Consider the following 55,486-nt stretch of genomic DNA (forward strand, 5'->3'; position numbering starts at 1 on the left):
GCGCATCGCCGGCTGGCTCGCCGGATCGCCGACAGGCGCCGCGGCCGATGGCGTACTGCTGGTCGGCGACCTGAACAGCTATGCGAAGGAAGATCCGGTTCGCGCGCTCGAATCGCGTGGCTACGCGAACCTGGTGGCGCGCTTCGTCGGCGATACTGCGTACAGCTACGTATTTCGCGGCGAGGCCGGCAGCCTCGATCACGCGCTCGCGACGCCGGCCCTGACCGCACGCGTCAAAGCCGTGCACGTCTGGCACATCAACGCCGATGAACCGTTTGCACTGCAACCCGTGCCCGATTACAAAACGGCCGCACATCGGTCGTCCTATTACGCACCCGACGCGTATCGATCGTCGGACCACGATCCCCTCGTCGTCGACCTCGCACTGGACAACGGCTCGCGAATGCCGGTCGCAGGCACAAACCCTGCTCGCCCGTACAGCGTCGATTAGTGCATTTGCATCAGCCCATCGCCTGCAATGGCACTATTTACCTGGTACCCCGGGCGACGCCATATTTACCGGGCATTCACTTCGTATCGCTTCTTGTTGCACGCGTTTCGCCCATTTGAGAATTTTTTTCAATCTTCGCGCGGCCCCGCGTGGCGGGGCTTCCCGGCAATTCCGCCAACGAATTGAAAATTTGTCTCGAAACTCAACCGGGCCAAGCGAATCACATTAGTTGCTGGGATTCGTCTTATCTTCAAATTGGCCTTGAATCGAAGGAGGATAAACACCATGGCGCTCACTGACTCGATCGAACACAAGCTGGACCGCGGCCTGTCCGACATTCGTCGCACGGGCCGGCGCGTGGGACGCACGACGCGCTCGGCCGCCCGCGACCTGCATGCCGACGTCACCGACGATCTGCGCGGACTGGTCGATGAACTCGAAGATCTGCTGAAAAACGACGGCGACGGCGATATCGCCGCGCTGCGCAAGCGCGTGCAATCCAGGCTCGATGAAGCACGCGGCGCGCTCGACCATGCGTCGGGCAGCGCAGCCGCCCGGCTGCGCGATTCCGCCGAACGCGTGTCGCAGGTCGTGCAAGACAACCCGTGGCAAACCGCCGGCGTCGTTGCCGGCCTCGCGTTCGTTGCGGGCCTGCTCCTTGCCCGCCGTTGAACGGAGCCGGCCGTCCCGCCGCCCGCCCCGTCCGTCATCAATCAGACAAAGAAGGAGAAACGCCATGCAGAAGACCTTTGCCATGAAAGCCGCCGCCGCCGTCCTGCTCGGCAGCCTCGCGCTCGCCGGCTGCACGACCACCCCGGACAAGCCGGAAGGCGCCGCGGCCAGCGCGTCGAAGCGCCAGTCGATCGACGCCAGCGTCAACGCGACGCTCTCGCGTCTCTATTCGACGGTGCCGGGCTCGCGTGAACTCGTCGCGAAATCGCGCGGCGTGCTCGTGTTCCCGAGCGTGCTGCAGGCCGGCTTCATCGTCGGCGGCCAGTCCGGCAACGGCGCGCTGCGCGTCGGCGGCAGCACGGTCGGCTACTACAACACGTCGTCGCTGTCGGTCGGCCTGCAGGCCGGCGCGCAGTCGAAGGCGGTCGTGTTCCTGTTCATGACGCAGGATGCGCTCGACTCGTTCCGCAAGTCCGAAGGCTGGTCGGCCGGCGCCGACGCGTCGGTCGCGGTCGTGAAGGTCGGCGCGAACGGCGCGGTCGACTCCAACACGGCCACCGCACCGGTCGAGGTGCTGATCCTGACCAACGCCGGCCTGATGGGCGACCTGTCGGTGAACGGCACGAAGGTCACGAAGCTCAACATCTGACGATGCGGCACGCGGCGTTGCGCCGCGTTTGCTTCCCGGCAGCGCCGCGGCCCCGGCCGCGGCGTTTTCGCATGTGCCGCGCGCAGCCGCTATGATGGCGGCACCTTTGCGGGCATACTCCGGTTCGGGCCGCCCGGCGGATGGCCGCCCGCAGCGCGTTGCGCCGTGAACCCGTGACGATCGCGAACCGATCTCGCACGGGGCAACGAGATTCAATCAAACCACGCATCAATCTGCGCGAATGTCATCCATGGATAGCGGACACGACCACCAAAAATTCTTCTATTTCCTGCTGGCCGCGGTCACCGTCGGACTCTGCTGGATTCTCACGCCGTTTTCCGGCGCCGTGTTCTGGGGCACCATACTTGCGATCCTCTTCCAGCCCGTGCAGCGGTGGCTCGCCGCACGCTTCGGCAAGCGGCGCAACCTGGCCGCGCTCGTGACGCTGTCGCTGATCGTGCTGATCGTGATCCTGCCGCTCGTGTTCGTCGCCGCGACGCTCGTGCAGGAAATCGCGTACGTGTACCAGGAAATCAAGACCGCGCAGCCGAACTATTCGCAGTACTTCCAGGACATCATCCACGCGCTGCCTACGTCGATCCAGCACCTGCTGCAGAAATACGGCCTGAGCAACCTCCCGGGCATCCAGAAGAAGCTGACCGATGGCGCCGCGCAGATCAGCCAGCTCGCGGCAACCCAGGCGCTCAGCATCGGCCAGAACACCTTCCAGTTCGTCGTGAGCTTCGGCGTGATGCTGTACATGGTGTTCTTCCTGCTGCGCGACGGCGGCGAGATCGGCCGCCGCGTGCGCCGCGCGCTGCCGCTCGACGACGAGCACAAGAACCTGCTGCTGGCCAAGTTCACGACGGTCGTGCGCGCGACGGTGAAGGGCAACATCGCGGTCGCGCTCGTGCAGGGCGCGCTCGGCGGCCTAATCTTCTGGATCCTCGGGATCGAAGGCGTCGTGCTGTGGGGCGCGCTGATGGCGTTCCTGTCGCTGCTGCCCGCGATCGGCGCGAGCCTCGTATGGGTGCCGGCCGCGCTCTACTTCCTGATGATCGGCGCGGTGTGGAAATGCGCGATCCTCGTCGCGTTCTGCGTGGGCGTGATCGGCCTCGTCGACAACCTGCTGCGCCCGATCCTCGTCGGCAAGGACACGAAGATGCCCGACTGGGTCGTGCTGATCTCGACGCTCGGCGGGATGGCGCTGTTCGGCATCACCGGCTTCGTGATCGGGCCGCTCGTCGCCGCGCTGTTCATGGCGAGCTGGGACATCTACGCACGCGCCGAACAGAACGAATGACGCAACGCGTGGCCACGTGCCACGCCCCTGCCGACGCGCGCCGTCACGGATGACGAATGCGGATCACGACGGGCGCCACGGCGCCCGTCGCGTCATCCGCCGCGAGCGTCATCACGCCGCCATGCGGACCCACACGATACGAGTGGCCCGATACCAGCGGCACGCTTCGATCGTCGTGCGCATCGCGCCACGTTGCGCGCACACCCGACGGGGCATCCGGTACGAACGGCGCGCCGTCGGGCCCGACCAGCGCCACATGAGCCCCCGGCAAGCGCCGGCCATGTGCATCGAACCGAAGCGTGGCCACCGCCCCGCCGCCCGCCACCTCGCGTCCCGGGGCCACCACGCCCGACCGCGCGTCGAGCGTCACGTCGTAGAGATCGACGAGCGCACCGGCAAACCGCACGATACCGCCCGGCGCGGCATGCCCGGCCGCCATTGCATTCGACATCGCCAATGCAACACCAAGCCCGATCGCGATCCTCGGCACAGGACTGGCGCGCCGCACCGTTCGATTGCGCGTCGCCGCCGATGCCGCCCGCTTCGCGTCGTTCGCGTCGTTTCGCATGTTCATGCTCCTCTTCCGTGTAACCAGAAAAAAAGGCGGCGTGACGCGTCGGTCACGCCGCCATCTGCTGGCAATCACTTTAGGGAGACACGCCCCGACAATACATGAGACAAGTCCGAAACTTAGGCGCGATTGATCGAACGCCTCGCGGTCGACACCCTCTCGCGGCAGCGTGCGAACGACATCGCACGCCGAGCCGCGGGCCGCTCACGCGTCCGGATCGACGCGCAGCACGAGCTTGCCGCGATGATCGCCGTCGAACAGGCGATTCAGCACGTCGGGCGCGTTTTCGAGACCGTCTGCGACCGTCTCCTCGGCCTTGAGCCGGCCGTCGCGCAGCCAGCCCGAGAGCGTCTGCACGGCCTCGCGGCTCTTGCGATAGTCGAGGATCAGGAAGCCGCGCATCGTCAGCCGCTTCGAGATCAGCACGCCGACGTCGTCCGCCGCACGGCCGCTGTTGTAGTTCGAGATCACGCCGCACAGCGCGACGCGCCCGCCGATCACCATCCGCGACAGTACCGCGCGCATCACCTCGCCGCCGACGTTCTCGAAATTCACGTGCACGCCGTCCGGCGTCGCGGCCTTCAGCTGCTGACGGAAATCGTCGGCCTTGTAGTCGACGGCCGCATCGAAGCCGAGCGTCTCGGTCAGGTAGCGGCACTTGTCCGCGCCGCCCGCGATACCGACCACGCGCGCGCCGTGGATCTTGCCGATCTGGCCGGCGATCGAGCCGACCGAACCGGCTGCCGCCGACACCACGAGCGTCTCGCCCGGCTGCACCGGCGCGATGTCGGTCAGCCCGTAATACGCGGTCAGTCCGCTCATCCCGCACGCGCCGAGCAGCGTCGGCAGCGGCAGGCCCGACTGCGCGGGCAGCTTCACGAGCTGCGAGGCCTGGTCGGCCGGCACGACTGCGTAGTCCTGCCAGCCGACGAGCCCCTGCACGAGATCGCCTTCCGCGAAACCCGCGTTGCGCGACGCCACCACGCGCCCGATGCCGAGCGCGCGCATCACCTCGCCGATCGCCACCGGCGGCAGGTATTGCGGCACGTCGCTCATCCACACGCGGTTGGTCGGGTCCATCGACAGGTACAGCACGCGCACGAGCACCTCGCCGTCCGCGAGCGCCGGCACGGGCGCTTCGACGAGCGAGAAATGTTCGCGGCCGACCCGCCCTTCCGGGCGCGTCTTCAGCAGCAGTTGGCGGTTCACGGGTGTCGACATGCTGTTCTCCTCCAATCGTTGTGGTTCGGGATGCGCGTCAGACCGCGCACATGCCGCCGTCGATCACGAGTTCGGCGGCCGTCACGAAGCGGCTCTCGTCGGACGCGAGATAAACGGCCGCGTGCGCGACGTCGTCCGGCTCGCCGAGCCGGCGCAGTGGAATGCCGCGCGCGAGCTTGCGCGTCGCGTCGCGTTCGCCGAGCGACTGGAACAGCGGCTCGACGATCCCCGTGCGGATGAACGCCGGGTGAATCGAATTGCAGCGCACGTCGATCTCACGGCGCGCGCAGTCGATCGCGACCGACTTCGTGAGCGACGCGACGGCCGCCTTCGACGCGTTGTACGCGGTGAAATCCGGCTCGACCTTGAACGCGGCCACCGACGAGATGTTGATGATCGATGCGGGATGGCTTTCCGCCAGATACGACAGCGCATGCTTGCAGCCGAGCACGATGCTCTCGACGTTGATCGCCATCACGCGCCGCCATTCGTTCAGCTCGATTTGCGCGGGCGAGCCGATCGAGCCGACGCCCGCGTTGTTGACGAGCACCGACAGCCCACCCATCGCGTCGACCGCCTGCGCGAGCAGCGCCTGCCAGCGCGCTTCGTCGCGCACGTCCTGCGTCGCGGCGAACGCGACCGGCGTCGCATGGCCTGCGTTGAGTTCCTGCGCGAACGCGTCGAGCACCGCCGCGTCGGCGATGTCGGTCACGAACACGCGCGCGCCCTGCTCGACCATCCGGCGCGCGATCGCGCGGCCGAGGCCGCCCGCGGCGCCCGTGATGTATGCGCACTTGCCGGCAAGGCGCGAAGAAACGACTGTCATGTGACCTGCTCCTATCGTGAATCGTCGTCGCGGAACGCTGCCGCGACGGATGTTCCGTGCCGGTTCCCGCCAGCGCGGGCCGGTTGACCCTTCGCGGCCATCACGAGGCGCCGCACGGTTTCCGCGAGTATATCGAGATGAGCGTGACGCGCGCCGGACACGCCGGGCAGCCTGCCCCGGTTGAACGACAGCCAGCGTACGCGAATGCCGCCGATCGATGAAATGAATCTTCGTTATGCCCGGTCATAGGCCCGGCTCATGACCTTCGCGTATCGGCACGCACGCGCAAGCCGGCGCGGCCGGTCACGCAGACCGGCCGGTTCGTCGAATCGTGTCATGGCGAGGGTCGCGTTCCGCGCAGGCGAGGAAGCAATCGGGAAGACGGGCGGCGTGGAATCGTGCAACCGCCGGGCGAATGCGGCAGGAAAGCGGCGCCGGGGCGCTGCGGCCGGCGACCGTCAGAAGCCGTCGCCCGACGGCGCGCGCACGAACGCGCAAAGTTGCGGCGAATGCGTGTCGATCATCTGCTGGAACGGCGCGCGGTGCCCGTACGCGATGCCGGACACGAGCAGCAGGCACACAGCCGCGACGCGCGGCGAGAATGCGCGCTGCCGCACACCGTCGTAGCCGCGCAGGAACACCAGCGCGACCAGCGCGCCGAGCATCCAGCCGACGATCACTTCAGGAACGGTATGCGAATGATCGAACACGCGCGCGACGGCCGTGACCGCGCCGATGGCCAGCCCGGCCGCGATGCCGGGCACCTTGCCCGGCCGGAACGCCTGCCACAGCATCGACAGCGCGACGGTCCACACCGACGTCGACAGCATCGTATGGCCGCTGATCACGCGGAAATCGAATTGCGGAAGCTCGATGCCGCACCCGGCATACAGGATCTTCGTGGCGCCGACGACGCCCATGCCGGCGGCGAGCAGCACGCCCCAGCGGGCGGCGAGGCGCCAGTCGGTCAGCGCGAGCCAGGCCGCGCAGGTCAGCGCGATCGGCAAGGTCAGCGCGGCATCGCCGATGTTGCTGATTTCACTCCACATAACGGACTTCGGACGACGATCGAAAGGCCGCAGTTTACCGCATGCGCGCCGCGCGACTGTGTCAGCCTGTGACAGGCTGTATCAGCCCGCGACACCGGTAATCAGCAGCAGGTTCGTGCCGGTGATGACGACGAACAGCGCCCATGCGGCGGCCTGCATCCCGCGCCCGATCGTGTGCTCGCCCATCGTGTTGCGATCGCTGACCGAGCGGATCAGCGGCCACATCGCGAACGGCAGCTGCAGGCTCAGCAGCACCTGGCTCCACACGAGCAGTTTCCCGACCGAGCCGTCGCCGAGCCACAGCACGCCGATCAGCGCGGGCACGAGCGCGAGCCCGCGCGTGATCAGCCGGCGCTGGTAGCACGGAATCTTCGTATGCAGGAAGCCGTCCATGATCACCTGGCCGGCGATCGTGCCGGTGAGCGTCGAACTCTGCCCCGACGCGAGCAGCGCGATGCCGAACAGCAACGCGGCCGCGCCGCCCGCGATCGGCGTAATCAGGTTGTAGGCCTGCTCGATGTCGGTCACGTTGTGCTGGCCCGTCGCATGGAACGCCGCGCCCGCGACGATCAGGATCGCCGCGTTGACGAGCATCGCGACGAACAGCGACACGCAGGTATCGATGCGCACCAGCGCGAGCGTGTCGCGGATCACCCCGCGCGCGCCGCCGACCACGCGCCGCGTCTGCACGACCGACGAATGCAGGTACAGGTTGTGCGGCATGATCGTCGCGCCGACGATGCCGAGCGCGAGCACGATCGCGTCCTTGCGGTCGTGGCCCGGATCGCCCGGCACCAGCCCGCCGGCCACCGCGTGCCAGTCGGGCGGCGTGATCGCGACCTGCGCGACGAAGCAGAACGCCATCGTCGCGATCAGCGCGAGCACGATCGCCTCGATCTGCCGGAACCCCTTGCCCTGCAGGCCGAGCACGATCACCGTGTCGAGCGCGGTCAGCACGATCCCCCACGCGAGCGGCACGCCGAGCAGCAGCTTGAACGCGAGCGCGCAGCCGAGGACTTCCGCGATGTCGCACGCGATGATCGACACCTCGGCGGTCACCCACTGAACGATGCGGCCGAACCGCCCGTAGCGGTCGTAGCTGGCCTGCGCGAGATCCCTGCCCGCCACGAGGCCGAGCCGCGCCGCGAGCATCTGCAGGAAGATCGCCGCGAGGCTCGAGAACGCGACGACCCATAGCAGCGAATAACCGAACTGCGAGCCGGCCTGGATGTCGGTCGCCCAGTTGCCGGGGTCCATGTAGCCGATCGCGACCAGCAGGCCGGGGCCGAAGAAGCGCTTGAGCTTCTGCCAGCGCGGCGCGCCGGCATCGATCGTGATGCTGCCCTTTACTTCCGACGGGCAGAAAGGGGCGGTGGCGGTGGTGGGGAGGAAGGACATGGAAACCGGGGATCGAAATCGCGACAGGACGATTCTACGGGTATCCGTCCGGTTTTTTCCCGCGCGGTGGCACACGTGGTGCATTGCCCCCCGGCGCCGTCGCAGGCCTCCCCGTGCGCATCGGGCGTCGGCGCGCCGCGGGTGAGGATCCGTTCTCGCTCGGAAACGCGAAATTCGGTCGGCGACATCAGCATGCGCTGGCGGAACAGCTTCGCGAGCCGCTCGCCGCTGCCGAACCCGGTGCGGCGCGCGACCTTGTCGGCCGGCAGCGTCGTGTGGACCAGCATGTGGCAGGCGCGCTCGAGCCGCACGTGCTGGACGAATTCGGTCGGCGTCACGCCGATCTCCTTCTTGAAGCGCCGCAGGAAATTGCGCTCGCTCATCGCAGCGGCCTGCGCGGCGTTCGCGATCGAGATGCGGCTCACGCTCTGCGCGCGCAGCCGCTGCGCCGACATCCGGATCGACGGGCTCGCGCTCAGCTCGCGAAAGGCCCACATCGACTGCGCATAGCGTTGCTCGACCGGCCGCAGCATGTTGCTGGCGATCTCCTGCGCGGCGCCGTCGCCGAGATCGACGCGGAACATGTCGAGCACCGCGGCGAACACGTCGGCTTCGCCGGCCTGCAACTCGACCGTCGTGGCGACCCGGCGGCCGGCCCGGCCCGGCCGCCCTTCGATCGCCGCCGACGGTCGCTGCATGGCCGCGAGCGTCGGCAGGTCCATCGCGTCGACGATCCAGCGCGCATGGCGGCGGATGTCGGTGAGGCGACGCTGCAATGCGTCGTCCCAATTGACGGCCGCACGGTCGCCGTGAAGATGAAAGAACGCGAGCGCGCGGCGACCGTGCTCGTCGCCGAGCGGATCGGCCGCGATGCTCACGCCGGACGACGACTGCAACAGCCCCCCGCTTTCGGATACGTACTTCAACTGGTAGTCAGCACTGTATGCGTGCAGGCGATTCGCCAGGTTGAAAGCCTCGCCAATACGCGCGGCCTGGGCCAACGAAAACCCCGTACTCAAATAGATAACGACCCATCTCTGATCTGCTGCATTCACTGGCCAAGCCCCCGACTTGTTTCGACTTCTTCTAATACCGTCGAACTGTCAGGCTTATATTTGGTTTGAATGCGTGCGACAGGACGGCTATCCCGAAATATGAAGCGACGGCATCTTAGCCGAACGGGTCGCGGCTTTGGCGCGAAATGGCCGAGGTGGACAGCATGATGGCGGATTACTACAGGCTGCCAGGGGTTGCTGGTGGGCCAGTGCGGAATTGCACGGGCCGATATCGCCAATTGTTGCGATCATGTGCATCGAAATCCGCGCATTTTCATAACGACGAATTGCGGCGGGTATCCGGATAAATGCACCGCCGAATATCGGCGCAAACGATATTCCCATGTATTCAATGCCGCCGATCGCCACGCAGGAAAGCCCGCGTATCCGTTGCCTGCGCATCCTTTAGAATCGCTCCACCATTCACCACGCCACCCGCGCCCCGTGCCCGCCGACCATCGTCTCGACCTGAACCTGTTTCGCGTGCTCGACGCCGTCTACGTGCATGGCGGCATCGGCGCGGCCGCCCGCGCGCTGCATCTCACGCAGCCGGCCGTCACGCACGCGCTCAACCGGCTGCGCGCGCATTTCGACGATCCGCTGTTCGTGCGCCAGGGCAACCGTGTGGTCGCAACCGAACGCACGCGCTCGATCATCACGGACGTGCAACTGCACCTGAAGGGCCTGCAAGGCACCGCGCGCGCACCGTCGGCATTCGATCCCGCGACGCTCGACCTGAGCATCGCGGTGGGCATTCGCGACGTGCTCGAATCGATCGCGCTGCCGCGGATCGTCGCGGCGTTCGCCGACGAAGCGCCGGGCCTGCGGCTCGTGAGCCGGCGCATCGCGGTAGCCGGGATCGAACGCGAACTCGCATCGGGCAATCTCGATCTCGCCGTCGATCGCCGCGTGCCGACCGGCCCGCGCATCGCCACCGAACACCTGCTCGACGATTCGCTCGTCGTCGCACTGCGCCGCGATCACCCGCTTGCGCGCGAGCCGTTGCGGCGCGGCGACTATTTCGCGGCGCGGCATGTCGCGGTGTCGTCGCTCGGCGAGCCGCAATCGCTCGACGTGCTGCTCGGCAACGACGGCCGCTTTCGCGATATCCGGCTCACCTGTCAGCACTATTTCGCCGCGTGCCAGATCGCCGCGACCGGCAACCTGCTGGTCACGTTGCCGCACACCTATGCGTTGCGGATGGCCGCGATGCTGCCGATCGTCGTGCGGCCGCTGCCGTTGCGGCTCAAGCCGTTCCCGCTCCTCGCGTACTGGCACGAATCGCGCGACGCCGATCGCGCGCACCAGTGGGTACGCGAGCGCATCGCCGCGCTCGTGCGCAGCAGTGCCGGCGGCGCGGACGCGTAGCCGCATCGCGCGCGCCGTAGCCGTAGCCGTAGCCGTAGCCGTAGCCGTAGCCGTAGCCGTAGCCGTAGCCATCGCCATCGCCATCGCCATCGCCATCGCCATCGCCATCGCCATCGCCATCGCCATCGCCATCGCCATCGCCATCGGGGCGGTATGCTGACGGCTGCGCGCCGCCGCGCGGCGCCCACTTTCCGCTTCCCGGCTCCCTTATTCCCTTTTTCCTTTTCCCGCTGACCGGAGACTTGCCATGTCGCTCATCCACGCCGCCGCCGTCCTCGACGCCGATGCGCCCGATTACGTCGTCCAGCTTCAGGCCGGCACCCACGCGCTGACCGGCGACGAAGCCCCACGCGAGGGCGGCCAGGATCGCGGGCCGGCGCCCTATGAATTCGTGCTGGCCGGCCTCGCGCAATGCACGGCCGCGACGCTGCGCATGTACATGCAGCGCAAGGCGTGGCCGGCCGCGCGTATCGACGTGCGCACCGAGCTGCATGCCGATCGCGAAGGCACGCAGTACGTGCGCCGTGTCGTGACGCTCGACGGCCCGCTCGACGATGCGCAACGCCAGCGCCTCGCCGAAATTTGCGAGAAGACGCCGGTCACGCAGTTCATCAAGCGCGGCACGCGGATCGACACGACGTTGAACTGACACGCAACGCACACGACACACGAGCGCCGCGCAAACCGCCGCGCAAAAGGAAACGGGGGGCCGCGCACGATGCGCGGCCCCCCGTTCGTCGATTCCGCCAGGCGCTTACAGTCCGAGCGCGGACAGGTCGAGCTTGCCGTCCTTCATCGGCGGGCACCAGAAATACGCGCCCGTCAGCGGCCGCGTGAAGCGGAACAGGCCGTCGACGATCCCGTCTTCCGCGCCGCTCATCCGGCGCATCTGCACGTCGAACGCGCGGAACGAGCAGCCGAACGCCACGAAGTAGAGGCCCGCGCGGCGCGCGTCCGACCACGGCGACGAACGGCGCAGCATGAACGCTTCGGGCTCGAAGCTTTCCTGCGCGGTGCGCTTCACGTGCGCGAACTCGGGTGCGTCGTCGAGTTCTTCGTTGTCCGAGCGGCGGCGCCCGATGATGTTGTCCATGTCGCCCGACGGAATGCGCTCCATCTGCTCGAAGTCGTGCAGCCATTGCTGGACCGCGACGAAGCTCGCACCGTCGAGCCCCGCGCCCTGCCCGGTCACGATTGCCGCGGCCACGGCTTCGTCGCCTTCGGGGTTCTCGGTGCCGTCCTCGTAGCCGGACAGGTCGCGATCGTTCGAATAGCGGAAACCGTCGACCGCATCCTGCAACGCGAACGCCGGCGCCAGCGCGCGTTCGATCGCCCGCGCGCGCAGCACGATCTCGCCGCGATCGTCGCCGCGCAGCCAGACCCACACGTCGGCCGGGGTCGCCGGCAGCGTGCGGTCCTTCACCGCGAACGCCGGGAATCCGGTCAGGCCCGGCACCGGGTGCCCGAGGTGCGCCGCCAGCGCATGCCCGAACCCGACGACCGTGTCGCGTCCGTCGACGATCTCGCGCAGCGCGGCCAGCGCCGCCGCCACATTGCCGTCGTTCGACATCGTGAAAGTGAGGTATCGGGCCGCCGTATCGATCGGGGTCAGGATGCCTTGCTGAACGTCGCTCATCGTTTCCTCAGGAATGTATCGTGGTGAATCTGCGAGGGTCTCGGCGCGGTGCGCCGCAAACGTCGAAGTGTAATCGATGCGTGTGCCGGCCCCTGCGCGGCCGCACTGTGGAAGGCCCGCAAAAGAAGGGCCGAAGCCCTGAATACTAACCGTATCGACGCTGCAACGCCGCAATCGTCAGACGTTGCAGGGCGCCCGGCGCTGCTGATAGAATCATTTCCACGTCTTTTCGGCGTCCTTTCAACCGTTCACTTCAGGGGAGGTGCAGATGTTCCGAATGCCAGCAACCTTCCCGAACGTGGTCCCACGGCGCAGCTGATCCAGCCCGCCGTCCGCGCCGGCTCCCGAGTTTTCCGCTAACCCGTCAGCCGCGCCGTTTCCCGACAGCCCGTTTCGTTTCGCCGCACGGTTTCCGCGCGGCCCGGCTGTTGCGTTTTCGATGTTCGCCCAACCGGAAAGCCCCGTCGCGCGATGCGCCGGGCAACGATAAATGACCAGAAAAACCACCCATCTGGGCGGCCAGGCATTCCAGGCCGTCTTCGGCTTCACCTTCCGTTACTGGCGCAAGCAGCCGGCCCGCACCGCCACGGTCGCGAGCCTCGCGCTGCTCGCCGCGCTCGCCGACGTGCTCACGCCGCTGTTCGCCGGCCGCCTCGTCGACGCGCTGTCGACCGGCCTGACCGACCGCGCCGCCGCGTGGCATGCGGCCCTCGTCGCATTCGGCACGCTCGCCGCGCTCGGCCTCGGCGCGACGGTGCTGCGACAAGGCGTCTACCTGAACATCATCACGCTCACGCTGAAGATGATGAGCGAGATCGCGGCCGCATCGTTCCATCGCGTGCAGCGCTTCTCGACCGACTGGCACGCGAACAGCTTCGCGGGCTCGACCGTGCGCAAGATCACGCGCGGCATCTGGGCGCTCGACCTGCTGAACGACACCGTGCTGATCGCGCTGTTGCCGTCGGTCACGATGCTCGTCGGCGCAACCGTGCTGCTCGGCACGCACTGGCCCGTGATGGGGCTCGTCGTCGGCGCGGGTTCGCTGCTGTACATCACGGTGACGGTTGCGGTGTCGCTCGGCATCGTCGCGCCGGCCGCCCGGCTCGGCAACCTGTGGGATACGCGCATGGGCGGCGCGCTCGCCGATGCCGTGAGCTGCAACGCGGTCGTGAAGGCGTTCGGCGCGGAAACGCGCGAGGAAGCGCGGCTCGCCCGCGTGATCGGCAAGTGGCGGCAACGCACGCGCCGCACATGGGTGCGCGGCACGCTCAACGGCGGGTTGCAGGGCGCGATGCTCGTCGCGATGCAGGCGGCGATGATCGGCGTCGCGCTGCGGCTGTGGGCAAACGACGAGGCGAGCGTCGGCGACATCGCGTTCGCGCTGACGATGTTCTTCATGCTGCAGGGCTACCTGCGCGACGTCGGCATGCACATCCGCAACCTGCAGCGCTCGGTGAACGACATGGAAGAACTCGTCGCGCTCGAACGCCAGCCGCTCGGCATCGACGATCGTCCCGGCGCGCCGGCCATCCGGATCGGGCAAGGCGAGATCCGCTTCGAGCACGTGACGTTCCGCTACGGCAATCATCCGGTGCCGCTGTACGACGATTTCTCGATGCGCATCGCGCCGGGCGAGCGGGTGGGCCTCGTCGGCCACTCGGGGTCGGGCAAGACGACGTTCATCAAGCTGATCCAGCGCCTGTACGACGTGTCGGGCGGCCGCATCACGATCGACGGCCAGGACATCGCGCAGGTCCGGCAGGATTCGCTGCGCAGCCAGATCGCGATCGTCCAGCAGGAGCCCGTGCTGTTCCACCGCACGCTCGCCGAGAACATCGCGTATGCGCGCCCCGACGCGAGCCGGGCCGACATCGAGCGCGCCGCGCGGCTCGCCAGCGCGCACGACTTCATCGCCGCGCTGCCGGACGGCTATGACACGCTGGTCGGCGAACGCGGGATCAAGCTGTCGGGCGGCGAACGCCAGCGGGTCGCGATCGCGCGCGCGTTCCTCGCCGATGCGCCGATCCTGATCCTCGACGAAGCCACGTCGAGCCTCGACAGCGAAAGCGAGCTGCTGATCCAGCAGGCGATGGAGCGGCTGATGGTCGGTCGCACGACGCTGGTGGTCGCACACCGGCTGTCGACCGTGCGCGCGCTCGACCGGCTGCTGGTGCTCGACCGCGGCAAGGTGATCGAGGAAGGCAGCCACGACGCGCTGATCCGGATCGACGGCGGCATCTATCGCCGGCTGTTCGAGCGGCAGGCGCTGGAACTCGCGAAGGGGCTCGCCGATTCGCCGCGGCGCACGGCGGACAATCATGCCGGGCCGCTCGGCGAGCCGGCCGAGGCGTGACGCCAGAAGGGCGCGACGCGCGCCGGTGGTGCGGTCATCACCGCCGGCGCGCGTCGACAAATGGATCCGGATCGAGGCCGTGCCAGATGCACGGCCTTTTTTTCGGCCGCGAATTCCGCCCGCCCCGCCGGAAGCCGCGCGCCGCAAGGCCGCCTCTTCCGGTATCCCTTATCATGTGGGCCAGCAAGTTTGCGACAAGGGATCGACCATGTTTACAGGAATTGTCCAGGGCGTTGCCACCATCAAGACCATCGCCGACCACGGGGAACTGAGAACCTTCAGCATCGAATTCCCGGAACGGTTTACCGACGACATCGAGATCGGCGCCAGCGTCTCGGTCGACGGCGTCTGCCTGACGGTGACGACCATCCATTCGCCGGAACTGATCGACTTCGACGTGATGCTGCCGAGCCTGAAAATCACCACGCTGGCCGACCTCACGACAGGCGCGCGGATCAACGTGGAGCGGGCCGCGAAGGACGGCGCGGAGATCGGCGGGCATCCGCTGTCCGGCCATGTCGACTTCACCGGGACCATCCGGCACATCGCATCGTCCGAGCATAACCGGATGGTGCGCATCGGCGTGCCGGACGCATTCAAGCGGTACGTGTTCGCGAAGGGCTATATCGCGATCAACGGCTGCAGCCTGACGGTGTCCGACGTCAACCGCGACGAAGGCTGGTTCGATGTCTGGCTGATTCCCGAAACGCGACGCGCGACGACCTTCGATGCGAAAGGCGTCAACGACACGGTCAACATCGAGATCGAGCGCAGCACGCAGGTGGTCGTGGACACGATCCGGGAATCGGTCAAGGAAACGCTCGGCGAACTGAACGGTGTCGTCACGGCGTTGCTGGCCGAAAAAGGCATCGATATCGAGGAACTGCTGGCGCGCCATGTCGCGCGCCTGCCGAAGCCGTAACGGATGCCGGCGCGCTAGGTGATCCGCTGGATCACCGAGTACCAGCCGCCGTCGCAAAACACCTCGACCCACGGCTCCGCTTCCTCGAACGTCCAGAGGACGAGATCGAGATCGACCGGTTCGTCGTCGTCGGGCCAGTGCATGTTCCACCCGCCCGCGACGGCGACCACCCCGCCCGTGTAGAGCGGGCATTGCGCCATCCACTCACGCTCGTAGTCGTGTGCCGCGATGCCCTTGAAGTTGCCGTTGAATCCCCAGTCGCGTTGCCAGCCGTGCGCGTCGAGATAGGCGTCGATCGCGGCTGAGCCGAAGCGGAACACCGCTTCGACCGGCGGGAGCGAGGTGGCGTCGGACCGGCACAGCGGGCGTTCCGACCGCACGGGTTGCGCGGCGGGGTCCACGCGGCCCGATGTCCCGCCTTCGTCGAGATACACGTTCAGCCAGGTGCCGTCCCGCTCGACGGAAACGCACGGCGCACCTGCTTCAACGCCATGCCAGTAGCCGGTGACGGGTTCACCGCCACTCGCGAAGCGGTATTGACGGCATGGCCTGGCGAGGCGCCGCGCTTCGATCAGAAAGTCTTCCAGCGTCATTGAATGTCGTGCTCCCGGTTTCCGGCACCGCGGGTGCCGCATGGATGCGTCGGGCCGCCGCCCGCGACCGGACACGGATCGTGTTCACTCGACGGCATCGACGCCACGATGAAGCGTTCGATGTCGCCCGCCACGCGGTCGGGCGTGCCGTCGCTCGAGAACCGCCTGCAGTTCAGGCGCATGAAGGCGGGAAACCGCATCGCATTGCCTCGCCCGTGTCATTCGGCTTCGGCCTGCGCGCCCTTGCCCACCGCCACGCGCTGCGCGCGATAAATCCCCGCGTGCCCCGAGAACAGATACGCAACGACACACGCGACGATCGCATACACGCCGATGTCCGCGCCGAACAGTTCGATCGCCATGATCGTCGACGCGATCGGCGTGTTGGCCGCGCCCGCGAACACCGCGACGAAGCCGAGCCCCGCGAGCACGGGCACCGGCAGCGCCAGCACCTGGCCGAGCGCGTTGCCGAGCGTCGCGCCGATATAGAACAGCGGCGTCACTTCCCCGCCCTTGAACCCCGACGCGAGCGTGACGACGGTGAACGCGAACTTGCCCGCGAAGTCGTAGAGCGGCAACGGGCCGCGAAACGCGGCCTCGATCGTCGGGATGCCGAGGCCGAGATACTGCGGCACGTTCAACGCGGTCGCAGCCGCGGCGACCAGCAGGCCGCCGAGCAGCGGCTGCAGCGGCGCATAACGGATGACGCGGCGGAACCACGCGGTCAGCGCATGCGTCGCGAACGCGAACAGCCGCCCGACCACGCCGAACGCCACGCCCGCGACGACCGTCACGGCCAGCCCCGTCGCCGACACGGCCGGCACGAACGGAATCGCATAGGCCGTGTGATGCACGCCCCACGCGCGACAGACGACGTCCGCGACGATCGCGGATGCGACACAGGTCAGCAGCGCGTCATACCGCACGCGCCCGATCGCCAGCACCTCGAGCCCGAACACGGCGCCCGCGAGCGGCGTGCCGAACACCGATGCGAAACCGGCGGCGATGCCGCCCATCAGCAGCACACGGCGATGTTCGCGATCGAGACGGAACACGTGCGTGACGCGATCGGCGAGCGCGCCGCCCATCTGCACGGCCGTGCCCTCGCGGCCGGCCGAGCCGCCGAACAGGTGCGTGACGACGGTCGCGACGAGCACGAGCGGCGCCATCCGTTTCGGCACGAGCACCTTCGGGTCGTGGATCTCGTCGATCAGCAGGTTGTTGCCGCGCGCGACGGACTGGCCGAAGCGATGGTAGATCCAGCCGGTCGCGAAACCGGCCGCCGGCAGCCCCCACAGCAGCCACGGATGCGCGACGCGCGTGCCGGTCGCCCAGTCGAGCGCGATCAGGAACAAGGCGGAAGCCGTGCCGGCCAGTGCGCCAAGCAGGGCCGAGAGCGCGAGCCAGCGGCACACGTAGCGCACGGTCGCGAGAAGATCGGCAGAAGTCGTGAAGAACATGATTTCCAGATTCGACGGAACATCAAAACCTGGGCGGCAGAATACCGCATGGACGGCCTGCGACCTCCTGACGACCCAGGAACACGCAGGCATCATCAGCCGGGCTTACCGGCGGTTGAGGGCCGCACCGTGCGCAACGCGCCGCGTACGACCGCAGGGAGGCATGCCATCTCCGCAGGCCGCCATTGTACGCGAGTACGCGAGTACGCGACGCCCCGCGCCGCCCGCAATGCGGCCGCCGGCGCAGCGGAACGGGACGGCGTCGCCGGCCCGTTGAACGCCGTCAGTCGCGCAGCGGACGCGTGATGCGCGAGATCAGCTGGGGCGCGATCCGTTCGAGCGGCAGGATCGCCGACGCCGCCCCGATCGCGGCGGCCGCCTTCGGCATTCCGTACACGGCACTCGTCGCTTCGTCCTGCGCGATCGTGTGGCAGCCCTTCGCGCGCATCGCCTTCAGGCCGAGCGCGCCGTCGCGCCCCATGCCCGTCAGCAGCACGCCGAACGCTTCGCCCTGCCAGCCGTCGGCGACGCTGTTGAAGAACACGTCGATCGACGGCCGGTATGGTGTCTCGACCGGATGCCGCGTATAGCCGAGCACGCCGCGCGGCGACAGGTAAAGGTGATCGTTGGTCGCCGCGAGCAGCACCTCGCCGGCCTGCGGCACGCTGCCCTGCCGCGCGACGCGCACCGGCAGCCGCGTATAGCCGTCGAGCCACTCGGCCATCCCGAGCGCGAACGCCTGGTCGACATGCTGGATGATCACGATCGCCGCCGGAAAGTCGGCCGGCAGCGCGCGCAGCAGCGCGGTCAGCGCGGTCGGCCCGCCCGCCGATGCGCCGATCGCGACGAGCGTCGGCTGGCCGCGCTCGGGCGCGGGCCCCGGCGGCACGAGCGCCGCGGAACGGCTTTCGAGCAGCCGGCCGATCTGGTCGATCTTCGCGAGCAGCGCCTGCGGCGACCCGTCGGCCGACAGCCCGAGCGCGAGCGTCGGCGTGTCGACCGCGTCGAGCGCACCCGCGCCCATCGCCTCGTAGACCGACGACGTGTTCGCGCTGACGCTCGCCGTCACGATCAGGATCGCGCAGGGCGCGCGCGCCATGATCCGGCGCGTCGCCGCGACACCGTCGACCTTCGGCATCACGAGATCCATCAGCACGAGATCGGGCGGATGCGCGACGCAGAAATCCACCGCCTCGTCGCCGTCGGTCGCGACCCACAGCACGCGATGGTCGGTGCGCAGCGCGATCACGCGGCGCAGCGCCTCCACGGCCAGCGGCAAGTCGTTGACGATGCCGATGTTCATCCTCGCGCGTCCCCGATCAGGTCGTGCACGGCGTCGAGCAGCGCCTCGTCGTGGAAGCTGCTCTTCGCGAGGTAGTAGTCGGCGCCCGCATCGAGCCCGCGACGGCGATCCTCGTCGCGATCCTTGTACGACACGATCATCACCGGCACGCGCTTGAGCATCGGATCGCCCTTGATCAGCGTGACGAGTTCGATGCCGTCCATGCGCGGCATGTCGACGTCGGTGACGACGAGATCGAACGCATCGCTGCGCACCGCGTTCCAGCCCTCCATCCCGTCGACCGCGACCGTCACGTCGTAGCCGCGCTTTTCCAGCAGCTTGCGTTCGAGCTCGCGCACCGTCAGCGAATCGTCGACGACGAGCACGCGGCGGCGCCGGTCGGCCAGCGCCAGTTGCGGGTCGCGCGTGAGCCGCGCGAGCTGCCCGCCGCGCACGAGCTTGTCGACCGAGCGGATCAGGTCCTCGACGTCGACGATCAGCACCGGGTCGCCGTTCTCGAGCAGCGCGCCGGCCGCGATGTTCTGGATCTTGTGCAGGCGGCTGTCGAGCGGCTGCACGACGAGCATGCGCTCGCCGAGGAAGCGGTCGACCGCGACGCCGTACAGCTCGGGTTCCCCGCCGACGACCACGACCGCCGTGCTCGTGCGCGCGACGTCGGGCTCACCCGCGTCGAGCAGCTGATGCGCGGCGACGAGGCCCGCGCGCCGGCCGTCGAACGGGAAATGCGGCTGCCCTTCGAGCACGTCGATATCGTCGTGCGAGAGTTCGAGCGTGCGGCGCACGTGCGCGAGCGGGAACGCATACGGCTCGCCGCCGACCTCGACGAGCAGGCTGCGGATCACCGACAGCGTCAGCGGCAGCTGCAGCACGAAACGCATGCCCGCGCCCGGCTCGTTGAAGATCCGCACCGCGCCGCGCACGCCGCGCACCATCTCCTGCACCGCGTCGAGACCGACGCCGCGGCCCGACACGTCGGTCACCGCATCGCGCATCGAGAAACCCGGCAGCAGCAGGAATTCGAGCAGTTCGGGATCGGACAGCCGCGCGGCCGTCTCGTCGTCGGTCAGGCGCTGGCGCACGACGGCCGCGCGCAGCGCGTCCATGTCGACGCCCGGGCCGTCGTCGATCACGCTGACCAGCAGCGAGCCGGCACTGTGGCGCGCCTCCAGCGTCACGCTCGCCTCGGCCGGCTTGCCGCGCGCGCGCCGCGCCTCCGGCGAATCGACGCCGTGGTCGATCGCGTTGCGCAGCAGGTGGCCGAGCGGCGCGTCGAGCAGGTCGAGGATGTCGCGATCGACCTGCGTGCCCTCGCCGACGATCGAGAAACGCACCTGCTTGCCGAGCGAGCGCGCGAGATCGCGGACGATGCGCGGATACGCACGCGTCGCGTCGCCGAACGGCCGCATCCGGCATTGCAGCGCCTCGTCGTACAGCTGCTCGGCGATATGCGTGCTGCGCCGCTCGAAGCGGTCGAATTCGTCCATGCGCTCGGCGAGCGAGCGCTGCAGGTCGTTCAGCATGTGCCGGACTTCGTTCATCGACGCGAGCATGCCCGCGTCGAGATCGTCGGCGAACTGTTCATACATCAAATCGAGCGAGCGGGCCGCGTCGCGCTGCGCGCGCTTCACGCGCAGCATCGATTCGGCGAACGGCTTGAGCCAGCGCGATTCGACCAGCGATTCGCCGGACAGGCTCAGCAGCCGGTTCAGCGTATCCGCGCGCACGCGGCGCATCGCGCCGGCGCCGGCCACGCGGCCGGCCTGGGCCGGATCGGGCACCGCGCCCGAGACCGCAAGCGGCGGCACCGCGGCACTCGCCCCGACGGGCTCGTTCGCGGCACCGTCGTGCTCGCGATACGGCACGACCGTCGGCGGCGCCTGCGGCGGGACGGCGCCCGACACCTGCATCGTCTGCGCGCCGTCGGCGCCCGTGAGCGCCGCCGCGAACACGTCGATCTCCGTCTGCGTCACGGGCTGCGCCTGCGGATCGCCGACGCGCACCAGCAAATCGACGCCCGCCAGCAGCACGTCGACGTGCGTGGCCGTCAGCGCGATCGTGCCGGCCTGCGCGGCGACGAAGCACTCCTCCATCCGCCCCGCTATGTCGACGCCGAGCGGCACGCCGACGATGCGCGCGGCCCCCTTCAGCGAATGCGCGGCGCGCATGCATGCCTCGAGCGCGACGGAATCGGGCTCGCCCGACTCGAGCGCGAGCAGCCGCTCGGACAGCGCCTGGGTCTGCGTGCGCGTCTCCTCGCGATACAGCTCGAGCAGCGACAGGTGGCTCAGGTCGTCATCGCCGCTCATCGCATGCTCCGTGTGACTGCGTCGAACAGGCGGTCGTCGTCGAGCAGGCCCACCGACTTCCCGCGCCACGACAGCACGCCGCGCGACAGGCCGGCGCTCGCGCGCCCGACCGTGGCCGGCACGGGCACCCAGTCGGATGCGCCGAAACGCAACACACCCTCGACTTCGTCGACCGGAAACACGACCGGCTCGCCCTGGTGCGCGGCGACCAGCAGCCGCGTGAAGCGGCCGTCGTCACTGCCCTTACCGCCCTTGCCGCCCTTGCCGACATCGAGTCCGAGCAGCGCGCCGATCGAGATCGCGATGCGCAGCGTGCCGCGGATGTTGACCACGCCGCGCACGGCCGAATTGCGGCGATGCGGCAGCGAATGGATCGGCCGCGTGCCGGCGATCTCGCGCAGCACGCCGATCGGCAGCGCGAGCCATTCGTCGGCCACGCGGAACGCCAGCGCCGCATGGCGCGTATCGGCGTCGGCGTCGCGCACGTGCGGCGCGCCGGGCGCGCTCATCCGGCGCGTGGCGTCGGCCATCTCCGCCCCGCCGAGCGGGCGCTCGAGCAGCTTCGCCGCGTGATACGCATACACCGGGCAGTTCAGGCAGCGCAGGCACTCGTTCAGCCGCTCGCACGTGCGGTCGCCGCGCGTGCCGATCCGGTTCCAGCAATCGTCGACGTCGATCGTCGTCTCGTCAATGGCAGCGGCGGCGCGGTTCATGAATTCCTCTGGTCATCGCGGTGTCGGTCCCCAACCCGTAGTCTTGTCAGCCGGCCGAGCGCCGTGCACGCTCGAGCAGCCATTGCGCGCCCGCACGATCGCCGCCGACGTCGAGCAGCGTTGCGAGATGGGTCAGCGCTTCGTGATGCGTGGGCCGCAGGTACAGCGCCTTCCTGTAGAAGTCGCCGGCTTCCGATGCGCGCCCGCGCGCATCCGCGATCAGCCCGTTCAGGTAGAACGCATCGGCATGCGGCCCGACGCGCGCCGAGAACTGCGCGAGCACGCGCTCGGCCTCGTCGAACGCGCCGGCATTCGCCAGCGCCTGTGCGTCTTCCAGCGTCGGCGCGGGGCCTTCGGCCACCGGTGCGCCCGTTGCAACGGGCGCAACCGGTTCGGCCGCCACTGCCGGCAGATCGGGCCGTGCGTCGAACGCAGCCGCGGGCATGGCCGGCGGCGCCGCCGCGAACGGCTCGCGTGCGTCGCCGAGCCAGGCCGGCGGCGCGACCGCCAGCACCGGGCGTGTCGCCGCGGGCGGCGCGACCGTGAAGCGCTCCGCGCGCCGGTACGGCGCCGCCGCCACGGACAGCGGCGCCGCCGGCCGGGCCGCGTAGGCATCGGGCGCCGCACCGGCGGGCTCGCGATGAAACGCGAATGCCAGCGGCACGCGCGCCGAGCGCATCCCGTGCCGCATCGCGACCCCCGTCTCGGCCGGCCCGACGAACAGCACGCCGTCGTCGGCAAGACGCTCGCCGAGCGAGCGGATCACGCGATCCTGCGCGTCGCGATCGAAGTAGATCAGCACGTTGCGGCAGAACACGAAATCGTAGCGAAGGCCCGTGTCCACCGCCGGTTCGACGAGGTTCGCCTGACTGAACTGCACACAGGCGCGCACGCGCTCGTCGAGCAGCCAGCCCTCGCGGGTCGGCGTGAAGTGCCGCGCGCGAAACTCCGTCGCGGTGCCGCGGAACGCGTTGCGCCCGTAACAGCCGAGCCGCGCCTGCTCGATCGCGCGCGTGCTGAGGTCGATCGCGTCGATCGTGAAACTGGCCGGGTCGAGCCCCGCGTCGAGCAGCGCCATCGCCGCCGAAAACGGTTCCTCGCCCGTCGAGCACGGCGCGCTCAGCACACGGATCACGCGGCCGGGCAGCGCCGCGAGCCGGTCGGCCGCGAGCCGCGCGAGCGTCGCGAAGGCTTCGCGGTCGCGGAAGAACCAGGTCTCGGGCACGACGAACAGCTCGATCAGCGCACGCCGTTCGTCGGCCGATGCGTTGAGCTGCTGCCAGTAGGCGTCGAGCGCGTCCTGCGTCACGGGCGGCCGCGCCGCCGACGACAGGCGCTCGCCGTCCGCCTGCAGCGCGTGCACGCGCTCCGTCAGCGCGCGGGTCAGGAAATCGTTGCCGAGCGAATCGGGGTCGATGCCGGTCTCGCGCAGCAGCCAGCCGCGAAATCGCGATTCGGACTCTTTCATGCGGACTCCCCCCTGTGGCCCGGCAGGCCGTCGTCGAACAGATACAGGCGTGCAACGTCGTCGATCAGGTCGGCAACCGATACCTGCTGCACGACGCCGTCGGGCGTATTCGCGACGGGCCCGAGCCAGCGCGTGCGCGCGGTCGAGATGCCGCTCGCGCGAAACGCCGCGCGATCGATCCGCATCGTCTGCGTCGCACGCTCGACGATCAGCCCGATCGTGCGCTCGCCGCCCGCCTCGTGCGCCCGGTAGCGGACCATCACGAGCCGCGTCGAGCGCAGCGCATGCGCGCGGCGCCCGAGCGCCAGCATCGGCACGTCGATCACCGGCACCGGCTGGCCGCCGCGCATCAGCAGCCCGGCAATCCATTCGGGTGCGCCGGGCACGGCCTTCGTGACCGCGAGCGGCAGCACCTCGTCGATGCCGGCCGCGTCGAGCGCATAGCGTTCGCCGTCGAGCTCGAACATCAGGAACAGCGCATGTGCGCCGTTCTGCGTGTCGGCGCGCGTCACGCGTCGACCTTGAAGCGCGACACGCTGGTGCGCAACTGGTTCGCGACGAGCGTCAGGTCGTCGATCGCCTGCGACGACTGGCGCAGCGACTCGGCCGTCTGCTGCGCGGCCTCCGACAGCTGCGACAGCGCCTGCGTGATCTGCTCCGCGCCGTTCGCCTGCGTCTGCATCCCTTCGTTGACCATCTGGAAGCGCGGCGAGAGCGTCTGCACCTCGGCGATGATCTGCGACAGCTGCCCGCCGACCTGCTGCACGTCGAGCATCCCCCGGCGCACTTCCTCGGAGAACTTGTCCATCCCCATCACGCCCGCCGATACCGCCGACTGGATTTCCTTCACCGTCTGCTCGATATCGTAGGTCGCGACCGCCGTCTGGTCGGCGAGGCGGCGGATCTCGGTCGCGACGACCGCGAAGCCGCGGCCGTATTCGCCGGCCTTCTCGGCCTCGATCGCGGCGTTCAGCGACAGCAGGTTGGTCTGGTCGGCCACCTTGGTGATGGTCGCGACCACCTGGTTGATGTTCAGCGCCTTCTCGTTGAGGATCGCGAGCTTCGCGTTCACCGAGCCGGCCGCGTCCATCACGCTGCGCATCGTCTCGCCCATCCGCGTGAGCCCGCTCTGGCTCACGCCCGCGAGTGTGGCCGACTGCTCCGCCACGCCGGCCACTTCGTTCATCGTGCGCACCAGGTCGCGCGACGTCGCGAAGATTTCGCGCGAGGTCGCGCCGATCTCGGTCGTCGTCGCCGCGGTTTCGTTCGCGGTCGCCTGCTGCTCGCGCGACGTCGCCGCGATCTCGGCGACCGACGTCGTCACCTGCAGCGACGACTGCTGCGCACGCGCGACGAGTTCGGTCAGTTCGTCGGCCATCCGGTTGAAGCCCGTCTCGAGCGTGCCGAATTCGTCACGGCGGCGCAGGTCGAGGCGGCGCGTCAGGTTGCCGGTACGCATCACGTCGTGCACCTCGACGAGCCGCGCCATCGGGACGGTGACCGAACGGTACAGCATGTAGCCGAACCCGAGCGCGGACAGCAGCATGATCGCCAGTGCGGTCGCGAGCACCACCTCGGTGTCCTGCACGGATTCACGGATCAGCTTCGCCGACTGATCGGCGAACTTGCGGTTTTCCTGCACGAGGATATTCGCATTGCGCACGACCTCGGCCCATGCGGGCTGCACCTTCACATACCCGGCGACCGCGTCGTCGTGCGATTGACGGTGCCGCTGCACCGCTTCGTTCAGCAGCGGCAGGTAGTGGTCGTAGGTGCCCCGGAAGGTCGCGAAGCGCTGCCGGTCGTCGTCGCGAAATATCGAGTTCTGGTACTCGACCGACAACGAATCGATATCCTTCGCCGCCTCGGCGATCTTCGCGAGATCGCGCTGGACGCTTTCGGGATCGGTCTCGACGAACGTCGCCTGCTGCAGCAGCATGAACGATTCATTCACTGCGCCGCGCAGCGACGACGCGAGGTAGACGCCGGGCAGCGAATCGCGCTCGATGCTGACGGCTTCGCTGTTGATCGCACGCAATCGCTCGTAGGACACGCCGGCTGTCACCAGCATCAGCACGAACAGCACGCCGAAGCTGAGCAGGATGCGATTGCCGAGCGTCAGCCGGGCAGCGCCGATCGTCGGATGCAGGCTTTCATTGGTCGCGCGGGGCGTCACGGTGGCCATGTTCGTTATGGGCTTTCTAATATCAGCGTTGAAAAAATCCGCGCCCGCCTGCGCGCCGGACGGCGCGCCACGAGCGCATCAGGGCTTGCGGGCAGCGCGGCGCCGGCAGGCCGCGCCGCGACATCACCGCTCCGCTTGCGCCGGCAGCCGAAGCGCGACCATGAAGCCGCGCGCCGTATTGCGCATCAGGATCTGGCCGCGATGCCGCGCCGCCGTCGCGCGGACGAACGCGAGCCCGAGGCCGAAGCCGCCGCGCGCCGCGCCATGCGCGGATTCGAGCTGCACGAACGACTCGGTCGCGGCCGTGCGCTGCTCCGGCGCGATTCCCGCGCCGGTATCCTCGACGCCGATCAGCCATGCACCGTCCTCGCCGCTCAGCGTACAGCGCACGTCCGTGCTGGCCGGGCCGTACTTCAGCCCGTTGTCGATCAGGTTCGCGACCGCGCGCGTCAGCATCATGCGGTCGCCCATCGTCACGCACTCGGTATCGGGCACGTGCGCGGTGACCCGGCTGCCGAGCCCGGCCGCCTTCTCCCACAGCTGGTCGACGGCGTCGAGCACGATCTCGTTGAGGTTCACGACCTCGTGCGCGCGGCGCTCGGACCGCGCGCGGGTCAGGTGGATGAAGCCGTCGGCAAGCGCGAGCGCGCGCCGCGCATGGCCGGCAATGCGTTCCATGATCGCAGGCATCTCGCCGTGCTCGGCGCGGTAGACGTCGAGCAGCGCGAGGATCGACGTCTGCGGCGAACGCATGTCGTGCGACAGGAAATCGAGCGCCTCGTCGCGCTGCCGGGACATCAAGTACGAATTCGAGTGATAGCGGATCCGTGCGGCCAGCTCCATCGCGTCGGGGAGCTTCACCAGATAGTCGTTCGCGCCGGCGATGAACGCCTCGCGCTTGACGATCGGCTCCTCCTTCGCGGACAGCACGATGATCGGCACGCGAGCCGTGCCGGCGTCCGCGCGCCACGCGCGGACGAGATCGAGGCCGTCGATCTCCGGCATCACGAGATCCTGCAGGATGACCGTCGGCTTCACGTCGCGCGCGACCGCCATCGCCCGGTGCGCGTCGGTGCACACGTGCAGGTCGATGTCGTGTTCGCTGCGCAGCGCGCGGCGGATCACCTCGCCGACGAACGGTTGATCGTCGACGAGAAGGACCGATAACCCCGATTCAAGACAATCCGAGGCATTATCAACGCTCGATTCTTTCATAAATACAGTTTCAAACGCCGATTCTCCAATCGATTCTTTCATAGGAGTTGTTTATCAGACTTGGACGCTATCTTAATTAGGCGGTTGAAAAAACCGCCCGATTCCGCCGATTTGGCCTGTCGGCATTGGCCTTGCAGGGATCCGGACGCCGATTTCTCCCCGTTGGCGGCCGCATTACCTCCGCATCCTTTCTCTCAATAAACATAACCGGCTGATTCTAAATGAAATTAGAACACAGCATCTATCTCCTTCCGGTTTAGTTTTGCCAAATATGCAGAAAGAGACGGAATCAGTAAAATCAGATCATTTCCGGATTCGAAAGACGATAACGTTTGCGAGACCGGCGCCATAAGGTTTGCATGCGCTGCAAGGCCGGTTGTCCGCCGCATTTGGGGCCGGGTTGAAATGCGCCCAATCGGTGGGCGTGAGGAAGAAAAAAAGCGCGCCGGGCAACGATCTGCCCATGCGCGCTTCCGGTCGCCCGCAACGGCCGCCGGATGACGGGATGACGGCGCCGTGCAGCCCTATCCGCGCGCGTGTTGCGCGGACACTTCCTGCAGGTCGAGGTCGCGTTCGAGCGCGTGCAGCATTTCGTCGTGGATGCGGCCCGAACGGTGCAGGCGCAACAATTCGGCGCGCCCGGCCCTGATCGCGGCCAGCACGACGTCGTAGTGCGCGGTGCGCACTTCCGCCGGGTACGCCGGCTCGTCCTTCGCCCGCTCGGTCAACTCCGCGCGATACGTGTACTGCTCGAGCAGGCGCGGATGGATCACGACCCCGTTCTCGTCGCGCACGAGCGGCTGGATCGCCGCGAGTTGCGCGGCCTCGACGTACGCCCACGTCTGCGGCTCGGTCAGGTGGTGCGCCGCGCGTTCTTCGCGCTGCGGCAGGCGCAGCAGCCGGATCAGCGGCCCGATCGTCGTGCCCTGCAGCAGCACGGTGACGAGGATCACCGCGAACGACGCGACCAGGATCACGTCGCGACCGGGCATCGCCTCGGGCAACGACAGCGCGATCGCCAGCGTGACGACGCCGCGCATCCCGGCCCAGCTCATGATCGTCGCGGCCTTCCAGTCCGGCGCCTCGCCGCGCCGCGCGATCCCGCGCACCGGCCACTTCAGCGCCTCGACCGCGTAGATCCACACGAAGCGCGACACGATCACCGCCGCCAGCACCGCGAACATCGGCGGCACCATCGTGGCGAGCACCTGCTCGAAGCCGCCGAGCCGGTGGATCGCACCGCGCAGCGACAGCCCGATCAACACGAACACCATCGCTTCGAGCAGGAACACGATGACCTGCCAGAACGCGGTGCCGCGCGTGCGCACGGCCGCCGAGAACACCTCGTGCTGATGCCAGCCGACGATCATGCCGGCCGTGACGGTGGCGATCACGCCGGATACCTCGACCATTTCGCCCGCGATATAGGCGATCCAGCCGGTGATCACCGCGACGGTGATCACGAGATAGTCGTCGTCGAGCTGCTTCAGGAACCACACGACGAGCTTGCCGACCACAAAGCCGATCGCCACGCCGCCGAGCCCGAGCTCCGCGAAGCGCACGACCGCGTGCTCGAGGCTGAACGCACCGGTGAGCGCGGCCGCGACCGCGAAGCGGAACAGCACGAGGCCGGCCGCATCGTTCAGCAGGCTCTCGCCTTCGAGCAGCACCATCAGCCGGCGCGGCAGCGCGACGCGCTCGAGCACGGCCTTCGCCGCAACGGCGTCGGGCGGCGACACGATCGCGCCGAGCGCGAAGCACGCGGCCCACGGCAGCGACGGCGCCACCCAGTGCACGGCAAAGCCGACCGCGAACGTCGTGAACACGACCGCGCCGATCGCCAGCAGCAGGATGCCGCCGACGTTGCGCTTGAACTCCTCCCACACCGAGAAGTACGCGCCGTCCATCAGCAGCGGCGGCAGGAACACCAGCAGCACCAGTTCGGGATCGAGATCGATCGGCGGCAGGCCGGGGATGAACGCGATGCCGATGCCGCCGATCAGCAGCGCGGCCGCGGGCGGCAGCCGCAGCCGCTTGGCGAGGCATTCGAGCGCGACAATCGCGAGAAATGACAACAAAACCAGCTTGAATGCCGAGACGGGAGACATGAATCGACCTCGTGAAGAATGAATTCGCGCTTTCCGGCGTCGTACCCCGGTCGGCAGTTTCGCGCGATTACATCACGAGGCGAGTCCCGCAGTCGAGCGCGTTCCGGCAGCCCGCCACGCGACGCGGGCACGATACGGGCACGGCAGGGCTCGGCGGGGCCCGGCGCCGGCCCGCTGCGCGCGACGCCATGAAAAACGGCACGCGGGCCGGCCTTGCGCCCGCCAGCGTGCCGTCGCGGCACCGCGCATCCCGCCCCGCGTTACCGGCGCCGCACGACCATCAGCCGCGGCTCGGTCATGTCCTCGATCGCGTAGCGGATCCCTTCGCGGCCAAGGCCCGAATCCTTCACGCCGCCGTACGGCATGTTGTCGACGCGGAACGACGGCACGTCGTTGATCACGACGCCGCCGACCTCCAGCTCGTCCCACGCGCGCTGCGCATGCGTGAGCGAATCGGTGAACACGCCGGCCTGCAGCCCGAAGTCGCTGTCGTTCACGCGGGCGAGCGCATCGTCGAACCGGTCGAACTTCTCGAGGATCGCGACGGGGCCGAACGCCTCCTTCCGGTACAGGTCCTGTTCATGCCCGACGTTTTCCAGCAGCGTCGCTTCGAACATCGCGCCGTCGACCTTGCCGCCCGCGACGATCTTCGCGCCCGCCGCGACGGCCGCGTCCATCCATCCCGACAGCCGGCGCGATTCGGATTCGGAAATCATCGGGCCGACGAAAGTCGACGGATCCTTCGGATCGCCCATCTTCAGCGAACGCGTCTTTGCGATCAGCTTCTCGCGCAGCGCGTCGTACAGATCGGCATGGACGAGGATCCGCTGCACGCCGATGCAGCTCTGGCCCGACTGGTAGTACGCGCCGAACGCGAGGCGCTCGACCACGTAGTCGAGCCGGTCGCGTTGATCCGCATCGACGATCGCGGCCGCGTTGCCGCCGAGCTCCAGCACGACCTTCTTCTTGCCGGCCTTCTCCTTCAGCGCCCAGCCGACGGCCGGCGACCCCGTGAACGACAACAGCTTGAAACGCTCGTCGGTCGTGAACAGGTCGGCGCCGTCGCGATGCGCGGGCAGCACCGAGAATGCGCCCTTCGGCAAGTCGGTTTCGGCGAGTACCTCGCCGATGATCAGCGCGCCGATCGGCGTGCGGCTCGCGGGCTTCAGCACGAACGGACAGCCGGCCGCAAGCGCGGGCGCGACCTTGTGCGCGGCGAGGTTCAGCGGGAAGTTGAACGGCGAGATGAACGAGCACGGGCCGACCGGCACGCGCTTCGTGTAGCCCGTATAGCCCTGCGCGCGCGCGGAGATCTCGAGGTTGATGATCTCGCCGTCGATGCGCACCGACTCCTCGGACGCTACGCGGAACGTGTCGATCAGCCGCGTCACTTCACCCTTCGAATCGTTGATCGGCTTGCCGGCCTCGATGCACAGCGCCTCGGCCAGCTCGTCGAAGCGCTCGCGAAAACGCGCGACGCAATGGTCGAGCACGGCCTGCCGCTTGTAGGCCGGCAGCTCGCGCATCGGCTTCGCGGCATCGACCGCCGCGGCGATCGCCGCATCGATCGCCTTCGCGTCGGCCAGCGCGACGCGCGTCGCGACCTTGCCGCTGAACTTGTCCGTCACGTCCAGATCGGTGTTCGCGTAGACGGCTTCGTTGGCGAGGTAGTACGGATAGGTTTCCTTCAACATGGAACGACTCCTTCCTGTGAACGGGAATTCAAAGTTGCGCCGACAGGCGCTTGATCTCGCGGTTCAGCACGCGCTCGTTGTCCGAATAGTCGATCGGCACGTCGATCACGTGCACGCCCGGCGTCGAGAAACACTCGCGCAGCAACGGCTCGAGATCGTCCGCCGATTCGACGCGGTGCCCGTGCGCGCCGTAGCTTTGCGCATACGACACGAAATCGGGGTTCTGCAGCGTCATCGCGAAATCGGGGAAATTCATGTTCTCCTGCTTCCAGCGGATCATCCCGAAAGCGTCGTCGCGCAGGATCATCACGACGAGGTCGAGCTTCAGCCGCACCGCCGTTTCGAGCTCCTGCGAATTCATCATGAAGCCGCCGTCGCCGCACACGGCGATCACCTTGCGCTGCGGGTGCACGATCTTCGTCGCGATCGCCGACGGCAGGCCGGCGCCCATCGACGCGAGCGCGTTGTCGAGCAGCAGGGAATTCGGCTCGTGCGCGCGCCAGTAGCGCGCGAACCAGATCTTGTACATCCCGTTGTCGAGACAGACGATGCCGTCGACCGGCAGCGCGTTGTAAAGATCGTTGACGATCCGCACCGGGTACATCGGGAAGCGCGGATCGTGCTGGCCCTTCTCCAGATGGGCGTCGAAATGCGCCTTGATCATCGTGAACCGCGAGAAATCCCAGTGCGGCTGCGGTGCGAGCGCCTCCTTCATCTGCCACACCGCGTTCGCGATGTCGCCGACCACCTCGATCTGCGGGAAGTAGACGGGATCGACCTGCGCGCCGAGGAAGTTCACGTGGATCACGGTCTTGTCGTCGGTACGCATGAAGAACGGCGGCTTCTCGATCACGTCGTGGCCGACGTTGATGATGCAGTCCGCATGCTCGATCGCGCGGTGGACGAAATCGCCGTCGGACAGCGTCGCGTTGCCGAGCCACAGCGGGTGCGTCTCGTCGATCACGCCCTTGCCCATCTGCGTCGTGAAGAACGGGATGCCCGTCTTGTCGACGAATTCGAGCAGCATCTTGCAGGTGGTCTTGCGGTTGCCGCCCGCACCGATCATCAGCAGCGGATGGCGCGCGGCCTGGATCGCGTCGACCGCATGCGCGATCGCCTTTTCCTCCGCCACCGGCCGCCGGCTGTAGCTGCGCGGGATCGGCTTGCCGTCGCCCTCCTCGTGCGCGATGTCTTCCGGCAGCTCGAGGTGCGCGGCGCCCGGACGCTCCTCCTCCGCGCGGCGGAACGCCTCGCGCACGGCCGACGGGATGTTGCCGATCGACACGATCTGCCGCGTGAACTTCGTGAGCGGCTGCATCATGTCGACCACATCGACGATCTGGAAGTGGCCCTGCTTGCTGGACTTGATCGGCTTCTGCCCGGTGATCATCAGCATCGGCATCCCGCCGAGCTGCGCATACGCGGCGGCCGTCACGAAGTTGGTCGCGCCGGGCCCGAGCGTGGCGATACACACGCCGGTACGGCCCGTCAGGCGGCCGTAGGTGGCGGCCATGAACCCGGCCGCCTGCTCGTGCCGGGTCAGCACGAGCTTGATCTTCGATCGCCGCAGCGATTCGAGCAGATCGAGGTTTTCTTCGCCGGGAATGCCGAACACGTACTCGACGCCTTCGGCTTCCAGCGCCTTCACGAACAGATCCGATGCTTTCATGGGGGACTCTCGGTTGATGCCGCCTGCCCGGCCTACGGACACGCAGCGTTCAGAACGCGCGCCGGCCTACGGCACGCGGACGCTTTACCTACTGGACACAAACCACGGCACTGCCCGCCGCGCAACGAGCGATGCGCGGCGGCGCCTCCGGATAGCGGAGGACAAACGGATCCGCCCGCGCGCGGCAAGCGCGCACGGGCGGCAAAGACGTGATTGATTGTAGACGGATTCGCAGAACTCCGACTTCGGCCGAATGGCCATTTGGCACGCAAACGAAGCGGGCAGGCCTAATGTAGCGGCTACCGAATAGCCCGACCCAACCCGACCCATCTGTGAACCATGGTTGACATACCGCAATCAATGCCCTACAGTGCGCCTACGTTCAGCATCCGGACCACCGACGTCTTCGACGCATGGTTTGCCGGCCTGCGGGATCGCGTCGCGAAGCGCCGCATCCAGGCACGCATCGACCGCCTGTCGATGGGCAATCCGGGCGACTGGAAATCCGCGGGCTCGCCGGTCGTCGAAATGCGGATCGACCACGGCCCCGGCTATCGCGTCTACTACGTCCGGCGCGGAACGATCTGGGTCATCCTGCTCTGCGGCGGCGATAAATCGACGCAACAGGCCGACATACGCGCCGCGCACGCGATGCTCGCGCACCTCGACATGGAGTAATCGATGGACAAGATCAGCACCCGGCCGTGGGATTCGGCCGACCATCTGAAGACCGAAGACGACATGGCCGACTACTTCGAAGCGTGCCTGCAGGAAGCCGGCGACGATCCGGCCTTCATCGCGCACGCACTCGGCGTGATCGCACGCGCACGCGGCATGTCGCAGGTCGCGCGCGACGCGGGCCTGTCGCGCGAAGGGCTGTACAAGGCGCTGTCGCACGACGGCAACCCCAGCTTCGGCACCATCCTGAAGGTCATCAAGGCGCTCGGCCTGCAACTGCACGGCGCAAAAGCGCACGCATGACGCACGGGCGCGGCCCGTCGCTCCCTCCGCGCCCTCCCGCGATACCCGTGGCCGCGTCAGTGCAGCCAGCCGGCCGCCCAGCGCGGCACCAGCGACACCAGATACAACCCGAGCCCGATCAGCCCGCCGACCAGCGTGCCGTTGATGCGGATGTATTGCAGGTCCTTGCCGATGTTCAGCTCGATCTGCCGCGACATCTCGCGCGCATCCCAGTTGCGCACCGTGTCGCGGATATGACGCATCAGGAAATCCGCGAAATCCGGCGCCATCTCGTGCACCGCCTTCTCGACATGCTCGTTCAGCGACGCGCGCAATGCCGGACTCTCCGCCAGCCGCGCGCCGAGCCAGCCGCCGAGCGTCGCGGCCTGCCGATGCAGCGCCGAATCGGGGCGCGCGAGATCGGCCTTCAGCCACGCGCGCAACTGATCCCACAAGTCGCGGACATACTCGTTGAACGCGGCGCCGTCGCGAACGTAACGCTTGATCTCCTCGCCCTTCGCGATGAACGCGGGATCGTGCTTCAACCGCTCGGTCAGCCGCACGACCGTCCGGTCGAAGCGCTGCCGCAGCTCGTGCTCGGGGTCCGCCGCCACGCCTTCCAGCACGCGGCTCACCGCGCTCGCGAGCATCCGCGCGCCGTTCTCGCCGAACCACTGCGTCGGCATGATCTTCTCGACCTTCGGGTACTGCGTCTTCAGCCATTCGACGATGACGCCCGCGATCACCTCGCGGTTTTCTTCCTTGTCGAGCACGTCGACCACCTGTTCGATCGCGTCGTCGAGCAGCACCTGGTGGCGGCCGTCCTTCGTCAGCGTGTCGAGGATCGCGCCGGCCGATTGCGACAGGTCGACCCGGTCGATCACCGCGCGAAACGCATCGTGGATAAACGACTGGATCCGCGCGTCGTCGGTCATGTCGAGCGCGAAACTCATCAGCTTCGTCACGTAGCCGCCGAGCGCGTCAGTGTTTGCCGGCTCGCCGAGCCACGCGCCGAGTTTCTGCGCGGGATCGTGCTGGCGGATCTGCGCGGCGAGCGCGTCGGGGCCGAGGAACTTCTCGCGCACGAACACCGCGAGGTTGTCGGCGATCTTGTCCTTGTTCTTCGGAATGATCTCGGTATGACGCGACACGAACGGGATCGGCACACGGCGGAACAGGGCGACGACCGCGAACCAGTCGGCGAGCGCGCCGACCATCGCGGCTTCGGCCACGGCCTTGAAGCCGTCGACCCACGGGCCACGCGGCAGCAGGATCGTCGCGACGAACACCGCGACGGCGGCCAGCAGCAGCCACAGCGCGCGGCGCTTGCTGCGTTTCAGTTCGAGGGCTTTGTCTGGCGTCATGGCGGCAGGCGAATCGGCGATGCCGCTAATATCCCCGATTTCGCACCGGCCGACAAACGCGCGGCATGAAACGCGACGGCCCCGCGCGACCGCCACCGGGCATGACGTCACCCGCCACGTCGTGCGATCGTCCGGCAAGCGCGCGGCCGGCGACGTCGTCGCCGACGCCATCCGTCCACCGCGCCCGCCATACTCGCCGCGCCTGCCGCCGTTACAGGAACGTCTTCAAATTCACCGTCGGATCGGCGAGCTTCACCGGATCGGGCACTGCCCCGGCCGCGATCAGCCGGCGCGATGCGCCGATGTCGCGCCCCTGGTTCGCCGCGGCCACCGCGACGATCCTGCCGTCGTCCCCCAGCCCGAACACCGTGAACGGCCCGTTCGCCGGATCGCCGCGCACGACGATCGTGCGTTCGCTGCCGAACAACCCGAGCATCTGCAGGTTGCAGTCGTACTGATCGGACCACAACCACGGCAGCTCGGCATAGGTTTCGTCGGCACCGAGCAGGTTCGCCGCCGCGACGGCCGGCTGGTTTTCGGCCACCTGCCACGATTCGATCCGCACGTGACGCCCGAGCAACGGATTGAAGTGCATCGTCACCTCGCCCGCCGCGAAGATCGCGGGATCGACCGTACGGCAGCCCGCGTCGACGCGTATCCCGTTGTCGACATCGAGCCCCGCTGCCTGCGCGAGCTCGACATTCGGCACCACCCCGATGCCGACCACGACGAGATCGGCCGGCACGTCGCCACGATCGGTCTCGACGATCGCGCCGCCGCCCGGCGCGCGACGGATCGCGCGCGGCAGCGTCGCCATCCGGAAGACCACGCCGCGTGCGTCGTGCAGCCGATGCGCATACGCGCCGACGACTTCCGGCAACGCGCGTTGCAGCAGGCGCGGCGCCGGATCGATCACCGTCACGTCGCAACCGAGCTGGCGCGCCGCCGCCGCGACCTCGAGGCCGATGAAACCGCCCCCGAGCACCGCCACGCGGCGCCCCGGCGCGAGCTGCGCGCGCAACGCACGCGCATCGTCGACCGTGCGGACGTAATGCGGCGTGACGCCTTCGTCGATCTCACCGCCAAACGTGCGCACCCGCGAGCCCGTGGCCAGCACGAGCCGCGCATAAGGCAGCGTCGTGCCGTCGTCGAGCCGCACGCGCAACGCATCGCGCTCGATCGCCTCGACGCGCGTGCCGAGCCGCAGCTCGATGCGCTGCGCGTCGTACCACGCGGCATCGCGCACGAACGCACGCTGCTCGCCACCCTCGCTCAGCAGCGCATCCTTCGACAGCGCGGGCCGGTCGTACGGCAGCTCGCGTTCCGCGCCGATCATCACGATGCGCGTCGCGGCGTCGCGCTCGCGCACCGCTTCGGCCGTGCGCCGTGCCGCATGGCCGGCGCCGACGATCACGAACGGATCAGCCGACATTGACTTCCACCTGCCCGTCGACGATCCGGATCGGATAGGTGCGCACCGGCTCCGTGATCGGCGCGCATTTCGGCGCGCCCGTGCGAATGTCGATCAGCCCCTGGTGCAGCGGGCATTCGACGCAGCCGTCTTCCACATAACCCTCGGACAGCCGCGCATGGCCGTGCGTGCAGAGATCGTGCATCGCGAACAGTTCGTCGCCGATCCGGAACACGGCGATCGGCTTCTGGCCGGCGACGCGCGCCGCCGGTTCGTCTTCGGAGAATTCGTCGAAAGCGCCGAGCGGATGCCACTCGGCGAGCGTTGCTTCAGTCATGACTATTCCTTGCTTCCGTATCAGATCGGGGTCGCGAGCAGCGTCTGCACGCGCGACGTGTCGTAGATCACCCGCTTGGTCTTGTAGCGCAGCCCGTCCGGCGTGCGCACGACCGTGTCGTAGTACTTGCCGGCCTGGTACACGTTCGACTCGCCGTTGCTGCGCGTCTGCACGACGACGTAGTTGCTCTCGGTGTCGATCTCGCCGTCACGTTCCGCGACGATCGTCAGGCCCGACGTCATGTGCCGGTACGTATGCTCTTCGTAGATGTTCGCGTGCCGCAGCGACACCACGCGGTCGCGCAGCATCCGCTGGTTCGTGCAGTGGACGATCCCGACCGGCAGCCCGAGGTCGGCGTTCTCCTTCGGCACGATTTCATACGTGCAGTCCTCGGTGAACATCGTCGGCCACTCCTCGAGCCGGTTGTTGTCGAGATGCCCGATATAGCGGTTCTGGAGCATGTAAATCTCGAACCACGTCTTCATGTCTTCCGTCAGGTTTTCCATCGTTCCGCGCTCCCGCTTCAATAGCCCATCAGCTTCTGGTAGCCGACCCAGAACTTGCGGATCAGGCTTTCGGTGATCACCGTGTCCTGCTGGTCCGGATTGCCGCGCGACATCTCGATCACCGACGTCGCGTCGCCGTCGCGCACCGTGCCGCGCTGCACGAGCTCGGTCGCCTCCGTGTCCTCCATCGAGATATAGCCGGCCGGCCCGACGAGGTTCGCCTGCTTGATGCGCAGCGCGCGCAGCTCGGGCGTATCGTCCGCGTAGCCGAAGAAGTGGAAGATCAGCTCGAAGTTGTCGGGGCCCTTCGGCAGGATCTGGCGTGCGACCAGCGTGTTGTGGATCTGCTGGATCACGAGCTGCGGGAAGATCGGCTGGATATGGTTCGTGCAGTCCTCGTCGTATTCCGACACGAGATCGAGAATCGATTCGTCTTCCAGATGGAAACCTTCGTCGAACGAGCGAATGTTCTGCTGCTTGTACGCGGCCGACGTATCGTCGCCCGTCTTCGTCACCGTGATGATGCTGTGCAGCCCGTGGTTCGCATCCGGAATCGAGCGCGCCTTCATCCCGACGCGGAAGATGTTGAAGGTCGTATGGAACAGGTGCAGCATGCTCGCGTGATACGGGTCCTTCACGTTCTCCATGTACAGCTTCCAGTTCGACTTCGAATACTGGCGCGTACAGCCGAGATACTCGATCGGCTTGTGGAAAATCCGGTCGATCCACGGGCGCATCTGCTCGCCGAGGTAGTCGGGCAGCGGCATCACGTCATCGCTGAAGGTGGCGAACACGAGCCCGCGATAGCTGTCGACACGCAGCTTGCGCAGCCCGTGCTGCTTCGGGTCGAAGTCGGCCGGCATCCCGGACATCCCCTTCTGGCCGCGCCGGAACGGCACGCCCAGCAGGTTGCCCGCGTTGTCGAAGCTCCACTGGTGATACACGCACGTGTGCGAGCTCGCGTTGCCGCGCGACTTGCGGCACACCTGCGCGCCACGGTGCGCGCAGCGGTTCACCCACGCGGAAAGCGCGCCGTCCTCCGTGCGCGTGACGACCACCGGCGTATCGCCGACGAACGTGCTCTTGAAATCGCCGGCGTTCGGGATTTCCGCTTCCAGCGCGACGAAGTTCCACGTCGGGCCGCGAAAGATGCGTTCCTGCTCGCGTTCGTAGACGGCCTGCGAGCTGAACACCTTGTACGGCACGCGCGAGCCGTCGTCGTGCGGAAAGCTCACGTCGGACGCGTCGTCGCGCGAGGCGAACACGACGGGCGATTCTGTCTGCTCCATGTCGGACTCCTTGTGGTTCCGTTCGTTAACAAGATGGAGTCCATTTTTGAAAGGCTAATATTCCCCGTCTATCCGGAAAGTGCGATTGCGGCGGCGCAATATCCACTTTCGGCGGATTTCTGAGCTAGCATGACGGCACACACGACCCTGCGCACGATCGCGACCCATTCATCGGATCGAAGCGCGCGTCGCTCATACAAAGGCTGAGGCCCATGTCCCCAACGTCGTTCGAGCCGCTCGCGCTGCGCGCGCACCGGCTGTTCGAATCCCGCGATCTCGACGAGACGCGCGAGCGGATCTCGCGCGTGATGCAGCCGCATGCGCTGCTGCCGACCGGCCGCACGCATGGCGCGTCGCACATGGATTTCGTCAGGCTCGGCGGGCTCGGGATCGGCACGATCGCATTCGGCGACGCGATGCGCGTGCAGGTCGACGCGGTCGATGGCTACTACCTGCTGATGTTCTGCCTGTCCGGCCAGGCCGAGGTGCGCGCGATGGGGCGGCAGCTCGGCGTCGACGGCCAGACCGGCGTGCTGTGCGCGCCCGGCGAGCGCTTCGACGCGGTGCTGTCGGCCGATTGCGAGCAATTCGTGCTGCGCATCGACGCGGCGACGGTCGGCTCGCTGACGGGCGACCCGCGCGCGACGCTCGACCCGGTGCTGCACGTCAGCGACGCCGCGCTCGCCGCGTGGCGCCAGCAACTGATGCTCGTCGCACGCTCGCCCGAGCTGCTCGAGCGCGCGAACGCGAACCCGCGCGTCGCGTCGCAGCTCGAGCACCTGCTGATCGACCTGCTGATCGAAGGCCACCCGCCGTCCGTGCTGCACGCCTCGCACCGCGACCCGGCGCCGGGCTTCGTGCGGCGCGCGCAGGAGTTCGTGAACGCGCACTACGCGCAGCCGCTGCAACTCGCCGATATCGTCCAGGCCGCCAACGTGCCGGAACGGACGCTGCGCGACGCGTTCCTGCAGTTCCGGGGCATGAGCCCGATGCAATACCTGCGCGCGACGCGGCTCGACCATGCGCGCGAACTGCTGCGCGGCGCGGCGTCCGACCGGCGGATCGCCGATGTCGCGCTCGATTGCGGGTTTACACACCTTGGCCGGTTCGCGATCGCGTATCGGGAAAAGTTTGGCGAATCGCCGTCGGAAACGCTCGACGTGAAGCGATAGCGGCGTGCACGCTGGCGCGGCCCGTGGCTTGTGGCTTGTGGCTTGTGGCTTATGGCTTATGGCTTATGGCTTATGGCCTGCGACCCGCAAAACCGGCGCGGCACTTGCATCGACGCGCGTGACATTACGACACCCCCTCCGCATCCACCGGCGCCCGCCGAAACAGACCGTTAGTTGCAATGCCTGAAAGCGGCGATGCTCGTCAGGCCGACGCCCCGATCATCTCCCGCGCAATCGCGCAGAACGCGGCCGTGGCGGCGCTTTCGCCGTGCAGCCGGCGGCTCATGATGATCGGCGACGTCGCGGCCGGCTCCGGCAACCGCCGGTAAACCACGCCCTTCACGCGCACGCCCTCCACGCTCTCCGGCACCAGCGACACGCCGACCTGCGCGGCCACGAGCCCGAGCGCCGTCTGCAGCTCGCGCACCTCGTGCACGGCCGCCGGCACCAGCGCGCCGTCGCGCAGCGCCGACAGCTGCTGATCGGCGAAGCTCGGCCGCGGCGTGCTCGGATAGACGATCAGCGTCTCGTTCGCGATATCCGCGAGCGCGAGCGGCCGATCGGGATCGGCGAGCGGATGCCCGACCGGCAGCGCGGCGATCAGCTTTTCCTCGATCAGCGCCTCGCGCACCAGCTGGTCGTCGTCGAACCGCAGGCGGCCGAACCCGACGTCGATCCGCCCGCCCTTCAGCGCGCCGAGCTGCTCCAGCGTGAACATTTCGATCAGCGACAGTTCGACGTCCGGCTGCGCCTCGCGAAACGCGCGGATCACGTCCGGCAGCGCGCCGTACAGCGTCGACGGCACGAAACCGATCACGATCCGCTCCGACAGCTGCGCGAGCCGCCGCGTCAGCGGGCCGAGCTCGTCGGCCTGGTCGACGAGGCGTTTCGCCTGCGCATAGAACACGCGCCCCGCATCCGTCAGTTTCAGCGGCCGCGCGCCGCGCTCGAACAGCGGCAGCCCGATCTCGTCCTCGATCGCCTGGAGCTGGCGGCTCAGCGGCGGCTGCGTCATGTGCAACCGCTCGGCCGCCCGCGTGATGTTCATTTCCTCGGCGACGGCGATGAAGTAGCGGAGCTGGCGCAATTCCATTTCATGCCTCAAAGGTATGGAAGTAGTCGGAAAGAGTGTTGGACGACGCGGGGCGGGAATTCCTACCATGTGCACCAACAGGAGGAATCGCATGATAGCAACTGCCGCCACCATCGAACGCATCGAGACTTTGCTGGTCGACGTGCCGACGATCCGGCCCCACAAATTGTCGGTCGCCACGATGAATTGCCAGACCCTCGTGCTGGTCCGTGTTCGATGCACGGACGGTATCGAAGGCGTCGGCGAGGCGACGACCATCGGCGGCCTCGCCTACGGCGAGGAGAGCCCCGAAAGCATCAAGGTCAACATCGACACCTACTTCGCGCCGCTGCTGCAGGGCATGGACGCGACCCGCCCGGGCGCCGCGATGGCGCGCGCCCGCAAGCTGTTCCAGGGCAACCGCTTCGCGAAGTGCGCGATCGAGACCGCGCTGTTCGACGCGCAGGCGCGCCGCCTCGGCGTGCCGCTGTCGGAACTGTTCGGCGGCCGCCGGGCCGACGCGGTGGACGTCGCCTGGACGCTCGCGAGCGGCGACACGCAGCGCGACATCGCGGAAGCCGAAGCGATGCTCGACGCGCGCCGCCACCGCGCGTTCAAGCTGAAGATCGGCTCGAACGCGGTCGCCAGCGACGTCGCACACGTCGTCGCGATCAAGCGCGCGCTCGGCGAGCGCGGCGACGTGCGGGTCGACGTGAACCAGGCATGGAGCGAAACCGACGCGATCTGGGCCGGCGCACGGCTCGCGGAAGCGGGCGTGAGCCTCGTCGAGCAGCCGATCGCCGCGACCAACCGCGCGGGGCTGAAACGCCTCACGCAGCTCGCGCAGGTGCCGATCATGGCCGACGAGACGCTGCACGGCCCCGTCGATGCGTTCGCGCTCGCGCAGGATCGCGCGGCCGACGTGTTCGCGGTGAAGATCGCGCAATCGGGCGGCCTGCAGGGCGCGGCGAGCGTCGCGTCGATCGCGGCGGCGGCCGGCATCGAACTGTACGGCGGCACGATGCTCGAGGGCGCGGCCGGCACGATGGCGTCCGCGCAACTGTTCAGCACGTTCGACTCGCTGAAATGGGGCACCGAGCTGTTCGGCCCACTGCTGCTCACCGAGGAAATCCTCGTCGAGCCGCTGCGCTACGAGGATTTCAAGCTGCACCTGCCGGCGACGCCCGGCCTCGGCATCACCTTCGACTGGGCCCGCATCGAACGCATGAAGCGCGACGCCCGCTGACCCCACACGACAACCGAAACCGGAGACACACATGGACAAGCAAGCCATCGACGCCCTGCTGAAAACGTTCGACGACGCCGCGGAGAAGCCCGGCAACCCGCGCGTGCGCGCGATCGTCAACCGGATCGTGAAGGACATCTGCTACACGATCGAGGATTTCGACGTGCAGCCGAGCGAATTCTGGACGGCGCTCAACTACCTGAACGAAGCCGGTCGGGAATTCGGGCTGATCGCCGCGGGCCTCGGCCTCGAGCGCTTCCTCGACGTGCGGATGGACGAGGCCGAAGCAAAGGCCGGCATCGAGGGCGGCACGCCGCGCACGATCGAGGGGCCGCTGTACGTTGCCGGCGCGCCGGAATCGGTCGGCCATGCGCGCCTCGACGACGGCACCGATCCGGGCCAGACGCTCGTGATGCGCGGCCAGGTGCTCGGCAAGGACGGCGCGCCGATCGCGAACGCGCTCGTCGAGGTGTGGCATGCGAACCATCTCGGCAACTACTCGTACTTCGATCAATCGCAGCCCGCGTTCAACCTGCGCCGTTCGATCCGCACCGACGCGGAAGGCCGCTACAGTTTCCGCAGCGTGCTGCCGGTCGGCTACAGCGTGCCGCCGGGCAGCAAGACCGAGCAGTTGCTCGACCAGCTCGGCCGCCATGGCCATCGTCCCGCGCACATTCACTTCTTCGTTTCGGCGGACGGTTATCGTAAGCTGACGACGCAGATCAACATCGAAGGCGATCCGCACATCTGGGACGACTTCGCATTCGCGACCCGCGAAGGGCTGATCCCGAAGATCAAGCAGGCCGAAGGCGCGGAAGGCAAGCCGTACGGCGTCGACGGGCAGTTCGCGCTGATCGACTTCGATTTCTCGCTGCTCAAGGAAAAGCAGGACGTGCCGGCAAGCGAAGTCGAGCGAGCCCGCGCGCAGGCGTGAGCGGCCTTCCCGTTCGACGAATCGACAACGCAAGGAGTGCAGGATGCTGTTTCATGTGGAAATGACCGTCCGTCTGCCGACGGACATGGATCCGGTCAAGGCGGCCACGCTGAAGGCGGAAGAAAAGGCGATGTGCCAGCGGCTGATGAACGAAGGTATCTGGCGTCATCTGTGGCGGATCGCCGGGCAGTATGCGAACGTCAGCATCTTCGACGTCGAAAGCGTGCAGCAACTGCATGACCTGCTGAGCCAGTTGCCGCTGTTCCCGTATATGGAGATGGAAGTGCGCGCGCTGTGCCGGCATCCGTCTTCGGTGCGGGAAGACGATCGGTAAGCAGGCGATCGAGTTCCGACAAGACGGGCGGCCCGCGATTGCATCGCGGGCCGCCCGTTTCGTTTCGCCATCCGCCGGGGTGGATCGGGTTGCCACGCGGCCGGCTTCCGCTCATCCGTCGCGCCGATCTCCGGAAACGGCTCGATTCGCGCGCTGGTGTCGATATGCCCGCGCGCCGCTTTCCCGAGCGGGCCCGCCATGCGTCATCACTACGCGTGCGCCAGATGCGCGGCAAACCCCACCGTCCCCGGCACGATCTCCTCCTTCAGCGTCAACGCCGGAATCTCGTAATCGCCCGCGTTCTGTCGCCGGAACGGAATCGGCTGCGCGGTCCACAACGCATCGAGACGCTTGCCGAGCGCCGCACGCGTTTCGTCGAAGCGCGCGTCGTTCATCTTGCCCGTCCGGTAGATCACGAACGGCGGCAGCACGTCGAACCCCGGGTAATACAGGATCCCGTGCTGGATCGGAAACAGCACGTCGTCGATCGGCCCGTTGATACCGCGCGGGCTGTAGTGCGATTCCCACCCGCCTGCCGTGACGATCAGCATCGCCCGCTTGCCGGCCAGCGACCCTTCGCCGTAGCGGTTGCCCCAGCGCGTCTCCGAATGCTCGCCGACGCCATACGCAAAACCGTACGCATACACACGCTCGACCCAGCCCTTCATGATTGCCGGCATCGAGAACCACCACAACGGAAACTGCAGGATCACCGCGTCGGCCCACTTCAGCTTCTCCTGCTCGCGCGCGATATCTTCACTTTGCGTGCCGGCCGCGAATGCGTGCTTCGAGTCGAGCGACGGATCGAACCGCGCGTCGGGTGCACGACCGGTCACGTCGTTCGCGTCGAACGCCGCCTTCCAGTTCATTGCATACAGATCCGTCACCTGCACCGCGTGGCCGGCCGCTTCGAGATGCTCGACGGCAAAGTCGCGCAGCGCGCCGTTCAGCGAACGCGGTTCGGGATGGGCATAAACGATCAGCACATTCATGTTCGTCACTCCTTTGATTGAACGACTACAGGATGCCGCCGCCGAAGGTATATTTGAAATGAATTCCTGATATTCCAGGTATAGCCATGAATAATCTCAGACGACTCGACCTGAACCTGCTCGTCACGCTGGACGTGCTGCTTGCCGAGCACAACGTCACGCGCGCGGCCGAGAAGCTGAACATGTCGCAGCCGTCGGTGAGCGTGCAGCTGCAAAAACTGCGCGACCTGTTCGGCGATCCGCTGCTGTTGCCGGGGCCGCGCGGGATGCGGCCGACCGCACGCGCGGAAACGCTGCGCGAGCCGTTGCGCGATGCGCTCGAAGCCGTCGAGCGCGCGGTGGTTCCGGCCACACCGTTCGATCCGGCGACCGCGACCAACACGTGGCGCGTGGCCGCGACCGACTACGGCGAATCGACGATCGTGCTGCCCGCGCTGCACACGCTGCGCTCGGCCGCGCCCGGTACGCGGCTCGCCGTCGTCGAACTCGCGCCGCCGCGCATCGAGCAGGATGCCGAACGAAACGGCATCGACCTCGCCTTTCATACGACGGAAGGGTCGCCGGCCGGCATGCGGCGCCTGCCGCTGTTCGTCGAGCGTTATGTGCTCATCGGCCGCGCCGGGCATCCGAAGCTGAAGCGGCGCCCCACGCTCGCGCAGTTCGGCACGCTCGAACACGTGATCGTGTCGCCCGATGGCGGCGGCTTCTTCGGCGTGACGGACGAAGCGCTCGCAAAGGTCGGTGCCGTGCGGCGCGTCGTGCTGTCCGTGCCGCACTTCCTGTTCGTGATGTCGGCGGTCGCGAGCACCGATCTCGTCGCGATGCTGCCCGAGCGACTGGTGCGCGACGTGCCTGCGCTGCGTGTGGTGGACGCACCGGTCGAGGTGCCCGGCTATGAAATGTCGATGCTGTGGCACGAGCGCGTGCATCGCGATCCGGCGCATCGGTGGCTGCGGGAGACCATCGCGGCGGCGGTCTGACACGGCCCGGTTGCCGGACGGCTGCCATCTGCTGTCATCGGGGGCTTGAAAGTGCGCCGATCACTGTATATATTTACAGTGTTTCTGCGTCATTTGACCCGAATTCCGTCCCCCGAGACGGTCTTTAGTGAGGCGACCATGTTCCAGTCATCCGCATTCGATCCCGAGCAACCCGGCTTCAATCCCGTCCACTTCGAGCGCGCCGCGCGGCAGGCGGTCGTCGATCTTCAGCGTGTCGTCGGCGGCCCCGCGCAGCGGGCGCTCGGCTTGCGGCGCCGCAGCCATCCGGCCGCCGTCCGCACGATGAGCTGGCAGGCGCTGCTGAATGTCGAGGAGCTGGCGTTCTCGAACTCCGGCTTCCTGAACCGCAACGATCCGACGGTCGTCGACGCCTTCATCCGGCTGCGCGACAGCCGGATGGTCGCCGCGGACGTCGAGGAAGCCGTCGACTGGAAGCGCGACGACGACGATTTGCCCGCCGTTTATCTGATCGTCAAGGCGATGCTCGAAGCGGAAGAGCGCGAGACCCAACACGCCGAAATGGAGTGACGGCGGCGACGCGCGGCCGTCCCGTTACAGCCGCGCCGCGAGGCGCGCACCCTGATCGATCGCGCGCTTCGCGTCGAGTTCGGCGGCCAGTTCCGCGCCGCCGATCAGGTGCACGGAACGCCCGGCCGCCTGCAACGGCGCGAGCAACGCGCGCTGCGGCTCCTGCCCCGTGCAGAGCACGATCGTGTCGGCTTCGATCAGCTCGTGATCGGTGCGCTGCTCGCCGTACGACACGTGCAGCCCGCGCGCATCGATCAATTCGTAGTTCACGCCGCCGATCATCTTCACCTGCTTCATCTTCAGCGTCGCGCGGTGAATCCAGCCGGTCGTCTTGCCGAGCCCCTTGCCGAGCGGCGCGGCCTTGCGCTGCAGCAGCGTCACTTCACGCGCGGGCGGCGTGACCTGCGCACGCGTCACGCCGCCACGCGTCGCGGCCGGGTCGGTCACGCCCCACTCGGCCTTCCACTCGTCCAGATCGAGCGCCGGCGATTCGCCGTCCTGCACCAGGTACTCGGCGACATCGAAGCCGATCCCGCCCGCGCCGACCACCGCGACACGCCGGCCGACCGGCCGCCTGCCCGCGAGCACGTCGATGTAGCTGAGCACGTTCGGCCCGTCCTGCCCCGGAATCTTCGGGTCGCGGGGCGCGACGCCCGTTGCGAGCACGATTTCGTCGTAGCCGCCCGCGATCAGGTCGCTTGCGTCGACACGGCGGTTCAGGTGCAGGTTCACGCCGGTCAGCTCGACCTGGCGGCCGAAGTAGCTCAGCGCTTCGTGAAACTCCTCCTTGCCCGGAATCCGCTTGGCCATGTTGAACTGGCCGCCGATCTCGGCCGCGCCGTCGAACAGGTCGACCCGATGGCCGCGCTGCGCGAGCACGGTCGAGCACGCGAGCCCGGCCGGCCCCGCGCCCACCACCGCGATGCGCTTCGGCTGCGATGCGGGCGTGTATTTCAGCTCCGTCTCGTGGCACGCGCGCGGATTCAGCAGGCACGACGCAATCTTGTTCTTGAACGCGTGATCGAGACACGCCTGGTTGCAGCCGATACAGGTGTTGATCTCGTCGGCACGGCCCTGTGCGGCCTTGACCACGAACTCGGCATCCGCGAGCAGCGGGCGGGCCATCGACACCATGTCCGCGCAGCCGTCCGCGAGGATCTGCTCGGCCACTTCGGGGCGATTGATCCGGTTGGTGGTCACGAGCGGAATGCCGACCTCGCCTTTCATCTTCTTCGTCACCCACGCGAACGCGCCGCGCGGCACCGACGTCGCGATCGTCGGCACGCGCGCCTCGTGCCAGCCGATCCCCGTGTTGATGATCGTCGCGCCCGCGCGCTCGACGGCCTTCGCGAGCTGCACGGTTTCGCTCCAGTCGCTGCCGTCCGGAATCAGGTCGAGCATCGACAGCCGGTAGATCAGGATGAAATCGCGGCCGACCGCTTCGCGTGTGCGTTCGATGATCTCGATCGGCAGCCGGATGCGGTTCTCGTACGACCCGCCCCACTGGTCGGTGCGCTTGTTCGTATGCATCGAGATGAACTGGTTGATCAGGTAGCCTTCGGAGCCCATGATCTCGACGCCGTCGTAACCGGCTTCACGCGCGAGCTTCGCGCAACGGACGAACGCGCGGATCTGCCGCTCGACCCCGCGCGCGCTCAGCTCGTGCGGCGCGAACGGCGAAATCGGCGACTTGATCTTCGACGGCGCGACCGCGAACGGGTGATAACCGTAGCGGCCCGTATGGAGGATCTGCAGCGCGATCTTGCCGTCCTCCGCATGCACGGCGCCGGTGATCTCGCGATGGCGCCGCGCGGCGGCCGACGTCATCAGCATGCCGCCGAACGGCTTGGTCCAGCCGGCCACGTTCGGCGCGAAACCGCCCGTCACGATCAGGCCCACGCCGCCGCGCGCGCGTTCGGCGAAATATTCGGCGAGCCGCGGCAGCGTCTTGCGGCTGTCCTCGAGGCCCGTGTGCATCGAGCCCATCAAGACGCGGTTCTTCAGCGTCGTGAAACCGAGATCGAGCGGCGCGAGCAGGTGGGGAAAGGGTGTCGTCATGATGATCGTGCCAGTAAGCGATGCGTGACATCGTAGGCGCGCGCCGCCTTGAACGTGAGGGGGCAAACAGCCATAATGCTTGTCATTTCCGGCCAAACCGACATGACTTCCCCTCTCGCCAAGGACCGCCTCGGGCTGCGCCGGCCGACGATTCCGGTCGCCTACACGCGCCTGCTGCTGCAGGCGCTGGCCGCGCGCGGTGTCGACCTGGCCGCCGTGCGCGCCGGCACGGGCCTGCGCGATGCGGTGCTGGCCGAACCGGACGCGCGCGTCGCGCCGTCGCAATGGGGGCGGCTCGTGCTCAATGCGATCGAGATCGGCGGCGATCCGGGCATCGGGCTCGCGTTCGGGCTGCTGCTGAAGCCGACCGTGCACGGCTTTCTCGGCTACGCGACCCTGACCGCGCGGGACATCCGCGACGCGCTATCCGTCACGCAGCGCTACTTCCGGATGCGCAACCGCCAATATCGCCTGACCTATGAAGAAGACGAACGCGGCGCGACGCTCGAACTGCACGGCGTGCAGGCGAGCCCCGTGCTGCAGCATCACGTGATGTTCGAATTCGTGCTGACCGGGCTCGCGCAGAACATCTCGCAATGGGCCGGGCGCGCGTCGCCGTCGATCGCGCTGCAATTCACGTGGCCGGAGCCGCCCTATTTCGCACGCTATCGCGACCAGTTGCCGCCGGTCGAATTCGGCTGCGCGGCCAACGCGCTGTGGATCGCGCACGACGTGCTCGACTGGCCGCTGCCGCTCGCCGACGAAGTCGCGCATCGGCAGGCGCTCGTGCAGGTGGAGCGTGAGTATGCGCAGGTGCGCCAGGAGGAAGGCGATCTGGTCGAACGCGTGCGTGCGGAGCTGGCACGCAGAGCCGGCGATTACCCGGGGCCGGAGACGCTCGCCGATGCGCTGCTCGTGTCGACACGCACGCTGCGGCGCCGGCTCGAGGAAGCCGGGTCGAGCTATCGGCAGTTGCTCGACGAAGCGCGGTTTCGCGACGCGAAGCAGTTGCTCGCCGCGTCGGATCTCGACCTGAAGACGATCGCCGAGCGGCTGCAATTCACCGACCCGGCGAATTTCACGCGCGCGTTCAGGCGCTGGGCCGGGCAGACGCCGAGCGCCTATCGGGAGGCGGCTGCGGGCACGGCACGCGACTGACGCAGGGCCGCGACCGGCACGAGGTGCCGGCCCGTGATTTCATCGGTATGATCAATCCCACGCCCAAGCGGCGCCGACCGGCGCACTCTCCCGCCCCATGCCCAATCACACCACGCTGATCGAGTCGACGATCGACCGTATCGATACGAACCTCGTCCGGATCAAGGCCGACAGCAGTAAGGTGCCGCTTTATCGCCTGACGATGCGGAACGCCTGCTACTTCATCGCCGCCGACGATTTCGACGCGGAGGCATTCAAGCAGATCGATCGATTGAAGCCCGGGATGGCCGTGCGCGCATGCATCTTCGACGATCGCGGCCGTCACCGGATCGCGTGGCTCAGAAGCAGCGACCTGGCGATCGCACCCTACGATGCGCTCGGACAAAGGGACAGCAACCTGACGCTGCTCACATGGGCGTCGATCGTCTTCGTGCTGAGCCTGCTGATCGGTGCCGCCGTGTTCAGATCGGGCTGGGCGTTCGTCGGCGTCCTGGCCTTGCTCGCGAGCATCATCAGCCTGCTGGGCATCCTGCTCGCGACTGCGGGGCTGTCCGATCTGGTGTTCCGGCCTCAGCGTCGCGAGGCGCAGCAAAAGTGGCAATACGAACCCGCCGGGTTCACGACGGAACGGAGCAACGGATGACCGGCCGCACCATGCAAATCGCATCCGGCCGCGTGACGTCCGTCAGCCAGAAGACGATCACTACGCAGGTCTGGAGCAACAATCTCGGCTGGACGACGCAAGGCATCGAGGAGATCGCGCTGCAGCTCGACACGTTCGACGCGCCGCTCACGCTCGTGACCGGCGCCACGCGCAGCCTGTTCATCGTCGCGGGCGATCGGCTGGAGGTGGCATACGCCGAAGGCCCGGATCGCCCGGCCATCTACGGCATCCGCAACGCGACCGACGCCTCGGTGTATCTGGTTCGACCCGCGAAAGTCGCCGGGGCCCGCATCGATGTGTTCGCGACGCTATTCCTGCTGGTCGTCTTCGTCTTCATTCTCGGCATCATGTCCGCGGTGTCGCGCAGCCTCGACGGGATGCTCGACACGTTCGCGTGGTTCGCCGGGGGCGCGATCGGATTCTTCCTGCTGAGCACGATCCTGCGCACCGTGTTCGGCGTGATCGTCTGGCCCGAGATCCGGCGGCTCAGGCAGCCCGGCGGCAAGCGCGAGATGAACGCCGCAAGGCAGGTGCTGTCGCTCGCGAACGACGATACGCCGAACATCCGTTTTCTCTGACGCGATAAGCGCGCGACGCGTCAGCAGCCGACGACGATCCGCGCCCCGCCGTCACCCTCGCCCGCCTCGATCCGCACCTCGCCCGTCGCGGCGACGATCGCGTCGTACACGTCGTCGCTCACGCACACCACCGGCACCGCGATCGCATACAGCTCGGCCGCCACGATCGCGCCGATCGAGATGATCAGGTCGCGCTCCTTCAGCACGATCCCGACCGGCCCCGTGCCGTTGCGCACGGCTTCCGCGAGCACGCTGCTGCTCGAACTCGAGCCCTTCGCGTGCGGCATCACCATCACCTTGCCGGCGAGGCTCGCACCGGCCTGCGGATGCCCGCGATCGACGATCTTTCCCGCGCCCGAATCGTAGCCGCCCCAGAAACTGAGCGGCTTGTCGAGCACGAACGCGCGCGCGCATGCGCTGCCCGGCACGAGCGTGTCGCCCGTCAAGCCCTTGCCCATCGCCGTCGCTTCAGTCATCGAATCGCACCTTTCCTTCGAACGCCGACCGCACGCATTCGCGCATGCTGCCGTACGCGACCGTCACGCCGATGTTCGCGGGCGCATACGACGCCCATTTCCCCGAATTGGTCATCACCAGCCCCGACAGTTGCTTCATCACCGGCGTGATGTACGTGCAGGTGTCGACGACGATCTGAATGCCGCGCGCGGAGAATTTTTCCGCAAGGCCGGCCTCCTCCAGTTCCCACAAGATGAAGCGGCTCGTGTTCACGTAGAAATCGCAGGCCGGCTTGCCGTCGAACGCGTCGAGCAAGGTGCCGAGCGTGCGGAATTCGGCCAGCGAGAAATGCGGCGTGCCGAGCGCCACCGCGACGAGTGCATCGCCGGCCGCGCCGTGGTTCAGCGTGCGGCGAATCTCGTCGAGGTCGGCCATTGCGACATCGACCGTGCGTTGCGCCGCCTGCCCGTGCAACGCCGCGTCGAGCGTCGGCGCCTCGGGTGTGATGCCCACCGCATGGAACAGCGCGACGGCGCCGCTCGATGCGGCCGCCGCGCCCAGCGCCTTGAGTTCGTCTTCGGTGGTATCCGCCGGCAACCCGACGATCGCCGGCACGACCGCGCCCGCGATCCTGCCGATCAGCAGACCGAGCGCGGCGAAATAAATGTCGCGCGACGGCAGGCGGCTGAAGTCCGGCGCGTTGAACACGATCCGCGCGGCGCGATTCGCTTCGACATGCAGCCCCGCATACGGCGCGCGCCCGGTGATCGCGGCAGCCAGGTCGAGAAAATCGCCATACCGGCTCGTGCGCGCGCCGAGCACCGAGTTCGCGAACACGATCGCGTTCGATTCGGCCCACGCGATCTGCTCGCCTTTCGCGGGACGGTTCTTCAGTTGATACGGCGCGCACGTGAAGCTCGACTCGCAGCCGAGTTGCAGATGCGCGTCCATCAGGCGCTGCGCGTCGCGCTGGATCGTGCGGTCGCCGTGGTACAGCTCGGGATGGATCAGGTCGAGCGACCCGACGTTCAGCGTGGTCGGCACCGCGACCTTCGCGCCGGTGTCGACGAAATATTCGACGAAGTCGAGGCTCGTCCGGCCGTGGTAAAGGCAGCCGTCGATATGCGCGGACGTGATGTCGATCAGGTGCGGCGCGGACATCACCTGCGCCGTGCGTGCGACGATCCGCATCGCGCGCGCGACGCCATCGCCGTCATCCCCGCGCAGCATGGCGCTGTCGCGGTCACTCAACTGCAGCATCGGTTGCTCCTCTGACGCGTGCCGGCGGCGCCGGCCCGTGAAATCCGTCAGGGGACTCTACAACTGGAAATAAAAACTGTCCAGATCCACGCCGATCCGGACAGTTTAAAAAACCAATTTCAGCCTTACAGCATTACCGAAGTGGGCAATGGCTCGAATTTCGCTCCAGTTTGCCGCCGATTCGTCTACCGTTCCGCGGTCACGCTGAACAGCTCGTCGCGCAGCGCCTTCGCGCGGTCGCGTCCGAACTGCGTCTCGAATTCGTCCTGCGCGGCCTGCCACGCAACCAGCGCCCGCGCGAACGTGCGCTCGCCCGGCTTCGTGAGGCTCAACGCATGCGCACGCGCATCGTGCTCCGACGCGGCCGTCGCGACGAAGCCGTCGCGCTGCAGCGGCTTCAGCGCGCGCAGCAGCGTCGTGCGATCCATCACGAGGCTATCGGCGAGTTCGCTCATCAGCAGGCCGGGCCTGCGTGTCAGGTTCGACATGATCGAGAACTGGGCGGGCGTGACGCCAACCGGGGCCAGATGGCGTTCGTACAGTTGCGTGACGAAACGCGCCGCCTGACGCAGCGCGAGACAGTTGCACGCCTGGGAAATCGAGGTGTCGTTCATGTCTCGCAATTTATATGTGCATATGCATAAAGTCAATGTACACTCCGCCGTAACCAGGCCGGTGGCCGGCCCTCGCATCAAGGAGACGGACATGGACTACATCGACAAGCTGAGGATCTTCCGGTCGGTGGTGGAGCTGCGCAGCTTCACGCGCGCAGCCGACATGCTCGGCCTCGCCCGGCCCGTCGTGTCGCGCGCGGTCGCGGATCTCGAAGCGCGCTTCGGCAGCCGGCTGCTGCACCGGACCACGCGCCAGGTGTCGCTGACCGAAACCGCCGAGCGCATCTACGAGCGCTGCGCGGCCGTGCTGGACGAGCTCGACTCGCTCGAAGCGGAAGCGCAGGCGTCGACGCGCGAGCCCGAAGGCCTGTTGCGGCTCGTCGCGCACACGACGGCCGCGCTGAACCGGCTGGTGCCGCTGATCGCCGGCTTCAAGGCCGCGCACCCGAAGGTGCGCCTCGACGTGACGCTGACCGAGCGCCCGGTCGATCTCGTCGGCGAAGGCTACGACATCGGCATCGTCGTGCCGTACATGCTGACGAGCGAAACGACCGTCGTGCGGCTGGTCGAACGCATTCCGGTCGTGATCGTCGCGACACCCGCGTACCTGCGCGCGCATTCGCATCCCCAAGCGCCGGCCGATCTCGCCGACCATCCGTTCGTGCCGATGTCGCCGTCGCTGCGGCGGCCCGCCTTGTCGTTCCGCATCGACGGCGACACGCTGACCGTGCCGTTCCGCTTCGACATCTCGTCGAACAGCCCCGTCTTCAACCGCGAAATGGTGATGCACGACTTCGGCATCGGCGTCGTGCCGAAAACGCTCGTCGGGGCCGAACTCGCGTCCGGCGCGCTCGTGCAGCTGCTGCCGGACGCCGATCTCGTCGATGCCTTCGTCGAGATCAAGCTCGCGTACGCGAACCGCGCGCTGCTGCCTGCGAAGGTCAAGGCGTTCATCGACTACACGGCCGCCTACTGCGACCGCGAAGGCTGGATCGTTCCGGCCGCGGCCTGACCGGGCGCACGAACGCGCCTCGTTGCAGCCGATTGGTACAGCCACGACACCAATCTGATCCCGCCCCGCCCATCGCTTCACGCGATCCCGCGCCCTAACATGTGCACATGCACAAGACGACGCTCACCGATGACGATTGCTTCGCGGTCCGGCAAGCCGCCCGGCGAATCTCGCAGTTCTACGAGCGCTATCTGTCGCGCGCGGGCGTCACGCCATCGCAATACAGCATTCTCGCGCTGCTGCGCGACCAGCCCGGCCTGACGATGGCGACCTTGTCGAGCATGCTGGTGATCGAACGCACCGCGCTGCTGCGCGCGCTCAAGCCGCTCGTCGGCGCGGCGCTGGTGACGGGCCGGATCGAGCCGCCGTGCCGCGGCCAGACGTTCGCGCTCACCGCGCACGGCGAAACCAAGGTCGCCGACGCGCACGTGCACTGGCTCGCCGCGCAGGAAGCATTCGAGCGGTGTTTCGGGTCGGCGCAGGCGGCCCGCCTCAGAGACGAATTGTTCCGGATCACGCACAACCTGCCGGAACGCTGATTGACGACTTCCCCGACGGACGGCACGCCGTCTTTCGTTCTGATACGTGCATATACATAGGTGAATCGATGGAAACGACCCAAGCCGCTGCCGCGTCACGCGAAGCAGCCACAACCGACCAACCCGCGAAGCAACAGCGCCGCGTGCCGTGGATGCGCATCGCGGTGGGTGCCGTCGTCGTCGTCGTGGCCGCCGCCGCGCTCGACTGGCTGTTCGTGCTGCGCTTCCAGGAAAGCACCGACGATGCCTATGTCGGCGGCGACGTGACGGTGCTCGCGCCGAAGGTCAACGGCTTCGTCGACAAGATCCTCGTGACCGACAACCAGCGCGTGAAGGCCGGTGACGTGCTCGTGCAGCTCGATGCGCGCGACTACGACGCGAAGCTCGCGCAGGCCAGCGCCGAAGTCGACAGCGCGCGCTCCGCCGTGACCGAACTCGAGGCGAAGCAGCAACTGCAATATGCGGTGATCGGACAGCACGCAGCGGACAAGAACGCTTCGTCGGCCGAGCTGACACGCGCCGCATCGGATCGTGTGCGCTACCGCGAGCTCGTGAAATCCGACGCGGTGTCGAACCAGATCGTCGAACGCGCGGACGCCGATTATTCGAAGGCCGGCGCCGCCGTCGAACGCAGCGACGCCGCGCTGCTCGCGTCGAAGCGGCAGCTCGACGTGCTCGGCGCGCAGCTCGCCGACGCGCGGGCGCGCGTGAACACCGCGCTCGCCGCGCAGCGCGTCGCCGCGCTCAACGTCGAATACACGACGATCCGCTCGCCGGTCGACGGTTACGTCGGCAATCGCACGGGCCGCGTCGGGATGCTCGCGAACGTCGGCGTGCCGCTGCTGACGATCGTGCCGGCTTCCGGACTGTGGATCGACGCGAACTTCAAGGAAGACCAGCTGCGCAAGATGCACGCGGGCGATCGCGTCGACGTGTCGCTCGATGCGTCGAGCACGCGCCTGCACGGCCGCGTCGACAGCCTCGCGCCCGCGACCGGCGCGACCTTCAGCGTGCTGCCGCCCGAGAACGCGACCGGCAACTTCACGAAGATCGTCCAGCGCGTGCCCGTGCGCGTGCATCTCGATCCGCAGCCGGGCCTCGAGCACGTGCTGCGCCCCGGCCTGTCCGCGGTCGTGACCGTGCATACCGGCCGCGCGAGCTGAACGGGAGACGACGATGACCACCGCGTTTTCCGGCGACCCGGCGTCGCAACCGACGAAGCAGCGCGTTTTCGCCTTCGCGCTGATGTGCGTCGGCTTCTTCATGGCGACGCTCGACATCCAGATCGTCGCGTCGTCGCTGCGCGACATCGGCGGCGGCCTGTCCGCCAGCCAGGACGAATTGTCGTGGGTGCAGACGGCCTACCTGATCGCCGAGATCATCGTGATCCCGATGTCGGGCTGGCTGTCGAAGGTGATGTCGACGCGCTGGCTGTTCGTCGCGTCGGCCGTCGGCTTCACGATCACGAGCATGCTGTGCGGGCTCGCGTGGGACATCAACTCGATGATCCTGTTTCGCGGGCTGCAAGGCGCGCTCGGCGCCGCGATGATCCCGACCGTGTTCACCACCGCATTCGTGCTGTTCCCGGGCAGGCAGCGGCTGATCGCGTCGACGACCATCGGCGCGCTCGCGTCGCTCGCGCCGGCGATCGGCCCCGTGATCGGCGGCTGGATCACCGATCAATGGTCGTGGCACTGGCTGTTCTACCTGAACCTCGTACCGGGCATCGCGGTGGCCGCACTCGTGCCGCGCTACGTGCATATCGACGAACCCGACCTGAGCCTCATCAAGCGCGGCGACTACCTCGGCATCG

The 55,486-nt window shown here is 67.7% G+C and carries 53 protein-coding genes and 1 riboswitch (2 of these 54 running past the window's edge); of the genes, 23 read left to right on the top strand and 30 right to left on the bottom strand.

The genetic code is table 11. The features are described 5' to 3' along the window. The 4 genes from DPV79_RS28000 to DPV79_RS28015 all read left to right on the top strand — a co-directional run. On the top strand, nt 1-451 hold the final stretch of the coding sequence (locus tag DPV79_RS28000; RefSeq protein ID WP_113047021.1) for an ExeM/NucH family extracellular endonuclease. Its footprint begins 1,415 nt before the window's first position; 451 of the gene's 1,866 nt are visible here — the last part of the coding sequence; its start codon lies beyond the left edge, outside the window; the stop codon is at nt 449-451. A 285-nt stretch (nt 452-736) separates the two neighbouring features. After that, a complete protein-coding gene (locus tag DPV79_RS28005) occupies nt 737-1,123 on the top strand; it encodes an ElaB/YgaM/YqjD family protein (RefSeq protein ID WP_021157600.1) in 387 nt (128 codons plus the stop codon). A 64-nt stretch (nt 1,124-1,187) separates the two neighbouring features. Next, a complete protein-coding gene (locus tag DPV79_RS28010; RefSeq protein ID WP_021157601.1) occupies nt 1,188-1,772 on the top strand; it encodes a BPSL1445 family SYLF domain-containing lipoprotein in 585 nt (194 codons plus the stop codon). A 250-nt stretch (nt 1,773-2,022) separates the two neighbouring features. Continuing rightward, the gene (locus DPV79_RS28015; RefSeq protein WP_042973615.1) at nt 2,023-3,075 is read left to right on the top strand and encodes an AI-2E family transporter; all 1,053 of its coding nucleotides are present in this window, start codon (nt 2,023-2,025) and stop codon (nt 3,073-3,075) included. Nucleotides 3,076-3,118: 43 nt separating this feature from the next. Here the strand turns inward: DPV79_RS28015 and DPV79_RS28020 are convergent, their stop codons facing one another. From DPV79_RS28020 to DPV79_RS28045, 6 genes are all read right to left on the bottom strand, one after another. Beyond that, nucleotides 3,119-3,649, bottom strand: a complete 531-nt coding sequence (locus DPV79_RS28020; RefSeq protein ID WP_425267365.1) for a thioesterase — start codon at nt 3,647-3,649, stop codon at nt 3,119-3,121. Nucleotides 3,650-3,850: 201 nt separating this feature from the next. Continuing rightward, complete coding sequence (locus tag DPV79_RS28025; protein ID WP_113047022.1) at nt 3,851-4,867, bottom strand: NADP-dependent oxidoreductase; 1,017 nt, start codon at nt 4,865-4,867, stop codon at nt 3,851-3,853. A 37-nt stretch (nt 4,868-4,904) separates the two neighbouring features. Continuing rightward, on the bottom strand, nt 4,905-5,693 hold the full coding sequence (locus DPV79_RS28030) for an SDR family oxidoreductase (protein ID WP_113047023.1): 789 nt from the start codon (nt 5,691-5,693) through the stop codon (nt 4,905-4,907). Between the two features lie 458 nt (nt 5,694-6,151). Further along, nucleotides 6,152-6,742 (bottom strand): phosphatase PAP2 family protein, encoded by a 591-nt coding sequence (locus tag DPV79_RS28035; RefSeq protein WP_021157606.1) that lies wholly within the window; start codon nt 6,740-6,742, stop codon nt 6,152-6,154. A gap of 81 nt (nt 6,743-6,823) precedes the next feature. Further along, complete coding sequence (locus DPV79_RS28040) at nt 6,824-8,140, bottom strand: Nramp family divalent metal transporter (protein ID WP_027791010.1); 1,317 nt, start codon at nt 8,138-8,140, stop codon at nt 6,824-6,826. Beyond that, complete coding sequence (locus DPV79_RS28045; RefSeq protein ID WP_059684485.1) at nt 8,089-9,141, bottom strand: helix-turn-helix domain-containing protein; 1,053 nt, start codon at nt 9,139-9,141, stop codon at nt 8,089-8,091. Before DPV79_RS28045 ends, DPV79_RS28040 begins: the two co-directional genes overlap by 52 nt. Nucleotides 9,142-9,639: 498 nt before the next feature. On the opposite strand from DPV79_RS28045, the gene DPV79_RS28050 reads away from it, so the two are divergent. Both DPV79_RS28050 and DPV79_RS28055 read left to right on the top strand, forming a co-directional pair. Beyond that, a complete protein-coding gene (locus DPV79_RS28050; RefSeq protein WP_059675043.1) occupies nt 9,640-10,563 on the top strand; it encodes a LysR family transcriptional regulator in 924 nt (307 codons plus the stop codon). 247 nt (nt 10,564-10,810) lie between these two features. Beyond that, nucleotides 10,811-11,212: an OsmC family protein gene (locus DPV79_RS28055; protein ID WP_059591685.1), complete on the top strand. Its 402-nt coding sequence runs from the start codon at nt 10,811-10,813 to the stop codon at nt 11,210-11,212. A gap of 105 nt (nt 11,213-11,317) precedes the next feature. Here DPV79_RS28055 and DPV79_RS28060 read toward each other — a convergent pair whose 3' ends face one another. Further along, nucleotides 11,318-12,199 (bottom strand): Dyp-type peroxidase, encoded by an 882-nt coding sequence (locus tag DPV79_RS28060; RefSeq protein ID WP_021157611.1) that lies wholly within the window; start codon nt 12,197-12,199, stop codon nt 11,318-11,320. Nucleotides 12,200-12,689: 490 nt separating this feature from the next. On the opposite strand from DPV79_RS28060, the gene DPV79_RS28070 reads away from it, so the two are divergent. Both DPV79_RS28070 and DPV79_RS28075 read left to right on the top strand, forming a co-directional pair. Further along, a complete protein-coding gene (locus DPV79_RS28070; protein ID WP_059684495.1) occupies nt 12,690-14,552 on the top strand; it encodes an ABC transporter ATP-binding protein in 1,863 nt (620 codons plus the stop codon). A gap of 208 nt (nt 14,553-14,760) precedes the next feature. Next, on the top strand, nt 14,761-15,474 hold the full coding sequence (locus DPV79_RS28075) for a riboflavin synthase (protein ID WP_048022213.1): 714 nt from the start codon (nt 14,761-14,763) through the stop codon (nt 15,472-15,474). A 14-nt stretch (nt 15,475-15,488) separates the two neighbouring features. Here DPV79_RS28075 and DPV79_RS28080 read toward each other — a convergent pair whose 3' ends face one another. The 12 genes from DPV79_RS28080 to DPV79_RS28145 all read right to left on the bottom strand — a co-directional run bounded on the left by DPV79_RS28080 (nt 15,489) and on the right by DPV79_RS28145 (nt 32,188). Further along, a complete protein-coding gene (locus DPV79_RS28080) occupies nt 15,489-16,067 on the bottom strand; it encodes a hypothetical protein (RefSeq protein WP_113047024.1) in 579 nt (192 codons plus the stop codon). A gap of 218 nt (nt 16,068-16,285) precedes the next feature. Continuing rightward, nucleotides 16,286-17,527: a voltage-gated chloride channel family protein gene (locus DPV79_RS28090; RefSeq protein WP_113047025.1), complete on the bottom strand. Its 1,242-nt coding sequence runs from the start codon at nt 17,525-17,527 to the stop codon at nt 16,286-16,288. A 79-nt stretch (nt 17,528-17,606) separates the two neighbouring features. Beyond that, a riboswitch (Fluoride riboswitch) is annotated at nt 17,607-17,710 on the bottom strand. A 100-nt stretch (nt 17,711-17,810) separates the two neighbouring features. Beyond that, the gene (cheB, locus tag DPV79_RS28095) at nt 17,811-18,830 is read right to left on the bottom strand and encodes a chemotaxis response regulator protein-glutamate methylesterase (RefSeq protein ID WP_113047026.1); all 1,020 of its coding nucleotides are present in this window, start codon (nt 18,828-18,830) and stop codon (nt 17,811-17,813) included. Further along, nucleotides 18,827-21,136: a hybrid sensor histidine kinase/response regulator gene (locus DPV79_RS28100; RefSeq protein ID WP_059484111.1), complete on the bottom strand. Its 2,310-nt coding sequence runs from the start codon at nt 21,134-21,136 to the stop codon at nt 18,827-18,829. The genes cheB and DPV79_RS28100 overlap by 4 nt, the downstream gene beginning before the upstream one ends. Further along, nucleotides 21,133-21,849: a chemotaxis protein CheW gene (locus DPV79_RS28105; protein ID WP_113047027.1), complete on the bottom strand. Its 717-nt coding sequence runs from the start codon at nt 21,847-21,849 to the stop codon at nt 21,133-21,135. The genes DPV79_RS28100 and DPV79_RS28105 overlap by 4 nt, the downstream gene beginning before the upstream one ends. 46 nt (nt 21,850-21,895) lie before the next feature. Next, the gene (locus DPV79_RS28110; RefSeq protein WP_113047028.1) at nt 21,896-23,317 is read right to left on the bottom strand and encodes a CheR family methyltransferase; all 1,422 of its coding nucleotides are present in this window, start codon (nt 23,315-23,317) and stop codon (nt 21,896-21,898) included. Continuing rightward, entirely contained in the window at nt 23,314-23,829 is a 516-nt protein-coding gene (locus DPV79_RS28115; protein ID WP_059684507.1) for a chemotaxis protein CheW, read from the bottom strand. Before DPV79_RS28115 ends, DPV79_RS28110 begins: the two co-directional genes overlap by 4 nt. Continuing rightward, nucleotides 23,826-25,502, bottom strand: coding sequence for a methyl-accepting chemotaxis protein (locus tag DPV79_RS28120; RefSeq protein WP_027790996.1), 1,677 nt, complete (start codon nt 25,500-25,502; stop codon nt 23,826-23,828). Before DPV79_RS28120 ends, DPV79_RS28115 begins: the two co-directional genes overlap by 4 nt. A gap of 123 nt (nt 25,503-25,625) precedes the next feature. Then, entirely contained in the window at nt 25,626-26,759 is a 1,134-nt protein-coding gene (locus tag DPV79_RS28130; protein ID WP_113047029.1) for a hybrid sensor histidine kinase/response regulator, read from the bottom strand. 482 nt (nt 26,760-27,241) lie between these two features. Further along, nucleotides 27,242-28,825: a Na+/H+ antiporter gene (locus DPV79_RS28135; protein WP_021157285.1), complete on the bottom strand. Its 1,584-nt coding sequence runs from the start codon at nt 28,823-28,825 to the stop codon at nt 27,242-27,244. A gap of 260 nt (nt 28,826-29,085) precedes the next feature. Beyond that, nucleotides 29,086-30,519, bottom strand: coding sequence for an aldehyde dehydrogenase family protein (locus DPV79_RS28140; RefSeq protein WP_113047030.1), 1,434 nt, complete (start codon nt 30,517-30,519; stop codon nt 29,086-29,088). 28 nt (nt 30,520-30,547) lie between these two features. After that, entirely contained in the window at nt 30,548-32,188 is a 1,641-nt protein-coding gene (locus DPV79_RS28145; protein WP_027790992.1) for an acetolactate synthase large subunit, read from the bottom strand. 360 nt (nt 32,189-32,548) lie between these two features. Here DPV79_RS28145 and DPV79_RS28155 point away from each other — a divergent pair, with 360 nt between their 5' ends. Together DPV79_RS28155 and DPV79_RS28160 are read left to right on the top strand one after the other, a co-directional pair. Beyond that, nucleotides 32,549-32,866, top strand: a complete 318-nt coding sequence (locus DPV79_RS28155) for a type II toxin-antitoxin system RelE/ParE family toxin (RefSeq protein ID WP_021157289.1) — start codon at nt 32,549-32,551, stop codon at nt 32,864-32,866. Between the two features lie 3 nt (nt 32,867-32,869). Continuing rightward, complete coding sequence (locus tag DPV79_RS28160; RefSeq protein ID WP_021157290.1) at nt 32,870-33,169, top strand: addiction module antidote protein; 300 nt, start codon at nt 32,870-32,872, stop codon at nt 33,167-33,169. A gap of 56 nt (nt 33,170-33,225) precedes the next feature. On the opposite strand, the gene DPV79_RS28165 is transcribed toward DPV79_RS28160, so the two are convergent. From DPV79_RS28165 to andAc, 5 genes are all read right to left on the bottom strand, one after another. After that, entirely contained in the window at nt 33,226-34,512 is a 1,287-nt protein-coding gene (locus tag DPV79_RS28165) for a DUF445 domain-containing protein (protein WP_113047051.1), read from the bottom strand. A 211-nt stretch (nt 34,513-34,723) separates the two neighbouring features. Beyond that, nucleotides 34,724-35,944, bottom strand: a complete 1,221-nt coding sequence (gene andAa / locus DPV79_RS28170) for an anthranilate 1,2-dioxygenase system ferredoxin--NAD(+) reductase (RefSeq protein ID WP_113047031.1) — start codon at nt 35,942-35,944, stop codon at nt 34,724-34,726. Beyond that, the gene (andAb, locus tag DPV79_RS28175) at nt 35,934-36,260 is read right to left on the bottom strand and encodes an anthranilate 1,2-dioxygenase ferredoxin subunit AndAb (protein ID WP_006479527.1); all 327 of its coding nucleotides are present in this window, start codon (nt 36,258-36,260) and stop codon (nt 35,934-35,936) included. Before andAb ends, andAa begins: the two co-directional genes overlap by 11 nt. 20 nt (nt 36,261-36,280) lie before the next feature. Further along, entirely contained in the window at nt 36,281-36,766 is a 486-nt protein-coding gene (gene andAd, locus DPV79_RS28180; protein WP_034196026.1) for an anthranilate 1,2-dioxygenase small subunit AndAd, read from the bottom strand. Between the two features lie 17 nt (nt 36,767-36,783). Continuing rightward, the gene (gene andAc, locus DPV79_RS28185; protein ID WP_059694307.1) at nt 36,784-38,055 is read right to left on the bottom strand and encodes an anthranilate 1,2-dioxygenase large subunit AndAc; all 1,272 of its coding nucleotides are present in this window, start codon (nt 38,053-38,055) and stop codon (nt 36,784-36,786) included. Between the two features lie 212 nt (nt 38,056-38,267). Between andAc and andR the strand changes: the two genes are divergently transcribed. Then, nucleotides 38,268-39,227 carry an anthranilate 1,2-dioxygenase regulatory protein AndR gene (gene andR, locus DPV79_RS28190; RefSeq protein WP_021157295.1) on the top strand — a complete coding sequence of 320 codons (960 nt, stop codon included), beginning with the start codon at nt 38,268-38,270 and terminating at the stop codon, nt 39,225-39,227. 202 nt (nt 39,228-39,429) lie between these two features. On the opposite strand, the gene DPV79_RS28195 is transcribed toward andR, so the two are convergent. Further along, the gene (locus DPV79_RS28195; protein WP_021157296.1) at nt 39,430-40,320 is read right to left on the bottom strand and encodes a LysR family transcriptional regulator; all 891 of its coding nucleotides are present in this window, start codon (nt 40,318-40,320) and stop codon (nt 39,430-39,432) included. 91 nt (nt 40,321-40,411) lie between these two features. Between DPV79_RS28195 and DPV79_RS28200 the strand changes: the two genes are divergently transcribed. Genes DPV79_RS28200 through catC form a run of 3 tightly spaced genes read left to right on the top strand, consistent with a single transcriptional unit; the run spans nt 40,412 to nt 42,813 of the window. Next, complete coding sequence (locus DPV79_RS28200) at nt 40,412-41,545, top strand: muconate/chloromuconate family cycloisomerase (protein WP_113047032.1); 1,134 nt, start codon at nt 40,412-40,414, stop codon at nt 41,543-41,545. Between the two features lie 31 nt (nt 41,546-41,576). Next, on the top strand, nt 41,577-42,479 hold the full coding sequence (catA, locus tag DPV79_RS28205) for a catechol 1,2-dioxygenase (protein WP_042973294.1): 903 nt from the start codon (nt 41,577-41,579) through the stop codon (nt 42,477-42,479). Between the two features lie 43 nt (nt 42,480-42,522). Beyond that, a complete protein-coding gene (gene catC / locus DPV79_RS28210; RefSeq protein ID WP_021157297.1) occupies nt 42,523-42,813 on the top strand; it encodes a muconolactone Delta-isomerase in 291 nt (96 codons plus the stop codon). Between the two features lie 209 nt (nt 42,814-43,022). Here the strand turns inward: catC and DPV79_RS28215 are convergent, their stop codons facing one another. Next, nucleotides 43,023-43,805, bottom strand: coding sequence for an NAD(P)H-dependent oxidoreductase (locus DPV79_RS28215; protein ID WP_113047033.1), 783 nt, complete (start codon nt 43,803-43,805; stop codon nt 43,023-43,025). A gap of 86 nt (nt 43,806-43,891) precedes the next feature. Between DPV79_RS28215 and DPV79_RS28220 the strand changes: the two genes are divergently transcribed. Together DPV79_RS28220 and DPV79_RS28225 are read left to right on the top strand one after the other, a co-directional pair. Next, nucleotides 43,892-44,785 (top strand): LysR family transcriptional regulator, encoded by an 894-nt coding sequence (locus DPV79_RS28220; protein WP_021157299.1) that lies wholly within the window; start codon nt 43,892-43,894, stop codon nt 44,783-44,785. A gap of 138 nt (nt 44,786-44,923) precedes the next feature. After that, on the top strand, nt 44,924-45,334 hold the full coding sequence (locus tag DPV79_RS28225) for a DUF2471 family protein (protein WP_027790981.1): 411 nt from the start codon (nt 44,924-44,926) through the stop codon (nt 45,332-45,334). A gap of 24 nt (nt 45,335-45,358) precedes the next feature. Here DPV79_RS28225 and DPV79_RS28230 read toward each other — a convergent pair whose 3' ends face one another. Further along, complete coding sequence (locus DPV79_RS28230) at nt 45,359-47,392, bottom strand: NADPH-dependent 2,4-dienoyl-CoA reductase (protein ID WP_113047034.1); 2,034 nt, start codon at nt 47,390-47,392, stop codon at nt 45,359-45,361. A gap of 75 nt (nt 47,393-47,467) precedes the next feature. Between DPV79_RS28230 and DPV79_RS28235 the strand changes: the two genes are divergently transcribed. The 3 genes from DPV79_RS28235 to DPV79_RS43105 all read left to right on the top strand — a co-directional run bounded on the left by DPV79_RS28235 (nt 47,468) and on the right by DPV79_RS43105 (nt 49,792). Next, nucleotides 47,468-48,550: an AraC family transcriptional regulator gene (locus DPV79_RS28235; RefSeq protein WP_113047035.1), complete on the top strand. Its 1,083-nt coding sequence runs from the start codon at nt 47,468-47,470 to the stop codon at nt 48,548-48,550. A 97-nt stretch (nt 48,551-48,647) separates the two neighbouring features. After that, the gene (locus tag DPV79_RS28240) at nt 48,648-49,193 is read left to right on the top strand and encodes a hypothetical protein (protein WP_165843582.1); all 546 of its coding nucleotides are present in this window, start codon (nt 48,648-48,650) and stop codon (nt 49,191-49,193) included. Between the two features lie 11 nt (nt 49,194-49,204). Next, a complete protein-coding gene (locus tag DPV79_RS43105) occupies nt 49,205-49,792 on the top strand; it encodes a hypothetical protein (RefSeq protein ID WP_244321826.1) in 588 nt (195 codons plus the stop codon). Between the two features lie 20 nt (nt 49,793-49,812). Here DPV79_RS43105 and DPV79_RS28250 read toward each other — a convergent pair whose 3' ends face one another. From DPV79_RS28250 to DPV79_RS28260, 3 genes are all read right to left on the bottom strand, one after another. Beyond that, nucleotides 49,813-50,268: an aconitase X swivel domain-containing protein gene (locus tag DPV79_RS28250; RefSeq protein ID WP_113047037.1), complete on the bottom strand. Its 456-nt coding sequence runs from the start codon at nt 50,266-50,268 to the stop codon at nt 49,813-49,815. Then, a complete protein-coding gene (locus DPV79_RS28255) occupies nt 50,261-51,508 on the bottom strand; it encodes an aconitase X (protein ID WP_113047038.1) in 1,248 nt (415 codons plus the stop codon). Before DPV79_RS28255 ends, DPV79_RS28250 begins: the two co-directional genes overlap by 8 nt. Before the next feature lie 185 nt (nt 51,509-51,693). After that, on the bottom strand, nt 51,694-52,122 hold the full coding sequence (locus DPV79_RS28260; protein WP_113047039.1) for a MarR family winged helix-turn-helix transcriptional regulator: 429 nt from the start codon (nt 52,120-52,122) through the stop codon (nt 51,694-51,696). A 91-nt stretch (nt 52,123-52,213) separates the two neighbouring features. Here DPV79_RS28260 and DPV79_RS28265 point away from each other — a divergent pair, with 91 nt between their 5' ends. The 4 genes from DPV79_RS28265 to DPV79_RS28280 all read left to right on the top strand — a co-directional run. Beyond that, nucleotides 52,214-53,134, top strand: a complete 921-nt coding sequence (locus DPV79_RS28265; protein WP_060065297.1) for a LysR family transcriptional regulator — start codon at nt 52,214-52,216, stop codon at nt 53,132-53,134. Nucleotides 53,135-53,241: 107 nt separating this feature from the next. Next, entirely contained in the window at nt 53,242-53,673 is a 432-nt protein-coding gene (locus DPV79_RS28270; protein ID WP_113047040.1) for a MarR family winged helix-turn-helix transcriptional regulator, read from the top strand. Between the two features lie 68 nt (nt 53,674-53,741). Continuing rightward, a complete protein-coding gene (locus DPV79_RS28275) occupies nt 53,742-54,836 on the top strand; it encodes an HlyD family secretion protein (protein ID WP_059493614.1) in 1,095 nt (364 codons plus the stop codon). 13 nt (nt 54,837-54,849) lie between these two features. Next, a protein-coding gene (locus DPV79_RS28280; protein WP_027790970.1) for a DHA2 family efflux MFS transporter permease subunit crosses the window boundary here: on the top strand, nt 54,850-55,486 show its start. 938 nt of this gene lie beyond the right edge of the window; 637 of the gene's 1,575 nt are visible here — the first part of the coding sequence; the start codon lies at nt 54,850-54,852; the stop codon falls past the right edge of the window.

The organism is Burkholderia reimsis (genome assembly GCF_003294055.1).
Lineage (GTDB): Bacteria > Pseudomonadota > Gammaproteobacteria > Burkholderiales > Burkholderiaceae > Burkholderia > Burkholderia cepacia.

What these genes read in the sequence shown, in the direction of transcription:
- DPV79_RS28225 (WP_027790981.1), top strand. Translation starts at nt 44,924, where the DNA reads ATGTTCCAGTCATCCGCATTCGATCCCGAGCAACCCGGCTTCAATCCC.
- DPV79_RS43105 (WP_244321826.1), top strand. Translation starts at nt 49,205, where the DNA reads ATGCAAATCGCATCCGGCCGCGTGACGTCCGTCAGCCAGAAGACGATC.
- andR (WP_021157295.1), top strand. Translation starts at nt 38,268, where the DNA reads ATGTCCCCAACGTCGTTCGAGCCGCTCGCGCTGCGCGCGCACCGGCTG.
- andAd (WP_034196026.1), bottom strand. Translation starts at nt 36,766, where the DNA reads ATGGAAAACCTGACGGAAGACATGAAGACGTGGTTCGAGATTTACATG.
- DPV79_RS28070 (WP_059684495.1), top strand. Translation starts at nt 12,690, where the DNA reads ATGACCAGAAAAACCACCCATCTGGGCGGCCAGGCATTCCAGGCCGTC.
- DPV79_RS28155 (WP_021157289.1), top strand. Translation starts at nt 32,549, where the DNA reads ATGCCCTACAGTGCGCCTACGTTCAGCATCCGGACCACCGACGTCTTC.
- DPV79_RS28230 (WP_113047034.1), bottom strand. Translation starts at nt 47,392, where the DNA reads ATGACGACACCCTTTCCCCACCTGCTCGCGCCGCTCGATCTCGGTTTC.
- DPV79_RS28025 (WP_113047022.1), bottom strand. Translation starts at nt 4,867, where the DNA reads ATGTCGACACCCGTGAACCGCCAACTGCTGCTGAAGACGCGCCCGGAA.
- DPV79_RS28035 (WP_021157606.1), bottom strand. Translation starts at nt 6,742, where the DNA reads ATGTGGAGTGAAATCAGCAACATCGGCGATGCCGCGCTGACCTTGCCG.
- catC (WP_021157297.1), top strand. Translation starts at nt 42,523, where the DNA reads ATGCTGTTTCATGTGGAAATGACCGTCCGTCTGCCGACGGACATGGAT.
- cheB (WP_113047026.1), bottom strand. Translation starts at nt 18,830, where the DNA reads ATGAACATCGGCATCGTCAACGACTTGCCGCTGGCCGTGGAGGCGCTG.
- DPV79_RS28040 (WP_027791010.1), bottom strand. Translation starts at nt 8,140, where the DNA reads ATGTCCTTCCTCCCCACCACCGCCACCGCCCCTTTCTGCCCGTCGGAA.
- DPV79_RS28260 (WP_113047039.1), bottom strand. Translation starts at nt 52,122, where the DNA reads ATGAACGACACCTCGATTTCCCAGGCGTGCAACTGTCTCGCGCTGCGT.
- andAb (WP_006479527.1), bottom strand. Translation starts at nt 36,260, where the DNA reads ATGACTGAAGCAACGCTCGCCGAGTGGCATCCGCTCGGCGCTTTCGAC.
- DPV79_RS28020 (WP_425267365.1), bottom strand. Translation starts at nt 3,649, where the DNA reads ATGAACATGCGAAACGACGCGAACGACGCGAAGCGGGCGGCATCGGCG.
- DPV79_RS28075 (WP_048022213.1), top strand. Translation starts at nt 14,761, where the DNA reads ATGTTTACAGGAATTGTCCAGGGCGTTGCCACCATCAAGACCATCGCC.
- DPV79_RS28105 (WP_113047027.1), bottom strand. Translation starts at nt 21,849, where the DNA reads ATGAACCGCGCCGCCGCTGCCATTGACGAGACGACGATCGACGTCGAC.
- catA (WP_042973294.1), top strand. Translation starts at nt 41,577, where the DNA reads ATGGACAAGCAAGCCATCGACGCCCTGCTGAAAACGTTCGACGACGCC.
- DPV79_RS28240 (WP_165843582.1), top strand. Translation starts at nt 48,648, where the DNA reads ATGCCCAATCACACCACGCTGATCGAGTCGACGATCGACCGTATCGAT.
- DPV79_RS28275 (WP_059493614.1), top strand. Translation starts at nt 53,742, where the DNA reads ATGGAAACGACCCAAGCCGCTGCCGCGTCACGCGAAGCAGCCACAACC.
- DPV79_RS28195 (WP_021157296.1), bottom strand. Translation starts at nt 40,320, where the DNA reads ATGGAATTGCGCCAGCTCCGCTACTTCATCGCCGTCGCCGAGGAAATG.
- DPV79_RS28165 (WP_113047051.1), bottom strand. Translation starts at nt 34,512, where the DNA reads ATGACGCCAGACAAAGCCCTCGAACTGAAACGCAGCAAGCGCCGCGCG.
- DPV79_RS28030 (WP_113047023.1), bottom strand. Translation starts at nt 5,693, where the DNA reads ATGACAGTCGTTTCTTCGCGCCTTGCCGGCAAGTGCGCATACATCACG.
- DPV79_RS28060 (WP_021157611.1), bottom strand. Translation starts at nt 12,199, where the DNA reads ATGAGCGACGTTCAGCAAGGCATCCTGACCCCGATCGATACGGCGGCC.
- DPV79_RS28110 (WP_113047028.1), bottom strand. Translation starts at nt 23,317, where the DNA reads ATGAAAGAGTCCGAATCGCGATTTCGCGGCTGGCTGCTGCGCGAGACC.
- andAc (WP_059694307.1), bottom strand. Translation starts at nt 38,055, where the DNA reads ATGGAGCAGACAGAATCGCCCGTCGTGTTCGCCTCGCGCGACGACGCG.
- DPV79_RS28265 (WP_060065297.1), top strand. Translation starts at nt 52,214, where the DNA reads ATGGACTACATCGACAAGCTGAGGATCTTCCGGTCGGTGGTGGAGCTG.
- andAa (WP_113047031.1), bottom strand. Translation starts at nt 35,944, where the DNA reads ATGTCGGCTGATCCGTTCGTGATCGTCGGCGCCGGCCATGCGGCACGG.
- DPV79_RS28130 (WP_113047029.1), bottom strand. Translation starts at nt 26,759, where the DNA reads ATGAAAGAATCGATTGGAGAATCGGCGTTTGAAACTGTATTTATGAAA.
- DPV79_RS28235 (WP_113047035.1), top strand. Translation starts at nt 47,468, where the DNA reads ATGCTTGTCATTTCCGGCCAAACCGACATGACTTCCCCTCTCGCCAAG.
- DPV79_RS28220 (WP_021157299.1), top strand. Translation starts at nt 43,892, where the DNA reads ATGAATAATCTCAGACGACTCGACCTGAACCTGCTCGTCACGCTGGAC.
- DPV79_RS28100 (WP_059484111.1), bottom strand. Translation starts at nt 21,136, where the DNA reads ATGAGCGGCGATGACGACCTGAGCCACCTGTCGCTGCTCGAGCTGTAT.
- DPV79_RS28160 (WP_021157290.1), top strand. Translation starts at nt 32,870, where the DNA reads ATGGACAAGATCAGCACCCGGCCGTGGGATTCGGCCGACCATCTGAAG.
- DPV79_RS28010 (WP_021157601.1), top strand. Translation starts at nt 1,188, where the DNA reads ATGCAGAAGACCTTTGCCATGAAAGCCGCCGCCGCCGTCCTGCTCGGC.
- DPV79_RS28250 (WP_113047037.1), bottom strand. Translation starts at nt 50,268, where the DNA reads ATGACTGAAGCGACGGCGATGGGCAAGGGCTTGACGGGCGACACGCTC.
- DPV79_RS28120 (WP_027790996.1), bottom strand. Translation starts at nt 25,502, where the DNA reads ATGGCCACCGTGACGCCCCGCGCGACCAATGAAAGCCTGCATCCGACG.
- DPV79_RS28270 (WP_113047040.1), top strand. Translation starts at nt 53,242, where the DNA reads ATGCACAAGACGACGCTCACCGATGACGATTGCTTCGCGGTCCGGCAA.
- DPV79_RS28015 (WP_042973615.1), top strand. Translation starts at nt 2,023, where the DNA reads ATGGATAGCGGACACGACCACCAAAAATTCTTCTATTTCCTGCTGGCC.
- DPV79_RS28005 (WP_021157600.1), top strand. Translation starts at nt 737, where the DNA reads ATGGCGCTCACTGACTCGATCGAACACAAGCTGGACCGCGGCCTGTCC.
- DPV79_RS28140 (WP_113047030.1), bottom strand. Translation starts at nt 30,519, where the DNA reads ATGTTGAAGGAAACCTATCCGTACTACCTCGCCAACGAAGCCGTCTAC.
- DPV79_RS28135 (WP_021157285.1), bottom strand. Translation starts at nt 28,825, where the DNA reads ATGTCTCCCGTCTCGGCATTCAAGCTGGTTTTGTTGTCATTTCTCGCG.
- DPV79_RS28200 (WP_113047032.1), top strand. Translation starts at nt 40,412, where the DNA reads ATGATAGCAACTGCCGCCACCATCGAACGCATCGAGACTTTGCTGGTC.
- DPV79_RS28080 (WP_113047024.1), bottom strand. Translation starts at nt 16,067, where the DNA reads ATGACGCTGGAAGACTTTCTGATCGAAGCGCGGCGCCTCGCCAGGCCA.
- DPV79_RS28255 (WP_113047038.1), bottom strand. Translation starts at nt 51,508, where the DNA reads ATGCTGCAGTTGAGTGACCGCGACAGCGCCATGCTGCGCGGGGATGAC.
- DPV79_RS28090 (WP_113047025.1), bottom strand. Translation starts at nt 17,527, where the DNA reads ATGTTCTTCACGACTTCTGCCGATCTTCTCGCGACCGTGCGCTACGTG.
- DPV79_RS28215 (WP_113047033.1), bottom strand. Translation starts at nt 43,805, where the DNA reads ATGAATGTGCTGATCGTTTATGCCCATCCCGAACCGCGTTCGCTGAAC.
- DPV79_RS28055 (WP_059591685.1), top strand. Translation starts at nt 10,811, where the DNA reads ATGTCGCTCATCCACGCCGCCGCCGTCCTCGACGCCGATGCGCCCGAT.
- DPV79_RS28145 (WP_027790992.1), bottom strand. Translation starts at nt 32,188, where the DNA reads ATGAAAGCATCGGATCTGTTCGTGAAGGCGCTGGAAGCCGAAGGCGTC.